Source organism: Mycobacterium sp. (assembly GCF_025933915.1).
Taxonomy (GTDB): Bacteria; Actinomycetota; Actinomycetes; order Mycobacteriales; family Mycobacteriaceae; genus Mycobacterium.
Map to the genome: position 1 here is coordinate 1 of NZ_JAICZA010000020.1, position 46,831 is coordinate 46,831.

General features: G+C 68.8%; 44 protein-coding genes and 1 pseudogene. 23 read left to right on the plus strand and 22 right to left on the minus strand.

Going from position 1 to position 46,831, the window contains the following annotated elements:
* Positions 1-165 precede the first annotated feature (165 nt).
* Both Q0W90_RS05100 and Q0W90_RS05105 read left to right on the plus strand, forming a co-directional pair.
* Positions 166-1,365: a class I SAM-dependent methyltransferase gene (locus tag Q0W90_RS05100; protein ID WP_297773498.1), complete on the plus strand. Its 1,200-nt coding sequence runs from the start codon at positions 166-168 to the stop codon at positions 1,363-1,365.
* A 72-nt stretch (positions 1,366-1,437) separates the two neighbouring features.
* A complete protein-coding gene (locus tag Q0W90_RS05105; RefSeq protein ID WP_297593479.1) occupies positions 1,438-2,121 on the plus strand; it encodes an esterase in 684 nt (227 codons plus the stop codon).
* Between the two features lie 60 nt (positions 2,122-2,181).
* Here Q0W90_RS05105 and Q0W90_RS05110 read toward each other — a convergent pair whose 3' ends face one another.
* Together Q0W90_RS05110 and Q0W90_RS05115 are read right to left on the minus strand one after the other, a co-directional pair.
* Positions 2,182-2,571, minus strand: coding sequence for a DUF6264 family protein (locus Q0W90_RS05110; RefSeq protein ID WP_297773474.1), 390 nt, complete (start codon positions 2,569-2,571; stop codon positions 2,182-2,184).
* A gap of 18 nt (positions 2,572-2,589) precedes the next feature.
* A complete protein-coding gene (locus Q0W90_RS05115; RefSeq protein WP_297698159.1) occupies positions 2,590-3,867 on the minus strand; it encodes a PQQ-binding-like beta-propeller repeat protein in 1,278 nt (425 codons plus the stop codon).
* Between the two features lie 274 nt (positions 3,868-4,141).
* Here Q0W90_RS05115 and Q0W90_RS05120 point away from each other — a divergent pair, with 274 nt between their 5' ends.
* Positions 4,142-4,879 (plus strand): acetyltransferase, encoded by a 738-nt coding sequence (locus tag Q0W90_RS05120; protein WP_297593481.1) that lies wholly within the window; start codon positions 4,142-4,144, stop codon positions 4,877-4,879.
* Here Q0W90_RS05120 and Q0W90_RS05125 read toward each other — a convergent pair.
* From Q0W90_RS05125 to Q0W90_RS05140, 4 genes are read right to left on the minus strand one after another with little or no spacing between them, the layout of a single operon-like run.
* A complete protein-coding gene (locus tag Q0W90_RS05125; RefSeq protein ID WP_297593483.1) occupies positions 4,876-5,025 on the minus strand; it encodes a hypothetical protein in 150 nt (49 codons plus the stop codon). The genes Q0W90_RS05120 and Q0W90_RS05125 overlap by 4 nt on opposite strands.
* Before the next feature lie 46 nt (positions 5,026-5,071).
* Complete coding sequence (locus tag Q0W90_RS05130) at positions 5,072-6,400, minus strand: deoxyribodipyrimidine photo-lyase (protein ID WP_297593485.1); 1,329 nt, start codon at positions 6,398-6,400, stop codon at positions 5,072-5,074.
* A 12-nt stretch (positions 6,401-6,412) separates the two neighbouring features.
* On the minus strand, positions 6,413-6,892 hold the full coding sequence (locus Q0W90_RS05135) for a TspO/MBR family protein (RefSeq protein WP_297593487.1): 480 nt from the start codon (positions 6,890-6,892) through the stop codon (positions 6,413-6,415).
* Positions 6,889-8,997, minus strand: coding sequence for an MMPL family transporter (locus Q0W90_RS05140; protein ID WP_297698132.1), 2,109 nt, complete (start codon positions 8,995-8,997; stop codon positions 6,889-6,891). Before Q0W90_RS05140 ends, Q0W90_RS05135 begins: the two co-directional genes overlap by 4 nt.
* Positions 8,998-9,117: 120 nt before the next feature.
* Between Q0W90_RS05140 and fni the strand changes: the two genes are divergently transcribed.
* A complete protein-coding gene (gene fni / locus Q0W90_RS05145) occupies positions 9,118-10,164 on the plus strand; it encodes a type 2 isopentenyl-diphosphate Delta-isomerase (RefSeq protein WP_297593491.1) in 1,047 nt (348 codons plus the stop codon).
* Between the two features lie 18 nt (positions 10,165-10,182).
* Here fni and Q0W90_RS05150 read toward each other — a convergent pair whose 3' ends face one another.
* Positions 10,183-10,767, minus strand: coding sequence for a MarR family transcriptional regulator (locus Q0W90_RS05150; protein WP_297593493.1), 585 nt, complete (start codon positions 10,765-10,767; stop codon positions 10,183-10,185).
* 137 nt (positions 10,768-10,904) lie between these two features.
* On the opposite strand from Q0W90_RS05150, the gene Q0W90_RS05155 reads away from it, so the two are divergent.
* The gene (locus tag Q0W90_RS05155; RefSeq protein WP_297593495.1) at positions 10,905-11,135 is read left to right on the plus strand and encodes a hypothetical protein; all 231 of its coding nucleotides are present in this window, start codon (positions 10,905-10,907) and stop codon (positions 11,133-11,135) included.
* Here Q0W90_RS05155 and Q0W90_RS05160 read toward each other — a convergent pair.
* From Q0W90_RS05160 to Q0W90_RS05200, 9 genes are all read right to left on the minus strand, one after another.
* Positions 11,111-12,115: a DUF5914 domain-containing protein gene (locus Q0W90_RS05160; protein WP_297593497.1), complete on the minus strand. Its 1,005-nt coding sequence runs from the start codon at positions 12,113-12,115 to the stop codon at positions 11,111-11,113. The genes Q0W90_RS05155 and Q0W90_RS05160 overlap by 25 nt on opposite strands.
* Positions 12,112-13,644, minus strand: coding sequence for an FAD-dependent oxidoreductase (locus tag Q0W90_RS05165; protein WP_297773478.1), 1,533 nt, complete (start codon positions 13,642-13,644; stop codon positions 12,112-12,114). The genes Q0W90_RS05160 and Q0W90_RS05165 overlap by 4 nt, the downstream gene beginning before the upstream one ends.
* Positions 13,641-14,366, minus strand: coding sequence for a class I SAM-dependent methyltransferase (locus Q0W90_RS05170; protein WP_297773481.1), 726 nt, complete (start codon positions 14,364-14,366; stop codon positions 13,641-13,643). The genes Q0W90_RS05165 and Q0W90_RS05170 overlap by 4 nt, the downstream gene beginning before the upstream one ends.
* A complete protein-coding gene (locus Q0W90_RS05175) occupies positions 14,353-14,664 on the minus strand; it encodes a lycopene cyclase domain-containing protein (protein ID WP_297593503.1) in 312 nt (103 codons plus the stop codon). The genes Q0W90_RS05170 and Q0W90_RS05175 overlap by 14 nt, the downstream gene beginning before the upstream one ends.
* Positions 14,661-14,984, minus strand: a complete 324-nt coding sequence (locus tag Q0W90_RS05180) for a lycopene cyclase domain-containing protein (protein WP_297593505.1) — start codon at positions 14,982-14,984, stop codon at positions 14,661-14,663. Before Q0W90_RS05180 ends, Q0W90_RS05175 begins: the two co-directional genes overlap by 4 nt.
* A complete protein-coding gene (locus Q0W90_RS05185; RefSeq protein ID WP_297593507.1) occupies positions 14,981-15,934 on the minus strand; it encodes a phytoene/squalene synthase family protein in 954 nt (317 codons plus the stop codon). Before Q0W90_RS05185 ends, Q0W90_RS05180 begins: the two co-directional genes overlap by 4 nt.
* Positions 15,931-17,451 carry a phytoene desaturase family protein gene (crtI, locus tag Q0W90_RS05190; RefSeq protein ID WP_297698125.1) on the minus strand — a complete coding sequence of 507 codons (1,521 nt, stop codon included), beginning with the start codon at positions 17,449-17,451 and terminating at the stop codon, positions 15,931-15,933. Before crtI ends, Q0W90_RS05185 begins: the two co-directional genes overlap by 4 nt.
* Positions 17,452-17,479: 28 nt before the next feature.
* On the minus strand, positions 17,480-18,604 hold the full coding sequence (locus Q0W90_RS05195; protein ID WP_297593510.1) for a polyprenyl synthetase family protein: 1,125 nt from the start codon (positions 18,602-18,604) through the stop codon (positions 17,480-17,482).
* 289 nt (positions 18,605-18,893) lie between these two features.
* The gene (locus Q0W90_RS05200; RefSeq protein WP_297773485.1) at positions 18,894-19,325 is read right to left on the minus strand and encodes an STAS domain-containing protein; all 432 of its coding nucleotides are present in this window, start codon (positions 19,323-19,325) and stop codon (positions 18,894-18,896) included.
* A gap of 334 nt (positions 19,326-19,659) precedes the next feature.
* Here Q0W90_RS05200 and Q0W90_RS05205 point away from each other — a divergent pair, with 334 nt between their 5' ends.
* Both Q0W90_RS05205 and Q0W90_RS05210 read left to right on the plus strand, forming a co-directional pair.
* The gene (locus Q0W90_RS05205; protein WP_297700868.1) at positions 19,660-20,400 is read left to right on the plus strand and encodes a hypothetical protein; all 741 of its coding nucleotides are present in this window, start codon (positions 19,660-19,662) and stop codon (positions 20,398-20,400) included.
* Between the two features lie 72 nt (positions 20,401-20,472).
* Complete coding sequence (locus tag Q0W90_RS05210) at positions 20,473-21,156, plus strand: phosphodiesterase (protein WP_297593516.1); 684 nt, start codon at positions 20,473-20,475, stop codon at positions 21,154-21,156.
* Positions 21,157-21,168: 12 nt separating this feature from the next.
* Here the strand turns inward: Q0W90_RS05210 and Q0W90_RS05215 are convergent, their stop codons facing one another.
* The 4 genes from Q0W90_RS05215 to Q0W90_RS05230 form a co-directional block, all read right to left on the minus strand.
* On the minus strand, positions 21,169-22,524 hold the full coding sequence (locus Q0W90_RS05215; RefSeq protein WP_297593518.1) for a TIGR01777 family oxidoreductase: 1,356 nt from the start codon (positions 22,522-22,524) through the stop codon (positions 21,169-21,171).
* A 21-nt stretch (positions 22,525-22,545) separates the two neighbouring features.
* The gene (locus Q0W90_RS05220) at positions 22,546-23,790 is read right to left on the minus strand and encodes a glycosyltransferase family 4 protein (RefSeq protein ID WP_297700872.1); all 1,245 of its coding nucleotides are present in this window, start codon (positions 23,788-23,790) and stop codon (positions 22,546-22,548) included.
* Positions 23,791-23,887: 97 nt separating this feature from the next.
* Complete coding sequence (locus Q0W90_RS05225; RefSeq protein WP_297700870.1) at positions 23,888-25,486, minus strand: glycoside hydrolase family 57 protein; 1,599 nt, start codon at positions 25,484-25,486, stop codon at positions 23,888-23,890.
* Entirely contained in the window at positions 25,483-26,316 is an 834-nt protein-coding gene (locus Q0W90_RS05230) for a bifunctional 2-polyprenyl-6-hydroxyphenol methylase/3-demethylubiquinol 3-O-methyltransferase UbiG (RefSeq protein WP_297593524.1), read from the minus strand. The genes Q0W90_RS05225 and Q0W90_RS05230 overlap by 4 nt, the downstream gene beginning before the upstream one ends.
* A 285-nt stretch (positions 26,317-26,601) precedes the next feature.
* Between Q0W90_RS05230 and Q0W90_RS05235 the strand changes: the two genes are divergently transcribed.
* From Q0W90_RS05235 to mnmA, 6 genes and pseudogenes are all read left to right on the plus strand, one after another.
* On the plus strand, positions 26,602-27,402 hold the full coding sequence (locus Q0W90_RS05235; RefSeq protein ID WP_297593526.1) for an electron transfer flavoprotein subunit beta/FixA family protein: 801 nt from the start codon (positions 26,602-26,604) through the stop codon (positions 27,400-27,402).
* Positions 27,403-27,438: 36 nt separating this feature from the next.
* Positions 27,439-28,395 carry an electron transfer flavoprotein subunit alpha/FixB family protein gene (locus Q0W90_RS05240; protein WP_297593528.1) on the plus strand — a complete coding sequence of 319 codons (957 nt, stop codon included), beginning with the start codon at positions 27,439-27,441 and terminating at the stop codon, positions 28,393-28,395.
* Between the two features lie 176 nt (positions 28,396-28,571).
* Positions 28,572-29,444, plus strand: coding sequence for a GNAT family N-acetyltransferase (locus Q0W90_RS05245; protein ID WP_297773489.1), 873 nt, complete (start codon positions 28,572-28,574; stop codon positions 29,442-29,444).
* Positions 29,441-30,292: pseudogene (locus Q0W90_RS05250) on the plus strand (lysophospholipid acyltransferase family protein); the annotation flags it as partial. The gene Q0W90_RS05245 and the pseudogene Q0W90_RS05250, both read left to right, overlap by 4 nt.
* An 83-nt stretch (positions 30,293-30,375) precedes the next feature.
* A complete protein-coding gene (locus Q0W90_RS05255) occupies positions 30,376-31,554 on the plus strand; it encodes a cysteine desulfurase family protein (RefSeq protein WP_297699450.1) in 1,179 nt (392 codons plus the stop codon).
* Positions 31,555-32,631, plus strand: a complete 1,077-nt coding sequence (mnmA, locus tag Q0W90_RS05260; protein WP_297593534.1) for a tRNA 2-thiouridine(34) synthase MnmA — start codon at positions 31,555-31,557, stop codon at positions 32,629-32,631.
* 7 nt (positions 32,632-32,638) lie between these two features.
* Here the strand turns inward: mnmA and Q0W90_RS05265 are convergent, their stop codons facing one another.
* On the minus strand, positions 32,639-33,283 hold the full coding sequence (locus Q0W90_RS05265; protein WP_297593536.1) for a sensor domain-containing protein: 645 nt from the start codon (positions 33,281-33,283) through the stop codon (positions 32,639-32,641).
* A 98-nt stretch (positions 33,284-33,381) separates the two neighbouring features.
* Between Q0W90_RS05265 and Q0W90_RS05270 the strand changes: the two genes are divergently transcribed.
* The 6 genes from Q0W90_RS05270 to Q0W90_RS05295 all read left to right on the plus strand — a co-directional run bounded on the left by Q0W90_RS05270 (position 33,382) and on the right by Q0W90_RS05295 (position 41,829).
* Positions 33,382-34,419, plus strand: a complete 1,038-nt coding sequence (locus Q0W90_RS05270) for a methionine synthase (RefSeq protein ID WP_297593538.1) — start codon at positions 33,382-33,384, stop codon at positions 34,417-34,419.
* Positions 34,420-34,465: 46 nt separating this feature from the next.
* The gene (gene ligA / locus Q0W90_RS05275; RefSeq protein WP_297593540.1) at positions 34,466-36,547 is read left to right on the plus strand and encodes an NAD-dependent DNA ligase LigA; all 2,082 of its coding nucleotides are present in this window, start codon (positions 34,466-34,468) and stop codon (positions 36,545-36,547) included.
* A 4-nt stretch (positions 36,548-36,551) separates the two neighbouring features.
* A complete protein-coding gene (locus Q0W90_RS05280; protein WP_297773492.1) occupies positions 36,552-37,664 on the plus strand; it encodes a cystathionine gamma-lyase in 1,113 nt (370 codons plus the stop codon).
* A gap of 47 nt (positions 37,665-37,711) precedes the next feature.
* Complete coding sequence (locus Q0W90_RS05285) at positions 37,712-38,308, plus strand: TetR/AcrR family transcriptional regulator (RefSeq protein ID WP_297593543.1); 597 nt, start codon at positions 37,712-37,714, stop codon at positions 38,306-38,308.
* A gap of 183 nt (positions 38,309-38,491) precedes the next feature.
* The gene (locus Q0W90_RS05290; protein WP_297593544.1) at positions 38,492-38,923 is read left to right on the plus strand and encodes an MmpS family transport accessory protein; all 432 of its coding nucleotides are present in this window, start codon (positions 38,492-38,494) and stop codon (positions 38,921-38,923) included.
* Positions 38,920-41,829, plus strand: a complete 2,910-nt coding sequence (locus Q0W90_RS05295) for an MMPL family transporter (protein WP_297593545.1) — start codon at positions 38,920-38,922, stop codon at positions 41,827-41,829. Before Q0W90_RS05290 ends, Q0W90_RS05295 begins: the two co-directional genes overlap by 4 nt.
* Here the strand turns inward: Q0W90_RS05295 and Q0W90_RS05300 are convergent.
* Positions 41,826-42,482 carry an amino acid-binding protein gene (locus Q0W90_RS05300; RefSeq protein ID WP_297593546.1) on the minus strand — a complete coding sequence of 219 codons (657 nt, stop codon included), beginning with the start codon at positions 42,480-42,482 and terminating at the stop codon, positions 41,826-41,828. The genes Q0W90_RS05295 and Q0W90_RS05300 overlap by 4 nt on opposite strands.
* Positions 42,483-42,625: 143 nt before the next feature.
* Between Q0W90_RS05300 and gatC the strand changes: the two genes are divergently transcribed.
* From gatC to Q0W90_RS05320, 4 genes are all read left to right on the plus strand, one after another.
* Positions 42,626-42,925 (plus strand): Asp-tRNA(Asn)/Glu-tRNA(Gln) amidotransferase subunit GatC, encoded by a 300-nt coding sequence (gatC, locus tag Q0W90_RS05305; RefSeq protein WP_297773495.1) that lies wholly within the window; start codon positions 42,626-42,628, stop codon positions 42,923-42,925.
* Entirely contained in the window at positions 42,922-44,403 is a 1,482-nt protein-coding gene (gatA, locus tag Q0W90_RS05310; protein WP_297593548.1) for an Asp-tRNA(Asn)/Glu-tRNA(Gln) amidotransferase subunit GatA, read from the plus strand. Before gatC ends, gatA begins: the two co-directional genes overlap by 4 nt.
* A 94-nt stretch (positions 44,404-44,497) precedes the next feature.
* The gene (locus Q0W90_RS05315) at positions 44,498-45,529 is read left to right on the plus strand and encodes an ATP-dependent 6-phosphofructokinase (protein WP_297593550.1); all 1,032 of its coding nucleotides are present in this window, start codon (positions 44,498-44,500) and stop codon (positions 45,527-45,529) included.
* Positions 45,530-45,662: 133 nt separating this feature from the next.
* Entirely contained in the window at positions 45,663-46,823 is a 1,161-nt protein-coding gene (locus Q0W90_RS05320; protein WP_297593552.1) for a MinD/ParA family protein, read from the plus strand.
* Positions 46,824-46,831 lie beyond the last annotated feature (8 nt).

Below are 46,831 nucleotides of genomic sequence, written 5' to 3' on the forward strand. Positions count from 1 at the left end.
AGCGTGGCGACGATGCAGGCCGCGCAGCGGCGTGAGGAGGAGCCGGGCAATCAGGTTCAGCGTGGCGACGATGCAGGCCGCGCAGCGGCGTGAGGAGGAGCCGGGCAATCAGGTTCAGCGTGGCGACGATGCAGGCCGCGCAGCGGCGTGAGGAGGAGCCGGGCAATCAGGTTCAGCGTGAACGACGTCGGGTTCCTGCGGTCGGAAGCGGGCGCCGCGGCGCTGGCGGCGGTCGCCGATCTCGCGCTGACCGACGCCACCCGGATCGCCGACGTCGCCGCCGCCCGCGCCCAATTCGGTGACAGGGCGGCGGTGCTGGTGGAAACGGTGCTGCTGCGCCGCCGCGCCGTGGAAAAACTGAGCGGGCTGGGCCCGGGGTTCACGGTGTCGGACTGGCTGTTCACCGACGAGGCGCTGCAGCAGGCCACCGCGGCGCCGGTGGCGTTGCACCGGGCCGCGCGGCTGGCCGAGGGCCCGGGCGGCCCGAACGTCGTCGTGCACGACGTGACCTGTTCGATCGGCACCGAGCTGGCCGCGCTGCGCGCCCGCGGGATCACGGCCGTGGGCAGCGACCTCGATCCCGTGCGGCTGGCCATGGCTCGCCACAACGTGGGGCCGGCCGGGCTCTGTCGCGCCGACGCGCTGCATCCGGTCACCCGCGATGCCGTGGTCGTCGCCGATCCGGCGCGCCGTGTTGAGGGCCGCCGGCGCCTGCGCACCGATGACTATCAGCCCGGTCTGGCCGCGTTGCTCGACACCTACCGGGGCCGGGATTTCGCCGTAAAGTGCGCTCCGGGAATCGATTTCGATGAGGTGCGCCGCCTCGGGCTCGACGGAGAAATCGAGGTGACGTCCTATCGGGGTTCGGTGCGGGAAGCATGCCTGTGGTCGGCGGGATTGGCGCAGCCCGGGGTCACCCGGCGGGCGAACGTCCTCGATCGCGGCGAGCAGCTCACCGACGCCGACCCGGATGACTGCCCGGTCCGGCCGGTGGGGCGGTGGATCGTCGACCCCGACGGCGCCGTGGTCCGGGCCGGGCTGGTGCGCCACTACGGCGCGCGGCACGGCCTGTGGCAGCTCGATCCCGACATCGCCTACCTCTCGGGCGATCGGCTACCGGCCGCGGTGCGGGGTTTCGAGGTGCTCGAGCAGCTGGTCTTCGATGAACGACGGCTTCGGCAGGCGTTGTCGGCGCTGGACTGCGCGTCGCTGGAGGTTTTGGTCCGCGGCGTGCGGGTGGACCCCGACGCGCTGCGGAAACGGATGCGGCTGCGGGGCGGTCGACCGCTGTCGGTGGTCATCACCCGCATCGGCGCGCGGTCGTGCGCTCGTGCGATGGCGTTCGTTTGCCGACCCTCCAGATAGCGCCGGGTACGCTGGCGGCGGTTACTTTTCCGGTCACCCCCGCCCCGGTCAGTTTGCGAGGACAATTCCACGATGCGTTATCTGATAGCCGCTGCGCTGCTGGTACCGGCGGCGTTGTTGGGTTGGCCGGCCGCGGCCGCGCCACCGTCGTGCGCCGGCTTGGGCGGCACCGTCGAGGCCGGTCAGATGTGTCGCGTGCACGCCACCGGGACCAACTACATGCTCAACATGACGTTTCCCACCGACTACCCGGACCAGCAAGCGCTGACCGACTACATCACCCAAAACCGGGACGGCTTCGTCAACGTCGCGCAGAGTTCCGGGGGACGCGACCAGCCCTACCAATTAGAGGCCACCACCGACCAGCACAGCGCCGGCCAGCCGCCACACAACACCCGCAGCGTCGTGCTCAAGTTCTTCCAGGACGTCGGGGGTACGCGTTCGTCGATCTGGTACAAGGCGTTCAACTACAACCTCGGAGCCAAGCAGCCCATCACCTTCGACAACCTGTTTCCCCCGGGCACGACTCCGCTGGACGCCATCTTCCCGATCGTCCAGCGCGACCTGGAACGCCAAACCCCCTTGGGCGCCGCGATTTTGCCGTCCACGGGCCATGACCCCTCGCACTATCAGAACTTCGCCATCACCGATGACCAGCTGATCTTCTACTTCGCCCCCGGCGAGCTGCTGCCGGCGTTCGGCGGGCCGGCCCAGGCGCAGGTACCACGCAACGCCATCCCGCCGCTGGCCATCTAAGCGGCGATCGCAAGCGCGGCGTAGCCGGGCGCAGCGGGTCGCCACCATCGGGATAAGGGCTCAGACCGGCCCGGCCCGCAACTCCATCGCCGCCGCCGCGGCCGCCAACGCCACTTGCGCAACACAACCGATGATCGGGACGAAGAAGGCCCTTCTCTTGCGCACCAGCAGATACACGGCGACCACCACGTCGACGACCAAGACGGCGGCCCCGCCCCAGGTGCCCACGTTCATGGCCCGGTCGATCCAGGCGGGATCGCCGCACTTCCGATAGCCGCACGAGTCGGTGCTCATCACGAGCAGGCCCAGTACGACGAAGGTCGCACCGAACAGGCCTCCGTGGATGACCAGCAAGACGAGTGTCGCCACGATGTCGGCCGTGCTGCTGCGGCGGCCCCCCGCCGTGCTGATGGTCGCGGTGTCCTGCGCTGTGGGGTCGTCGATCGGCACTTCAGGAGTATGTCCCGGTCACGCCGGCGCGAAACCGTAGACCTGGCCGTCGCTGGTTGCGGTCACCACCCGGCGGTCGGTGCCGACCGCGAGCCCCAGGGGGTAGCCGGTGGCCGCCGGCAGCGGATAGCTGTTCAGCGTGTGGCCGTCACCCGGATCGAAGACCAGCACCGACATCCCGGGCGCGCCATTGGCCGGCGGCCCGCCGACCACCGTGTAGCCGACGCCGGCGCCGGCCAGGCTCGAGGACGACAGGGGGACGAGGTCGTCGCGGCGCCACACCTGATCGGCGTGGTCACCGGCGTCCTTGAACGCGACCAGCCGGGTGTCGGGCCCACCGCCCGACACGATCAGCCCCTGCGGCGTGATGGCGGGGGGAGTCTGCGCCAGGAATCCCAGCGGCGCCGACCACTTCACCTTCGCGTCCCCGGCGCGCAGTGCCCACAGGCGTTGGTCGCGGCCGTTGACGTAGACGGTCGACCCGTCGGCCGACAGCACCGGGCTGGCGATCACACCGGCGCCGACGGCGTCGCTGGTCCACTCCTTGGTCAGCAGCGGGCTCTGCCCCGGGTGGTACTTCAGCCCCACCAGAACCGCGGCCGGAGCCCCCGGCTGCCAGACGCCGAGCACCGCCATCCCGTCGGCCGCCGAGAAGGCGGGGGCCGCCGCCACCGGGCAGCCCTGGCGGGCCGGTGCGCAATCGGCCAGCCCGCGCATCGCATCGGTGGGATCGACACCGTCCACCAGGTCGAGTGGGCTGCTCACCACCTGGCCGCGATGGGCGTCGAAAACCAGCACCTGCCCCAGGTGCGTGGCGACGAGCAACTCGCCATTCCCCAGGAACCGCGGCGTCGTGGGCATGCCGATCACCGGCTGGCGCCACCGCGTCCACTGGGTTATCGGGTAAGACAGGAACGCTCCGGGCTGGCCGACGTACAGGTTGTCGAAACCGTCGAGCAGGGGACCGCCGAAGCCGCCGCCCTGGAACAGCCGCACGCACCAGCGCTGCCGCCCGTTGTTGTTGTTTTCCCACTCCATCAGCGAGCACCCCGCCGACGTTTGGGCGTTGAGTGCCAGATAGCCGCGCGCACTCAGCGCCGGTCCGGCCCCCAGACTTCCCTTGACCGACCGGGTCCACTGCAACGACAGCTTGGCGGCCCCGCCGGTGGTGGTGTAGCTGCTGTTGGCGGCGTCGGCGTACTGCGCCGGCCACCCTTGCGCGGCCGACGCGTCGACCCACGAGTCGGTGCTGCCACACGCGGTGACCCCGGCCGTGAGCACCGCCGCCAGCAGCACAGATGAGCAACGCCGAAGCCCACGCGGGAGATGTCCGGCCAGCACCTGGTTCCCAAATCCTTCTTCCAACGCGATCCGCCCGGGGTGACCCGGCCGTGCGCCATGAGCGGCGATTGAGTACAGGTGAGGGTAACCCGTGACGATCCGTGCGCATCCGATTGCCCGGCTCCTCAGCCCGCCGTGCCGGCGCGCATCGTCGCCGGCCGGGTTGGATTGCCCGGCTCCTCAGCCCGCCGTGTCGGCGCGCATCGTCGCCGAGTTAGGCTTTCCGGCCATGACGAGCATGTGGGGCGCCCCGGTCCATCGCCGCTGGCGTGGATCGAACCTGCGCGACCCGCGCCAGGCCAAGTTCCTCACGCTGGCCTCGCTGAAATGGGTGCTGCGCAACCGCGCGTACACCCCCTGGTATCTGGTGCGCTACTGGCGGCTGCTGAAGTTCAAGCTGGCCAACCCGCACATCATCACCCGCGGGATGGTGTTTCTCGGCAAGGACGTGGAGATCCACGCCACGCCCGAGCTCGCGCAGCTCGAGATCGGTCGCTGGGTCCACATCGGCGACAAGAACACCATTCGGGCGCACGAGGGCTCGCTGCGCTTCGGCGACAAGGTGGTGCTGGGTCGCGACAACGTCGTCAACGCCTATCTCGACATCGAGCTCGGCGATTCGGTGTTGATGGCCGATTGGTGCTACGTCTGCGATTTCGACCACCGCATGGACGACATCAACTTGCCGATCAAGGACCAGGGCATCGTCAAGTCCCCGGTGCGGATCGGTCCGGACACCTGGGTGGGCGTCAAGGTGTCGGTGCTGCGCGGCACGTCCGTCGGACGCGGCTGCGTGCTGGGATCGCATGCGGTGGTCCGCGGTGTGATTCCCGACTACTCGATCGCGGTCGGGGCGCCGGCCAAGGTGGTCAAGAACCGCCAGCTCGCCTGGGAGAGCTCGTCCGCGCAGCGCGCCGAACTGGCCGCCGCCCTGGCCGACATCGAACGTAAAAAGGCCTCCCGCTAGCTATTTGGTTGCGGACGCTCGTCGACCTTGGCATGGAAATCGACGTCGCCCGCATCGAATTTCGTGACGGTCACCAGCACGCCGCACTCTTCGCCGCGGTCGGTGGGCTGACACCGAAGCGTCGCGCCCACGACGCCTTTCAGCATTACGAGCCCGATATCGCCACTCGTGTCACATCGGTAACCTGTCAGCTCAGATGCTTTGATAACGCCGCAGCGCTTCGGCCCGTTCGGCGGCGTGGTCGACGATGGGCTGCGGGTAACCGTGCGGCCGCTGGCCCTTGCGTAGGTGCGCGTCATCGAGGGAGCGCAGCTCGGGCACCCAACGGCGGATGTAATCGCCTGTGGGGTCGAACTTTTCGCCCTGTGTCATGGGGTTGAACACACGGAAGTACGGTGCGGCATCGGTGCCGCAGCCCGCGCACCACTGCCAACCATGCTGGTTGTTCGCCATGTCCCCGTCCACGAGCTGGTCCAGGAACCATTCGGCGCCCCACTGCCATGGCAGATGAAGGTCCTTGACCAGAAACGACGCGACGATCATCCGCACCCGGTTATGCATGAATCCGGTCTCGCGCAGCTGGCGCATCCCGGCGTCGACGATGGGAAAGCCGGTTTCGCCGGCCTTCCACGCCTCGAAGCGGCGCTGGGCCTCGGCGCCGGAGTCGGTCCGGATTCCGTCGAAATCGCCGTTCCAGTTGCGCCACGCGCTCGCAGGCCAGTGGTGCAGCACATCGGCGTAGAAATCGCGAAAAGCCAACTCCCGCAGGTATGCTTGTGCTCCGCCGCCGCGCAGGTCCAGGTCGGCAACCAGGGTGCGGGGGTGGATGGTGCCGAATTTCAGGTGCGCCGACATCCGGCTGGTGCCTGGGAGATCGGGCCTGTTGCGGTCCTCGCCGTAGCTTCTCAATCCGTTGTCGACGAAGGACTTCCACTGTGTGCGCGCCGCCGCCTCGCCGGCGCCGACATCGAGCGGGACACCGGGATCGGGGATTTCGCAGTGCTCGACCCGCAGGCGCGCCGGATCCAGCCAGCGCGTGGACGTGGCGCTCGATTTCGCCGGTGCCCGCCAGCCGGTTTTGTGCCACTGCCGCAAAAACGGTGTGAACACCTTGTACGGCGAGCCGTCCGGCTTGGTGACGCGTCCGGGCGAGACGAGATACGGCGAACCCGTCGCCACCAGCGGGACCGCGCCCAATGCGGCCCGCACCCGTGCGTCCCGGCGCTTGCCGAACGGTGCGAAGTCTTCGGAGATGTGCACCGACGACGCGCCGATCTCCTTGGCGATGCGGGGGATTTGTGTGTCGGGCTGCCCGCGGACGACGAGCAGCCTGCCGTCCAGGTCGTCGCGTACTCGCCGCAGTGAGTCACCCAGGAACTGCAGCCGGCGCTGTCCCGACGAGCTTTCCAACCGCGGATCGAGCACAAAGCAGGCGAGCACCTCGTCGGACTCGGCCGCGGCGACCAGCGCCGGGTGATCGCGCAACCGCAGATCGCGGCGAAACCACAACAGCGCGGGCATTATTCGACCGCCCTAACGGTTGAGCCGCCAGATGTGGGTGGACAGGACGGTCGCAAAGCCGCACCACAGCGCATAGGGCAGTAACGCCAGCCCGCCCCGCGGGGTGGCCTCGGCGGTGCGTCTGACCAGGTCGGCGCTGCTGGCCGTCAGCGCCGCGGCGCCGACCGCGGCCGCGCCGAGCTTGTGGTGCCGAAAGAAAAGCCAACTCCACCCGGCGTTGAGGAGCAGATTCACCGCCAGCGCCGCGGCGTAGCTACGCGCCTTGTCCTGCCGCCCGGTTGTGCGCAACCGGTCGATGGCCACCGCCGACGTGGCCGCGATGTCCACGTAGAGCGTCGTCCACACGGTGGGAAAGGCGGCGCGGGGCGGCTGGTATGCGGGCTTGCGAAGCCGTGAATACCACCGCGAGGCGGCGTCGGCGCTGGCGACGCTGCCTGCGCCGGCGGCCGCGGCGACGGCCAGGGCGGTTCCGCCCAATATCGACTTGTTCACGGTGTGCTCCGTTCTCGTCGGGCCTGATCCGCTTGTTGCTCAACGGGTTCGGTGTGGGAAGGGCTGTCGGGCCACCAGATCCGGTCGCCGATGAGGGCGAACAATGCCGGGATGACCAGCGTGCGCACCACGAAGGTGTCGAGCAGGATGCCTAGGCCGACGATGATCCCCAACTGGGTCAGGACGATCAACGGCAGCACCCCGAGCACGCAGAACACGGCGGCCAAAACGATTCCCGCGCTAGTGATGACACCGCCGGTCGCCGAGACGGCGCGCACCATCCCATCGCGGGCGCCGCCCCGCGCGGCCTCCTCGCGGGCGCGGGTGACCAGAAAGATGGTGTAGTCCACTCCGAGGGCGGCCAAGAACAGGAACGCGAACAGCGGGGTGGTGTTGTCCAGCGCCGGAAAGCCGAAGACGTGGATACTGGCCCAGCCGCCCATGCCCAGTGCGGCCAGCGCGCCCAGGATCGTTGCGGCCAGCAGGGTCGGTGGCGCAAGGGCGGATCGCAGCAACACGGCGAGGACGACCAGGATGACCGCCAGGATCACCGGGATCAGCAGCACGCGGTCATGCGTGGCCGCATCCCGAATGTCTAGGGCCTGCGCGTCGGCGCCGCCCACCAGCGCGTTGGGGCCGGCGTCCCGTGTCGAATCCCGCAGTGCGGCAACGATGCCGAACGCCTGATTGGATGACGGCGGTGCGTCGATCACCACCGACCACTTCGTCAGCCCCGATGCCGATCGGCCGGACTCGGTCACCGAGGCAACGCCGGGAGTGGCCCCGATTGCCCGCTGTACGGACGAAGCGTGGGCGGTGGGGGCGACGACCAGCGTCGGGTTGGCCAAACCGGCCGGAAAGTGCTCGGCCACAACGTCGTAACCGGTCACCGAATCCGCGTGCACGCGAAACTGCTCGGTCTGCGACAACCCGATCCGGGTTCCCCACAAGCCGGCGCCCAGGGCTCCCAGGACCGCGATCGCGACCACCGCGACCAGCGCGGGGCGGCGCACCACCCGTTCCGCGACCCGATGCCAGGCGCCGGAATCCAGGGTGGCGTCGTCCCCGGCGTGCGGAATGAACGGCCAAAACAACCGCCGGCCGCACGCGGCGAGCAACGGCGGCAGGATCACCAGCACCGAAACCGCGGCGACCACGAGGCCGCACGCCGCCAGCGCGCCCAGGCTGCGCGTGCTCGGGGTGGCGGCGAACAGCAGCGTGAGCAGCGCCAGCACCACGGTGGCGTTGCTGGCGACGATGGCCGGCCCTGCCCTGCGCACGGCGTGACGCAGGGCGGTGCGGTGCCCGGAATGGCGCCGAAGCTCTTGGCGATACCGAGAGATCAACAACAGCGCGTAGTTGGTGCCCGCCCCGAACACCAGCACGCTGGTGATCCCGGACGTGGCGCCGTCAAAGCTCAACCCGGTCAACGACGCCACCGCCGTGCCGACCGCCGCGGCGACCCGATCGGCGAATCCGACGACCAACAACGGGGCCAGCCACAGCACCGGGGACCGGTAGGTGGCGATCAGCAGCAGCGCCACCACCGACGTCGTCACCGCCAGCAGGGTGATGTTGGCGTTGGTGAAGGCGCCGGCAATGTCGGCGCCGAACGCCGGGCCGCCGGTGACGTGAACCCGCAGATCCGCAGGCAGGCCCGCCGCCGCGGCCGTGCGCAGTGCGGTGACCGTGTCGCCGAGGGCGAGCCCCGACAGGTCGGCGCTGATCGGCACGACGCCCAGGACGGCCATTCCGTCCTTCGACGGCAGGATCGGCGCGGCATCGGCATTCGCGCCGGGTGGCGCGGCGGCCAGTGCCCGATCGCGGGCCGCTTGTGCGGCGCCGATGTCGGAAGGGCCGAGCACCGCACCATCGGCGCGGCTGACCACCACGATCAGCGGGGCGCGGTCACCGCCGGGAAACTGTCGGGCGAGCGTGTTCACCTGTGCCGAGTCGGAGTCGTTCGGAAGCGGTTGCGGCGGCTGACCTGCCGCGGCGTTCCCGCCGATGAGCACCACGAAGCCGATGCCCAGCAGCACCGTGACCAGTGCGAGCAGCCACGAGCGCCGACCGGTCACCGCGCTGGCCAAGGGTTCCCACACCACGAACACAAGCCTTTCAGTTTGTTAAACATCAATCAATTGAAATGACGCATCGCCACGTGGTCGCGCCGGCGATGCGCATAGGGGCACTATGGACATTATGTACGCGAGGGCTTACCGGCGATGACCGCCGACCGGGGCGCGATGAAGAACCGTAAACGGCGGCACATCGATGTCTGTCTCGGCGAGCCGGTCGGCTACGACGGTGTCACCACCGGCCTGGACCGCTACCAATTGCCGTATAACGCCCTCACTCAGACGAGCCTGGGTGACATCGACTTGTCCACCACGTTTTTCGGCGTCAACCTGCGGTATCCGATACTCATCGGCGCGATGACCGGAGGCGCCGAGTTGTCCGGGACGATCAACCGGAATTTGGCCGCAGCCGCTCAACAGCTGGGCGTCGGCATGATGCTCGGCTCGCAGCGCATCATGCTGGACGATGCGCTGGGGGAGCGCGCCGCGGACAGCTTCACGGTTCGCGATGCCGCGCCAGATGTCTTGCTGTTCGGCAACATCGGTCTGTCTCAACTGGCGAAGACGGCCGTACCGGACCTGGCGAAGGCCCTCGACCGGGTGGGTGCGGATGCGCTGGCCGTGCATACCAATCCGCTACAGGAAGCGATGCAACACGACGGCGACACCGACTTCTCCGGTTCGCTGGTCCGGCTGCGAGAGGCGGCCGACGCCATCGGCTATCCGGTGTTGCTCAAAGAGGTCGGCCACGGGATCGGTCGCGCTGCTGCCGCGGAGCTACTTGGGGCCGATGGTAAACCTCCGGTTGCCGGAATCGACGTGGCGGGTGCCGGCGGCACGTCGTGGTCGCGGGTCGAACAGTTCGTGCGCTACGGCGAATTGCGTTATCCGGACCTGGCCGACTGGGGAATCCCCACCGCGCGTGCGGTCGTGGAGGTGCGCGAGGTGCTACCCCAGATCCCGTTGGTGGCTTCCGGTGGCATTCGCACCGGGATGGATGCGGCCAAGGCGATCGCACTGGGCGCCGATGTCGTGGCGGTGGCCCGGCCGCTGCTGCCGCCCGCGATCGAATCGACCGCCGCCGTGGTGGATTGGCTGCAGCCGTTCATCGACGAGCTTCGGGTCTGTTTGCACGGCTGTGGCGCCGCAAGCCTTGCAGGTCTGCGCGACGTCGACCTCGTCCCCGTGCCGTAGTTTCGCGCGACGTGGCCGTCATCTCGGCTGACGGCTCGCCGTTCCCGCACTGCGTCGGCTTTTTGCCGCGGTGCGTTTACTCTCGGTGGCCGAAATCGTCTTGGGAGTTGTTGCGGTGAGCCGGGATTCGAACGTGGCCATCGCCTCGATCATCGCCACGAAGACTCGGTGGGCCGCCGTCAAGTCGCGGTCGGGCAGGTCGGTCAGGGCGGTGCGCAGCTCTGCGCCAAGGGGTGTGAAAAACGAACGAGCCAGCGCCATCCCCGGTTTCTCATAGCGAAGCAGCGTCTTGCGGCGATCCTGCGGATCGGGTTCGCGCCGGACGTGGCCCGCCTCGATCATGCGGTCCACCAGATAGGTGATCGCGGCCGGTGAAACGTCCATACGCCGACGCAATTGAGCCGGGGTCAACGGCGTCCCGGCGGTCTCGGCGACCATGATGTGCAGGAGGGCGTGAAAGTCGGTGCCGCTGACGTCGTTTTGGCGAGCGAAGTGGCGGCCGATGCGGTCGGATTGCGCGGTGATCGCGCGCATGTCGGCCGACATCAACTTCTCGAGTTCGGCTCGATCCATTCGCCGATCAGCGGCGGCGCGCTTGGTCACTACCCGCATCCTTCTTGCCAGATACGCCGACCAGCGTTTCCGGTCCGGTCGGCGGCCATCAGCCTACGGCACCCTCGTTAAGGGGCTGTCATTACCGCGGCGGTTTGAACGGGCGCGTCCCGGGTATCAGATGCGCGATGACTGTGATCGAAACATCGCAACGTCTGCGCCGTGCGGAGCGCAAAGTGCTGCGCCTGCAACGATGGTTGTGGCTTGCCCAGCTGGCCCTGTGGCCCACGGTGATCGTGTCGTCGGTCCTGCTTGCGGGGTTGCTGTGGGCGGTGTGGAAGCGGTCGGCCGACCGCAAGGAAGGGCCGGAATCAGAGATGAACGCTGCGCCTCGCTATCCGGCACCGCGGCGTACCTGATAGCGGCGCTCGGCGTAGGCGAGGTCGTCGCGCCAGAGCCTGCTGGACGCGACGCGCATGAGCGGTGTGATCAGCGGCGCCAGCCGAGAGGCCCGCTTGAACCCGGGCCGCCCCGAATGCGCGATGGTGGCCTCCAGGACGGCGGTGCGGGGACGGCCATCGAGGCCTAAACCGATTGGGGTGGCATGGGTTTCGACGACGCTGCCCGACCCCTCGCCATCCACGATGCGCATGACGATCGTGCGGGCCTCCGGGCAACTGAACTCCGCGACGACGGGCACCCCCAGCCGTCCCATCCGGAAGGTCACCGCCACCAAGAAGCGATCGGCGTGCTCGGTCGGCGTGGTGAGCACCTCGAGGCGGGTGAACGAATACGGGTGAAACCATGCGCCGTGCCACGGATCGAGCCGGTTGGCAATGATGTCGATCGGCTCGCAGACGCCATCCATGCGAGCGACGGCGGCCAGCGTGTCGCCGGTCGGGCGGTCCGGAATGACCGGAAGCTCCAGTGGCGCCTCCCGTCCGACCGCATCGAGCCGCACCCAGACCAGGGTGCCGTCGTCGTGACCGGGTAGTGGGCTCCAACCGAATTCACGGGCGCGCCCGTCCAGGGTCAGCCCGTGCCACCGGCACACCAGCGCGCCCCGGTGTACCTTGCCGGTGGCGAGGTCGGCCCCCAGATGCGGGCAGCTGCGTGGTCCCACGCACAGCCGGTGCTGCTCGTCGCGCCAGGCGACGACCTCGACGCCGGCGACACGCGCGCCGAACGGCCGGCCGCCGACCAGCTGGCGGCTGGCGGCGAACGCATACCAGTTGCCGGTGGGTCTGTGCTGGGAGCGTCGCAGCGCGGCCTCGATGATGGCGGGTTGTGCGTCACGATAGGTCGGGCGCTGATCGGCCCACAACACGCGCGGGATCACCTGCAGGGGCCAGTCTTTGGACCGTGCCCGCAGGTTTTGCAGCTGGCCGCGGACATTCATCGGCGGGTGGCTCTCTCGCGGGTGGCAAGCCATCGCAGCAGTGGTGAGCGGCCCTGGGTGGGCACCGTGGACAACGGGTGTCCGGCCAGTCCCCAGCGTTGCAGCAGTTGGTTGGCGGCGCGCCAGCCAGTGGTGGCGGCGCGCTCCATCAGCGCCACCGGCAGGTCGATCCGGATGGCGTCGCCGGCCAACACCAGGCCCGGCGTCGGGGTGATCACCGCGGGGCGGTCCGGATAAGTGCCCGGCGCGAAAAGCGGGCAGTCGCTGCGGTGCAGCAGCCGCTCGTGAACGATCTGTGCTGCCGCTGTTTCCGGGTACACCGTGTGCAGCTGGCGCAGCGCGGCGGCGCGTGACGGCGCCGAATCTAGCGCGTAGGAATGCAATTCGACCACGGAACCGTGCTGCGCGCGCGCCCACGTGCTGGCCTCGCATTCGTAGCGTTCCAACACGCTGATGTTGTCCAATGGCTTGTGCCCGGCCGTGCCCAGAAACGCCGGCCGTCGCGCCGAGACGGGACGGTCGAGCCAGAGCCGGTGCACGGCGAACGGCGGCGCGGTGCGCAGCCGCGAGATCTGGGCTCGCCAGTCATCGGTGCCCAGGCAACTCGATGCGGCAACGATCCGCTGCAAACCCGCGACGTCGGTGGCCAGCACGACGGCATCGACGTCGAGCTGCCCGTCGGAATTGGTGTGCACGCGAAAGCCGCTCGCTGGGTCCGCGTCGATGCTCAGGGCGCTGGTGCCGAGCCGAAACCGCACCGCGTGCCCTTCGAGGTAACCGCACAAGGGCTGCCACAACGCGCTGTCGTAATTCGCGCGCGGGACGTCGAAGATCAGGCCTTCGGCCGATCCCAGAAAGTAGATGTGGAACATCGTCGCCAACTCCGCCGCGGACAGCCTGGACGGATCGGCGAAGAAGCTGCGGGAGAACACCTCGAACGCCAGATGCCGTGCGGCCTCGGGGAATCGGATGTCCTCGAGGAACGCCGCAGCGTCGGTGTGGTCGAGGCGCTCGTAGGTGCCGGGCACCGACACCGCGGCCAGTGGCGCGGCGGCGCGGGCGTTGATGCGGATGAAATCGCGAAGCCGAAACGTCGGACTGCGGGCCGCGAAGACGACGGCGTTCCACGGCGGGGTGCGCGGTAGTCCGCGGAAGCTGTCGCGCCGTCCCGCGCCGTCGATGAGCGGGTAATCCTCGACGGCAGTGAGCATCCGCAATCGCGGATCAATCCGTCTCAGCAGGGCGCGCAGGTTGTAATACTGCCGGAAGAACGCGTGGAAGCCGCGGTTCATCGCGAGGTCGACGCCGTCGTCGTGCTCGGTCCAGCCGCCGACCCGACCGCCGAGGTAGTGCTCGCGTTCGATGACGTCGACGGCCACGCCGCGCTCAGCCAGTCCGGTGGCGGCTGTCAGGCCCGCGATCCCGCCGCCGATGACGGCGACCCGGGGGCGCGACGGTAGCGCAGCGGCGTCAGACAATCCCGTTGGTGCGGGCAATGTTCGGCGGCGACGATCGGTGGGCGCGGTCATGACGGCGCATCCGCCAGGAAGGTGTGCACGATGTTGGCTTCCCAGCCGGGCATGGTCTCGCTGTGCACGGCGGTGAAGCCGGCGTCGGCGAGGCGGGTCCGGAACCGCGCGGCGCCGTCGAACCCCAGCACGCTGCGCCACAGGTAGCGATACAGCGCGGTGTCGCGGGTGCGCCACCACCCGGACGGGATGATGATGCCCCAACAGACCGCGTGCCAGATGCGGGTGGCGGCGCGGGAGTCGCGCACCGAATACTCGTGCACCGCCAGGGTGCCGCCCGGGCGCAACAGCATGCGGAACCTGCGCAGTTGGTCGTCGCGGTCGGCGAGGTTGCGGATCAGGTAGGCGGCCAGGATGCCGTCGAACGGCCCGGTGATCCCATGCTCCGCCAGCTGTTCGACGGGAGTGTGGACGAAGCGCACCTTCGCGGGCCAGTCCTTCGCGCGCGCCGCATCGAGCATCCCGCCCGACGCGTCCACGGCGACGATGTCGGCTTCGGGCGCGACGGCGAGCAGGGCCGCCGTCGACGCGCCCGTTCCGCACCCGGCATCGAGCAACCGTAAGCCCTTGCCGCGGGCCGGAATCCGCATCCGGCGCGCCGACAACAGCAGCTGCTGGTGGTAGCCTGGGCTGGCACCGACCAGCCGATCGTAGGCCGCGGCGCCCGCGTCGAACGCGGCTGCCAGGTCGACGGGGGCGGGCCCCGCATCACCGACGCGCACGTTGCCGTTCCCAAAGCAGCAGCACCGCGGTGACCAACGCGAAGCCGAACAGAAAATCTTCGACCGGAATGTCGAACGGAAAGCGCAGCCCGCTCAGCTGCCGATCGTCGTAGATGACGATGGGCGAGCTGAGCTTCGTCAGCCATCCGTCCACCGGGATCTGAAATCCCAGCACGATCAGCATCGACAGCCAGTAGCCCGGCCGGCGGAAGAGCCCGGTTCGCAGCACCGCAACTTCCAGTGCGCAGACGATCAAGACCGCCAGTGCGGCCGGTACGGTGTAGCCAAGGCCGGTCATCGCCGGTGCACCTTTGCCAGGATGGCGCTCACGGCGTTGTAGGTCAGCAGCGCGCATGCCGGAATGACGAGAAAGAACAGCACCTCCTCGATCGGGACCCGAAACGGGATGCTCAGGCCGCTGAGGTATGCGCCATCGTAGGTCCACACGTGTGCGGCGATGGCGATCTCATCCCAAACCAGGAACACCGCGGCGACCGGAAGTACCGCCTTGAGGAAGCGTCGCCATTGTCGGTAGACGCCGGGTCCCCACGTCTCCAGTGGCGCGGTGATCAGCAGGCATGCGGCCAGCACCCCAAGGTATTGCCACCGATCGCTCATGCGGCCCCCGAGTTGACATCGTCCCGCTCGCCATTTCGCGCCCGCCACGACCGTATCAGTCCCGCACCGGCGACTCGAAGCCGTCGAGCCTTGCCCACGGTGGCCCGGCGGTCGAAAACGGCGAACTCGCTTTTTTCGATGCAGTCCAGGATCTCTGCGTATAGGGCGGCCGCCGTTGCCACGCACGGCCGTGAGCGAGGCGCGAGGGTGGCGATTCCCGCCGCGGCGAATCGATAAGTCTGACGGGCAATTTCGTGCTGGGCAGCCAGGGCGCGGCGCACCCGGGGGTCGGTACGGCGGTGCGTGTGACACCACGCCAACAGCTCTCGATCGACCCCGTCGGCGGCGAGTTCGTCGGCCGGCAGGTAGACCCGGCCGCGCACCAAATCCTCGTCGACATCGCGCAGGAAGTTGGTGAGCTGGAAGGCCCGGCCCAGCGCCGCGGCGTAGGGCGCGGCCTCCTCGACCGGCGTCACGGTCCCCAGGATCGGGAGTACTTGCAGCCCAATCGCTTCCGCGGAGCCCCGCATGTAGAGGTTGAGCGCTTTGCGGTCGGGATAGTCGGTGACCGTGAGGTCCATTCGCATCGACGTCAGGAAGTCCTCGAAGAGACCGGCGCTGATCTGGTAGCGCCGCACGGTGTGGGTCACCGCCGCCACCAGCGGATCGTCGAGGTGAGCGCCGTCGGAGAGGAAGCGCTCGGACAGTTGTTGCAGCCGTCGGCCACGACTGGAAATGTCTGTCTGCTGATCGAGGTCGTCGAGGATGTCGTCGGCGTAGCGGGCGAAGCCGTACAGCGCGTGCACGGGCGGCCGTTGGTCGGGCGCGAGCAGCCGGGTGGCCAAGAAGAAGGTGCGTCCATGGGCGGCATTGAGTTCCCGGCACTGGCGATATCCCTCGCGCAGCCGTGGATCGTCGATTCCGGCCGCGGCCAATTCGCTGCGCATCATGGCGAACCGGCTTTCATGTCGAGGTGGGCGGTTGAGCACCTGGCGGCGCCGGTGATGCGGTCCGCGGCGAGGCGCCCGGAAATCAGGGTCGTCGGCACGCCGACGCCGGGCACCGTCGAGGACCCGGCGAGCACCGCGTTGTCGATGCCGCGGACCATGTTGGCCGGGCGGAACGGGCCGGTCTGGCCGAAGGTGTGGGCCAGGGCGAACGGGCTGCCGGCCGCCATACCCTGACGACCCCAGTCGGCGGGGGTGACGACGTCGAGAATCGTTGCGTCTTGCCCCAATCCGGGCAGCAGCCGGTCCGCGACGTGTGCGATGAGGGTGTCGGCGTAGGCGGCGCCGGCCCGTGACCAATCGATGGAGCCACGTTCCAGGTTCGGCGCCGGGGCCAGGACATAGAGCAGATCGCGTCCCTCGGGAGCCAGCGCTGGGTCGCCGGCCGTCGGGCGGGTCACCAGTAGCGACGGATCGGCCATGACTCGGCCGTCGCGGATGATGTCGGTGAAGGTCTGATCCCATGCCTCGCCGAACAGGATCGTGTGGTGGGCGGTGTCGGGAGCAACCGCGGGACAACCCAGGTGAACCACCACCGCCGACGGTGAGGCTCGCAGCCGCACGGCGCGACGCGGTGTGCGGCCCAGCAGCACGTAGGTCTGGGGCAGTTCGGTGGTCAGCACCACCGCATCGCACGAGATGCGCCCGGTCTGTTCGGTGAGTACGGCCCTGACCCGACCGCCGGATTGTTCGAGCGCGGTCACGGTTGCGCCGTAACAGAATCGGACACCGGCATCGGCGGCCGCTGCGGCCAGCGCGTCCGGCAGCGCGCGCACGCCGCCCCGCGGAAACACCACACCCGAGATGGTGTCCATGTAGGCGATGACCGCGTAGACCGCCAGGGCGTCACGCGGCGCCACCCCGGCATACAGCGACTGAAAGGTGAAGATCCGCTGCAGCCGCGGATCGCTGATGTGCCGCTTGACCATGCGGTCCCATTTGCGGAAGCCGCCGATCGCCGTCAGCTGCGCCAGCTGCGGCGTGAGCAACGAGAGCGGGGAATCGAAATTGGCGCCGATGAACCCGTCGAATTCGGTGCGGTACAACCTCGTCAGCCACTCCCGTAGCCGCCGGTAGCCCGCCGCCTGCCCGGAGCCGGCGAACTCGGCGATCGCGTCGGCCATCCGCTCTGCATCGCTGTGCACATCGAGCGCGCAGCCGTCGGCGAACACGGCGCGGTAGGCGGGATCGACCGTCAGCAGCTCCAGCCGGTCGGACCGGGTCTCGCCGACGGCCGCGAACGTCTCGTCGATGATGTCCGGCATGGTGAGCACCGTTGGCCCGGTGTCGATCCGGTACCCGTCGACGTCGAGGCGGCCGGCGCGCCCGCCCGGCCACGGTTCACGCTCGACCACCGTGACCGTGCGCCCCCGACCGGCCAGGTGTAGCGCCGCGGACAGGCCGGCCAGCCCGGCGCCGATCACCACGACGTGGTCGGTGCGTCCTTCGATGGTCCGCATGGTCAGCGTGCTCCCGAATCGGTGTTACTCATACGGCGCGATCCGTACAGGCCGCGGCCATTCCGGCCAGCGCGATGCGAACGGGTTCCTCGATCGTCGAGTCGCCGAGGTGGGCACGCGCGGAAGCGACGCGGTCGCTGATCATCTGTTCGATCAGCCCCACGGCTCCGGTCTCGATGATCAGCGTTTTCCACCTGTCGATCGCGTCGTCCCCGAGGGCTTCACGATTCGCCAGCTCGGTGAGTTCACGGCGGGTCGACGGGTCGGCCAGCTGGTGGGCGGTCACCACGACGCTGGTTGCCTTGCGCTCGAGCAGATCTCCCGCGCCGGGCTTTCCCGTCACCGCGGGGGATCCGAAGACGCCGAGCACGTCGTCGCGGAGCTGGAACGCCTCGCCGACGGCGCGGCCGTAGCTTCCCAGTTGGGACAGCGTGCGAGGGTCGCAGCCGGCCATGGCCGCCCCGATCTCCAGCGGCCGGCGCACCGTGTAGTTGCCCGATTTACGCCGTGCCACGTCGAGCACGAATTCCAGCCCGGGCGCCTGCCGCGCGTCGTTGGTCAGGTCGGCGAACTGTCCCACGGCGAGCTCGGTGCGCATCGCGTCATAGCGCGGCCAGGCCCGCTGCAGCCGTCGGTGGTCGATTCCGCTGTCGCGCAGCATCTGCTCGGCCCAGATCAGGCACAGATCTCCGAGCAGGATCGCGGCCGACTCGCCGAATCGCCGTGAGGGGCCGGGTAATCCGCGCTCCCGGTGCCACTGCCCGAATTGCCGATGCGCCGACGAGCGGCCGCGCCGCACGTCGGAGCCGTCCATGACGTCGTCTTGCAGCAGCGCGAAGGCGTGCACCAACTCAAAACTCGCCGCGGCCCGCAACGCTGCGGGGTCAGGCGGCGCACCGCACAGCCAGCCCAGGTACGTGAACGTCGACCGCAGGCATTTACCGCCGGAGACGAAGTCGGCCAGGATGTCGCCTACCGCTTCGATACCCGCCCCGTCCAGTTCGGCGGCGCGTCGCTCGGCGACGAAGTCGGCGACCTCGACCAAAACCATCCTCCGGACGTTCGACCGCCACTCGCCGAAGTCGTCGGTGCCCGAACAGCCCATGGCCGGCGGCGGTGACGCGGCAGCGGGCGAAATTGACAAAGCTTCCATGTTGCCCAAGCGCTCCCTCCCGGACGGCCTGGAATGCCCGGGCCCGCGACCCCGGCACACGCTGTCATACCCGCCGAGGAGGCGGGCAAACCACAGCGCGAGCCGCCAGGCCCCGCCCAGCGCCGCCCGGTGCGACATACCACATTGTTCAATAAGTTAAACATTCATTTTCTGAAGCTCAACCCCCGCAGGCCGCAGCGGCGACCGCCGCCCTTGCCGCGCCAACACCCGCGGTGGAATCGAGCGACGGGCCGGAACGCCAACTCGTGCAGTCGTTAAGGAGGCCGGATCACGAAGCGGCGCTGCGGCTGACCTGGCTTCGCGGCTGTCGAAGCCGAGGCAGGTCGGAGAGGAACCTTGGCCGCGCTCGAAGGATGTCGTCTATGCCTTGACAGGCTTCCGGTATCGAGTCGGTGGTCGCCAACCTGTTGTGGTGCACGATGCGCAGCAGCGGCCGGAGCGCCGTGCCGGTGACCACGCTGCAGTGCACGCGGGCTTTGCGGAGCTCGTCGTTGACGAACAGCAGCGCCCGAAAGCCCTCGACGCTGATGAAGCGCAGCCGGCTCAAATCGACGACAATTGGGGTCTTGAGCAGGGCGAAGCTGCGGATGGCTTCGGCGAGGTCTTTTGCATTCGAGGCATCGATCTCGCCGTCGATGCGCACCACCGTGGCGAGGCAGCGCGCATAGACGAACACGTGTGCCCTGCCGAATTGGGCCATGGGGCGACAGCGTGCGGGGTCATGGTGGCCCGCCGAATTCGCGGAGTGAGGAGGGGCCATTGCGGCGCCTGTCGGTGGTGGTGAGAGGGGAGTGACCAGTGTTTGCACACCGCTCCCGCTAGAGACGCAGCTGTGAACTCAACCTGACAGCAGCCTAGCGCCGACGCCAGCGCTGAGTCGCAGAGTTTCGTTTTTTGGCCGGTGGGCAGCGGCGGCCCGGCCGCTGGTGAATCCAGTGATGAAAGCGCGTTTGGCCGCGCGGCCGGCGGGTATACCCGGGCCACGTATCAAACGCGACGAATCCCTTGACGGACGCGAGGGGTGGTGCGGCCCAATGGAAAAGCTCGCCCGCCGCTGGTGCCGGTTAGCGGTCGCACCCGCTGCCACGATGATTCTGATCGGCACGCCGGGATGGGCCGGCGCCGACCCAGGAGTGACGGTGTTTCCGGGAATGGAGATTCGCCAGGGCAACACGGTGTGCATGCTCGGAATGGTCGAGCCGCGGCTCCGGGTCGCCCTGACCAGCGGCCAATGCGACGGTGGGCAGCCGACGGTGACCGACCGCGACCGCAAGCCGATCGGCGACGTGGTACTCGGCCGACGGCAGGTCGACACGGATTCGCCCGCGGACACCTCGATGCCGCCGGCGGAATACGAAGTCATCGCTCTCGCAGGTAATGTCACGGCCTCGGATGTGTTGCCCACGGGCCGCCGGCTGCGATCCACGCCCGGGCTGCGCGCGCAGCCGGGCCTGCCCGTGTGTCAGCTGCGCCGCTCGACCGGGCAACGCTGCGGCTCCGTCGGCATGGTCACCAACGGCCGTTTCGCCATCGCCGACATGGTGGTGGACGGTCGTGACTTCGGGGGCCCGGTTTACGCCCTGACCGACGACAACAAGGCCGTCATCGTGGGGCTCTACGAGGGAATGTTCAGGTCCTCGCCCCAGTTCGAATCGTGGCAGGCGGTCATGGCGCAGGTCTACATCGACAGCCACTCCACCGGCGCGCAGCAACAGTTGCCTGCTCTACGCATGATCAACTGGCACAACGGCGCTCGCGCCTTTGCGGTGCCGTAACTTTCCTGCCGCCCGCAGCAGGCAGTGATGCCCGGCGTGTTTCCGCCGACGCAGAACGGGAACTCGCCGCCGGTGAGCGTTTTAGATCTTGTGGCGATGCCGTTCCAGTGGGGCTCCGCGATCCGGGGCAAGCGAATCTTTCATCCCATCGGCGTGCTGGCGGAAGGATTCATCGAACGCGTCGCCCCCGTGGGCCAGGGCTTGCCGATGCCTTCGTCGGACATCGTTGCCCGAGTGTCCAAGGCCAGCGGCACGCCCGGGCCGCTGCCCGACTTCATCGGCCTGGCTTTCCGGCTACCCCCTCCGGATCCCGCGGACACGCCCTGGGACATATTGCTGGTCTCGTCGGGATCCGGGGTGCTGTCCCGTGCGGTGACGCTGCGGCCGACCGCGTCGTGGAGCGGTCAGACCCTGACCACGCTGATGCCGTCGCACTTCCAGGGCAACAATTGGTGGCTTCGAGCCCGAACTCCGGACGACATCGGCGGCACCGGCTTGTCGCTGGACAGCATCCGCGAGCGCCTCGAGCGCGGGAAGATCGAGATCGCACTCGACCAGGCTTGCGGCAGCGGTGATTTCACGCCATTAGCCCACTTGACGCTGACGACCGCGGTCGATCCGGAACGACATCAAGACGTGTCGTTTGATCCGGTGGTCAACACCGCACCCGGCTTGAGCCTGCGCCCGCGGTGGCTCGCCGATCTACGCGCCCGCGCATATAGGCAGAGCCGTGACGGCAGAAAAGCCGATGAGTAGCCCACCGCATCGTCAGCCGGTGCGCCCCAACAGGTGACGCAGCGCCCGATCCAGATCGGGTTGACGAAACCGGTGCCCGGCCGCGACGAGCTTGCGGGGAGCCACTCGCTGACTCGCGCACACCAGTTCGCGGGCGCCTTGCCCGCCCAGCAACAGACGTGGGCCCAGGGACGGCACCGGCAACATCGCCGGCCGGCGCAGCACCGCGGCCAAGGCCGACGTGTACTCGCTGTTGCGGACCGGGTGCGGCGCAACGGCATTCACGGGACCCGACAGCGTCGTGTCCCACAGCGCACGGTGATACACGTCGAGGAGATCGTCGATACCGATCCAGGACAGCCATTGTCGCCCGTTGCCCAGCCGACCCCCCAGTCCGGCGCTGAACAGCGGGCGCAGCAGCTTCAGCGTGCCGCCGCGCGGCGATTGGACGATGCCGGTGCGCACCAGCACCACGCGTAGCCCCGCCTGCCGGGCGGGCGTGGTCGCCTCCTCCCACTCCGCCACCACGTCGGCCAGAAATCCATCACCGCGATCGCTGTCCTCGGCGAGCGTCTCATCGCCACGGTCGTAGCCGTAATAGCCGATCGCCGACGCCGAAATCAGGACGGCCGGCCGCGGGTCGCTACGGCCGAGCAGTTCAGCGAGCCGCCGAGTGGGCTCAATCCTGCTGTCCCGGACGGCATTCCGATGCTTGGCGGTGAACCGGCCGGCGATGGAGGCGCCCGCCAAATGGATGACCGCGTCTATTCCCGCGAACAACTGCGGGTTGGGATCGTCTGGGTTCCACCGTCGTTCATCGTCACCGCGTGCGCTGCGCCGGACCAGCTGGATGACGCGATGCCCGCCGGTGCGCAGAAAGGCGGTCAGTGCCGAACCGACCAGCCCTGACGACCCTGTGACGGCGATGGTCAGTGGCTTCAGGCCGTTCTGGGCGGCCAGCAGGTGCGCGGCTAGATCATCGGCCAGCTGACGGTGCCGGTAGTCGAACATGGGGCGCAACAGCGACCCGGGCACCCCGGTGTCGACTCGGTCGATCACCCGGGTGCGGTTGTCGCCGATGTCTTCGAACTCGTGGGTGTGGCGCCAGCGCACCGCTATTCGCGCCGGCAGTGTGGCCAGGCCTTCGCCACCGATGGTGTCGACGAACTGGCGCGGTGGGTCGTAGCCGTCCGGCTGATGGACGGCGACCCAGCGCAAACCGCCGGGCAGCGCCAGCGTGGCCCGCCCGTCCTCGAGGGAGGAAGCCTCGGCGACCAGCCGCATCGGTTGCCACGGCGGCGAGAGCCGATGAAACGCACCCGGCCTGGCATGCCAATCGAAAACGGCCGTGATCGGCGCGTGCACCACGCTCGAATAGTCCAGGCCCATGCCTCGACGTTAGGGACGTCGCTAGCGGTCTGGCAAGGCGTGTTCGACGATGGGGAGCCGCGCCTGCGGCTGCCGCTCGCCGCGTTTGGCCGACAGGTACACCTGCGCGGTCTTGTCGGCCACCGTATGCCAGTCGAAGTCCGAGGTGAGTCGCTCGCGGGCGGCGTGGGCGCGTTGTTGCGCCGCGTGCGGATCGTCGAGCACGGCGCGTATCGCCGAGGCCAGCCGGGCCACGTCGCGGGGCGGGCACGACACGCCGGTCTGACCGTTGATCACCGCCTCGCCCAGACCGCCGATGTTCGAGGTCACCAGGGGAGTGCCGGCCGCGGCCGCCTCCAGGGCCACGATGCCGAACGGCTCGTAGTGACTGGGCAACACCGCGGCGTCGGCGCGATGCAGGACGGCCAACAGCTCCGCGTGTTCCAGGTGTCCTACGAATCGGATTGCCTTGAGCACCCGGTGTTTACGGGCTTGTTCGATGAGCCAGCCCTGCTGGGTGCCCTCGCCGGCGATGGTCAGTGTGGTACCGGGGTGGGTGCGTCTGATCCGCGGGAGCGCGGCGATGACGTCGTGAACGCCCTTCTCGTACTCCAGGCGTCCCAGGTAGAGCAGTTCGGCCGGCCCGTTGTGTGGACGCCGCGCCGCGAACGGCCACCGCGCCGTCTCGATGCCGTTGCGGATCACGGTGATCTCGGCCAGCCCGGGTCCGAACAGTTCGGCGATCTCGTCGGTCATTGACCCCGAACAGGTGATCAACGAATCGGATTCACGCACCAACCACGACTCGACCGCGTGCACCTGACGGCTGAGCGCACCGCTGACCCAACCGGAGTGCCGGCCGGCTTCGGTGGCGTGGATTGTGGAAACCATTGGTACGTCATAAAATTGGGCTAGCGCGATCGCCGGGTGGGCCACCAGCCAGTCGTGGGCGTGCACGACGTCGGGACGCCACGTGTGGTTGCTGCCCGGTTTCTTGAGGGACAGCCCGGCGCGGATCATGGAGTGCCCCATCGCGAGCGTCCAGGCCATCATGTCGGTGCCGAAGGTGAACTCGTGCGGATCCTGCGCGGCCGCGATCACCCGAACGCCCTCGCTGATCTGGTCGGACGACGGATGGCTCCGGGGATCGGTTCCGGTGGGACGCCGCGACAGCACGACGACGTCGTGGCCGGCGGCCGCCAGCGCGGTCGACAGGTGATGCACGTGCCGGCCGAGCCCGCCGATGACGACCGGAGGGTATTCCCACGACACCATCAGGATCTTCACGTCGCGGTCCGCTCGAGCTGTGGCGAGCGTGCGCAAAATGCCGCTTGCCACGGCGTGTCGCTGTACAAACACGCACACTCGCGGGGGAAGGTCCGCCTCATCGAGGCAGCCTGCGCGCATCGAGGGCGCCGAAGAGTCCGTCGGCTCGGTTCCACCCGTCGGCCAGCCGCTGCGCGGTGTCGCGGCGCCCGGACGCCAGGGCCCCCGCGATCTCGCGAGTGGCGTGCGCGTGCAGGTGTGCGCGATACCGGGCGTAGTCGGCGGCCGAGTCCTTGCTCACCATGAACGGCCAGTCGCTCGAGACCGTGAGCAACGTTTCACGCAGGATCTGATCGGCGACGCGGTCGCGGGGGATCGCCCCGTCCAGCGTGGCGGTTTGCGACAGCGCCTTGTCGACGGTGCTCAGCGCCGTGTCGACCACTTCGTTGTTGAGCTGGACCAGATCGGCGACCTGGTCGCCCGCCCACACCTGCCAGTCCTTGCCCGAGCCCCACGAGCTCGGCGGCAGGGCCACCGGGTCACCGACGAAGCCGTCGGCGATCGCATCGTGCAGCGTGCCCACCCGCACGCCGGCCTCGGGCAGGGCGCGCAGCACCCGCTCCAACCACGTCGGGCCTTCGTACCACCAGTGACCGAACAGCTCGGTGTCGAAGGCCGCGACCACATGAGCGGGCCGCCCGATGCGCGCGGATTCCGACAGCAGGCGGTTGCGGACCATGTCGACGAAGTCGGCGACGTGGATGTCGACCGCGTGGTCGGCGCGCTCGGGATCGTAGGGCGCCTTGCCCTCCGAGGACACATTGCGGCCCGTGACCCTGGCCGGCTTGAGCCCGGTGAGATGGTCATAGGTGTGGAAATCGCGATAGGCGGCATGGCCGGGGTAGCCGGACTTCGGTGACCACACCCGGTAGCTGACCTGCAGGTCGCGCCCGAAAGCCACCACGTCGGTGTCGCCGACGGGCCGGCCCAGCGCGGTGTCGCCGTGCAGCGACGGGCCGTCGACCATGAAATGCGTGACTCCCGCGGCGGAGTAGTCATGTTCGAGGCCTGGCGCGTAAGCGCATTCGGGTGCCCAGATCCCGGCGCTTTGCCCGTTTCGCGTCCCCAGGCGGTGCCGCGCGTCGGCCAGGCCCTCGCGCAGGGCGAACTCGCGCAGCCGGGGCGCGAGGAGCGGTTGGAACGGATGGGCCAGCGGTCCGCCGAGCAGCTCGACCGTGCCGGCGTCGAGCAGGCCGCGCAGCATCGGGCTGCCGCCGTGCCGCCACAGGGTGGCGAAGTCTTCAAGGGCCCTGTGCGCCTCCGCTTCCTCACGAACCCCCAAGGCGCGCAAGGCTTCCGGCGTACATGACTGATAGCCGGCCGATTTCGATCGGGAAACCGACCGCACACTGGCCGCCGCAGAGGCTTCCGTCGCGCGCAGCCGCCAGTTCGCCAGCCAATGATGCATGCCGTCAAGGCAATACGGGTCGTCGAGCTGCGCGTTCACCACCGGCGTGACGCCGAGCGTGATCAGCGACCGGCGATTTTCGCCTGCCAACGTGTTCAGCACTCGCATCAGCGGCAGGTAGGCCGCCGCCCAGGATTGGTAGAGCCATTCCTCACCGACCGGCCAGCGGCCATGGTGGGCAAGCCAGGGGAGGTGGGTGTGCAAAACCAGGGTGAAGAGGCCGGGAACCCGGTCTTGCCTCGAGTTCACGGTGCTACCGCGATTGCGATCAGATCGAGACTGTCGTCGATGTGCTGGCCGGTGGCCGCGCCGGTGCCGCTCTCTATCAGGTCGAAGTCATCGGTGGTGACGGCGGCGACGTCCGCCGCCAGGTCGGGCGGCCACGGCGCCCCGGGGTCAGCGGCCATGGCGCGCGCGATCTGCGCGTCGATGATCGAGCCGCCGTGCCGGGCGTCCATCTCCCGCAGCCGCGGACCGTGGAACAAGCCGCTGATCGAGACGTCGGAGAAACCCCCGCCGACGAGCAGCTCGGCCAGCTCGCCGGCGTTGAGTTCGCGGGTGTGGAACGGGTTGACCGGGGTGTCGCGGCCGGGTGAGAACGTGATCCGGTTGGGTGTGGACATCATCAGCAGACCCGACGGCCGCAGCACCCGCGCGCACTCGACGACGAATTGTGTTTGGTCCCACAGATGCTCGATCACCTGGAAGTTGACCACAATATCCACCGACGAATCGGGCAGCGGCAGCTGCGCGAGGTTCGCCTGCATGACGTTCACCCGCGGGTAGCGGGCACGGACGTGGGCCACGGCGGACTCGTCGTAGTCCACGGCGATGACGCGGTGGGCGACGTCGGCGATCAGATCGGCGCCGTATCCCTCGCCGCATCCCGCCTCGAGCACGTCGGCGCCCACGCAGCGCTCGGCAAGCCGCTGGTAAACGACCTCGTGGCGGCGAAACCAGTAGTTTTCGATGTCCAAACCCGGGATGGTGCGCTCGCCGGTCAGCGTCAACACCGTGTCACCCGCCGACGCGGTATCGCCGGGGGTGCGTGGGGGAACGTCAGGGACCAGTGCGCTCATCGCATAGGCAGGCTAACGCGAAGTGTCGGATTCGCGAACCACGAAGGTGGGTGGCCCCGCGTGCGCAGGGCGAGGCGCGCCGCAAGAACCTGCCGCCCGGCGACGACCCCGCCCGCGCAGCGGGAGGGGGAGGAGCGGGCAATATGGCCTGGGCGACCCGCTATGGTGTGAAGGCATACCGCACAAAGTTACCGGGTAGTAACACGGCTGTGCGTTGCGAAAAACGCGTACCGAGGTCTCGCAGTCGATCGCTGCGGACCCCTTCGAGGAGGACGAACCACACTCATGACGAACATCGTGGTCCTGATTAAGCAGGTCCCAGACACTTGGTCAGAGCGCAAGCTGACAGATGGCGATTACACGCTGGACCGCGAGGCCGCCGACGCGGTGCTGGATGAGATCAACGAGCGCGCGGTAGAAGAGGCCCTGCAGATCCGGGAGAAGGAAGCCGCTGACGGTGTCGAGGGGTCGGTGACCGTGCTGACCGCCGGACCCGAGCGCGCCACCGAGGCGATCCGCAAGGCCCTGTCGATGGGCGCCGACAAGGCCGTCCACCTCAAGGACGACGGCTTGCACGGCTCCGACGTCGTGCAGACCGGGTGGGCCCTGGCCCGTGCGCTGGGCACCATCGAGGGCACCGAGCTGGTGATCGCCGGTAACGAAGCGACCGACGGCACCGGCGGCGCGGTGCCGGCCATCATCGCCGAGTACCTGGGCCTGCCGCAGCTCACCCACCTGCGCAAGCTGTCGCTGGAGGGCGGCAAGGTCACCGGCGAGCGCGAGACCGACGACGGCGTCTTCAACCTCGAGGCCACGCTGCCTGCCGTGGTCAGCGTCACGGAGAAGATCAACGAGCCCCGTTTCCCGTCTTTCAAGGGCATCATGGCCGCCAAGAAGAAAGAGGTCACGGTGCTGACCTTGGCCGAGATCGGGGTCGAAAGCGACGAGGTCGGGCTGGCCAACGCCGGATCCACCGTCCTGTCGTCGACGCCGAAGCCGGCGAAGACCGCGGGTGAGAAGGTCACCGACGAGGGTGAGGGCGGTAACGAGGTCGCCAAGTACCTGGTCGCCCAGAAGATCATCTGACCCAGTTCCTTTACGACGAGAAGAGCGAGATAACCCATGGCTGAAGTATTGGTGCTCGTGGAGCACGCCGAAGGTGCGCTGAAGAAGGTCACCTCCGAATTGATCACCGCCGCCCGCGCGCTGGGCGAGCCCTCCGCCGTCGTGGTCGGGGCGCCGGGCACGGCCGCCCCGCTGGCGGACGGGCTGAAGGAGGCCGGCGCCGCCAAGATCTACGTCGCCGAGTCCGACGACGTGGACAAGTACCTGGTCACTCCGGTGGTCGACGTGCTGGCCGCGCTGGCCGAATCGAACGCGCCGGCGGCGGTGCTGCTGGCCGCCAGCGCCGACGGCAAGGAGATCGCCGGCCGGCTCGCGGCCCGGATCGGATCCGGTTTGCTGGTCGACGTGGTCGAGGTCCAGGAGGGCCCCAAGGCCGTCCATTCCATCTTCGGTGGCGCGTTCACCGTCGAGGCGAAGGCCAACGGCGACACCCCGGTGATCACCCTGCGGGCCGGCGCCGTCGAGGCGGAGCCGTCGGCCGGTGCGGGTGAACAGGTCACCGTCGAGGTCCCGGCTCCCGCCGAGAACGCCACCAAGATCACCGCCCGCGAGCCCGCGGTCGCCGGTGACCGCCCGGAGTTGTCCGAGGCCACCATCGTGGTGTCCGGTGGTCGCGGCGTGGGCAGCGCGGAGAACTTCAGCGTGGTCGAGGCGCTGGCCGACTCGCTGGGTGCGGCCGTCGGCGCGTCGCGTGCCGCCGTCGACTCCGGCTACTACCCGGGCCAGTTCCAGGTGGGCCAGACGGGCAAGACGGTCTCGCCGCAGCTCTACATCGCGTTGGGCATCTCCGGTGCCATCCAGCACCGCGCGGGGATGCAGACCTCCAAGACCATCGTCGCGGTCAACAAGGACGAAGAGGCGCCCATCTTCGAGATCGCCGACTACGGCGTGGTGGGCGACTTGTTCAAGGTCGCTCCGCAGCTGACCGACGCGATCAAGGCTCGCAAGGGCTGAGTTCTCGGCCTTAAGCCCTCGGCACTGCGGTGTCGGGGGCTTTTGCCTACCATCGGTTCCGCCGCGGCTCCGGCCGTTGATTTCGCCACATTTCGCGACATTTCGTCATCTGACGTGCACCGACACGTCACAGCGTCGATGCCGACTAGCTCATCGGTTACGCCACGTTGGGTCTCATGAGCATTGCTTCTGTCCTCATCCCCAGTGACAAGCCGAGCGGTGCGGCGGGCGACCCTTCAGCCGCTTCGGACGCACCGCGCTACTCCCTGTTGCTGTCCACCGACCCCGACATGATCGAGGCGGCGCAGCGACTCCGGTACGACGTGTTCACGAGCACGGCCGGCTTTGCGCTGCCGGCGGGCGACGGACAGCGACGAGACGCCGACAGCTTCGACGAGTTCTGCGACCATCTGCTGGTCCGCGACGACGACACCGGTGAGCTGGTGGGTTGCTACCGCATGCTGGCGCCGACAGGCGCCATCGCGGCCGGCGGGCTCTACACCGCCACGGAGTTCGACATCCGCGCGTTCGACCCGTTGCGGCCGTCCCTGGTGGAAATGGGGCGTGCCGTGGTGCGCGACGGGCATCGCAACGGCGGCGTGGTGCTGCTGATGTGGGCCGGCATCCTGGCCTATCTGGACCGCTACGGCTATGACTATGTGACCGGGTGCGTGTCGGTGCCCATCGGCGGCGAACCCGACGATCAGCCCCCGGGCAGTCGGCTGCGCGGCGTCCGCGACTTCGTCCTGAGCCGTCACGGGGTGCCGCCGCAGTTTCACGTGCGGCCACACCGTCCGGTCGTCGTCGACGGAACGGCCCTCGACGACATCCCGCCGCCCGCGCGGCCGTCGGTTCCCGCGCTGATGCGCGGCTACCTGCGGCTCGGCGCCCGGGTGTGCGGGGAACCGGCGCACGACCCGGAGTTCGGGGTCGGCGACTTCTGCGTCCTGCTCGGCAAACAGCACGCCGATACCCGATACCTGAAGCGACTTCGATCGGTGTCGGCCACATCCGCGATGACCAGCGCAGCGACGGGCACCCAGCGATGAACACCCCCGCCGGCACGGGGCACCCCTGGCTACCGCGCGCGTCGTGCGATGCCGGCTGCGTGCGGACCGGCGACGCGGTCGCCTCCCGGCCGCTGCTGGTGGCGCTGCGGGTAGCGCTTCGTGTCCTGCTGGCGCTGCTGCTGGCGCCGGGGCTGCCCCTGCTGGCGATGCCACTGCCGGGGCGCACCCGCGTGCAGCGCCTCTATTGCCGGTTGGTGCTGCGCTGTTTCGGCATCCGGATAACGGTGTCGGGCAACCCGATTCGTAACCTGCGCGGCGTGCTGGTGGTCAGCCCGCACACCTCATGGCTGGACGTCTTCGCCATCGGTTCGGTGCTGCCCGGGTCGTTCGTCGCCCGTGCCGACATGTTTACCGGGCCGGCGACCGGGATCGTGGCTCGCACCCTGAAAGTCATCCCGATCGAGCGGTCCAGTTTGCGCCGGCTGCCCGGTGTGGTGGACGCGGTCGCCCGCCGGCTGCGCGCCGGCCAGACGGTCGTGGCGTTTCCGGAGGGCACCACCTGGTGTGGCTCGTCCGGCGACGATGCCGGCCGGGAAGCGGCCGGAGGAGAAGCCGGACAATCCCACCGAGGCCGGGGGGCGTTTTATCCGGCCATGTTCCAGGCCGCGATCGACGCCGGCCGGCCGGTGCAGCCCCTGCGGCTGACCTACCACCACGTCGACGGCAGCCCGTCGACGGCGCCGGCCTTCGTCGGCGACGAGACCCTGCTGGGCTCGATCCGCCGGTTGCTCGCCGTGCGGCGCACGCTGGCGCGGGTGCACGTCGAGTCTCTGCAGCTCCCGGGGACCGATCGGCGCGGCCTGGCCGGCCGCTGCCAGTCGGCGGTGGGTGTCGGAACGCCCCGGTGCGCTGGTCACGGCACGTGCTGGTGGCCTGAGCCAAGCGGTGGGCCGGTATCGTGGGTCGCGTCATGGTCTACCTGGATCACGCCGCCACCACCCCGATGCACCCCGCCGCAGTCGAGGCGATGACGGCTGTGCTGGGCACGCTGGGCAACGCCTCCTCGCTGCACACCAGCGGCCGGGCGGCGCGGCGCCGCATCGAGGAATCCCGTGAGCTGATCGCCGACAGGCTGGGGGCCCGTCCCTCGGAGGTCATCTTCACCGCGGGCGGCACCGAGAGCGACAACCTGGCGATCAAGGGCATCTACTGGGCCCGTCGAGGAGCCGAGCCGCGCCGCCGGCGCATCGTCACCAGCGAGGTCGAGCACCACGCCGTGCTGGACTCGGTGAATTGGCTCGTCGAGCACGAGGGCGCCGAGGTGACCTGGCTACCGACCGCGGCCGACGGCTCGGTGTCGGCGGCGGCGCTGCGCGAGGTGCTCACCCGCCACGACGACGTCGCGCTGGTCTCCGTCATGTGGGCCAACAACGAGGTCGGCACCGTCATGCCGGCTGCCGAACTCGCCACCGTCGCAGCCGAATTCGACGTGCCGATGCACAGCGACGCCATTCAGGCGGTGGGGCAGCTGCCCGTCGATTTCGCCGCCAGCGGACTGTCGGCGATGAGCGTGACCGCGCACAAGTTCGGCGGTCCCGCGGCCGTGGGCGCGCTGCTGCTACGCCGCGACGTCGCGTGCGTGCCGCTGGCGCACGGCGGTGGGCAGGAGCGCGACATCCGTTCGGGCACCGCCGATGTGGCCGGAGCGGTCGGAATGGCCGCGGCGGCCCGGATCTCGGTCGACGGGCTCGAGGTCAAGAGTGCCCGGCTGCGGGCGTTGCGGGATCGGCTGATCGACGGGGTGCTGGGCGGCATCGAGGACGTCAGCCTCAACGGTGCCCGCGACCCGCTACGCCTTCCCGGCAACGCGCACTTCACGTTCCGTGGGTGTGAAGGCGACGCGTTGTTGATGCTCCTGGACGCCAACGGCATCGAGTGCTCGACCGGTTCGGCGTGCACCGCCGGTGTCGCGCAGCCATCGCATGTGCTGATCGCAATGGGCGCCGACCCGACCAGCGCCCGCGGGTCGTTGCGACTCTCGTTGGGACACACCAGTGTTGACGCCGACGTCGACGCGGTGCTGCGGGTGCTGCCCGCGGCGGTGGAGCGTGCGCGTCGAGCGGCGCTGGCCGCTACGGGGGCTTCCTAAGTGAAAGTGCTTGCTGCCATGAGCGGTGGCGTCGACTCGTCGGTCGCCGCCGCCCGGATGGTCGACGCCGGACATGACGTGGTGGGCGTGCACCTGGCGCTGTCGAGCGCGCCCGGCACGCTGCGCACCGGCTCGCGGGGGTGCTGTTCGAAGGAAGACGCTTCGGATGCGCGCCGGGTCGCCGATGTGCTCGGAATACCGTTCTATGTGTGGGATTTCGCGGAAAAATTCCAGTCAGACGTCATCGACGAATTCGTGTCGTCCTATGCCCGCGGCGAAACACCCAACCCGTGCGTGGTGTGCAACCAGAAGATCAAGTTCTCGGCGCTGTCGATGAAAGCCGTTGCGCTCGGGTTCGACACGGTGGCCACCGGTCATTACGCCCGCCTTGCCGGCGGGCGACTGCGCCGCGCCGTGGACCACGACAAGGACCAGTCCTATGTGCTGGCCGTGCTGAGCGCCGAGCAGTTGCGCCACGCGGCGTTCCCGATCGGTGACACCCCCAAGTCGCAGATCCGCGCCGAGGCAGCCCGGCGCGGGCTGGCCGTCGCCGAAAAGCCGGACAGTCACGACATCTGCTTCATCCCGTCGGGCGACACCCGCGCCTTCCTGGGTGCGCGCATCGGGGTCCGCCCCGGCGCCGTGGTCAACGCCGACGGGACGGTGCTCGCCGAGCACGACGGGGTGCACGGCTTCACCATCGGCCAGCGCAAAGGGCTCGGCATCGCCGGGCCGGGTCCCGACGGTCGCCCGCGCTACGTGACCGCGATCGACGCCGACACCGCGACCGTGCGGGTGGGGGAGGCGGCCGATCTCGACATCCGCGAACTGGTCGGGCGGGCACCGGTATTCACCTCGGGTGTGGCGCCGTCGGGCCCGGTGGGGTGCGCGGTTCAGGTGCGCGCGCACGGCGAAACAGCCGACGCCGTAGCCGAACTCGTCGCCGACGAACTGGTCGTGCGACTGCGCGTCCCGCTGCGCGGTGTCGCGCCGGGCCAGACGCTGGTGCTGTACCGGCCCGACCCCGACGGGGACGAGGTGCTCGGCAGCGCCGTCATCGCGCGAACGTCGCGCTGATTGCGGGCTAGCGCGGCACGTTCGCGGCGAGGTTCGTCATCACGATGTCGGACACCGATTGGGCGAAGCCGCAGAAGGTGACCTCCAGCATGGCCACGGACAGGATCCGGTAGTCGCGGCCGCAGCCGCCGGGCCGCAGGTGCAGCGTGGCGTCATCGGCATTCCAGTCGCCGACGTAGAGCTGCCCACCCGAGCCGTTCGCGCAGTCCCCGACGGTGCCCACCAGGGTGTTGAACGCGCCCCGGGCGGTCTCGGCATCGCGATAGGCGGCGGCCCCCTCGGAGATCAACGCGCCGTGGGGTGGATCCTGAAAGGTCGTCTTGTGGAACGCTTCGAGATCGTGCCCAAAGGTCGCCGTCTCGTCGTAGATGAACCGGCACTCGCGCGGCGCGGTCTCGGCCAGTGCGTCGATGTCCACCGGGCTGGTGCCGTCCATCGAGGGGATGATGGTCAGGTGTTCACCGGCGCCGGTGATCGCGCGCATCCGCGACTGGTCGAGCAGGATCGTGTCGACGTTCACGCCCTGCACCACCCTGCGGTTGGCGTCGGGACCCGCCGCGGCCGCGCCGTCCACCACCCGGGTGCACGACACCGCCAGCAGCGCCGCCCCACACCACAGCGGTAGCCTCGCCAACTTCGCCTTCTGTGACACCGTTATGCACCCCTCCGGGATGAACCTACCCGCGCGGCCTCCCCGCACACAGACCCCTGCCGACGGGTGGCTCGGGTGGCGTCGAATACGGTTGGCCGGTGAGTGTTTTCGCCCATCGGTTCGCGACGGCCAGCGGTGTCGGTTCGTGGCCCGGCAGCGCCGCACGGGAGGCCGCGGCGGTCGTCGTCGGCGAATTGGCGGGCGCGCTGGCGCACATCGTCGAGCTGCCGGCGCGCGGGGTGGGTGCCGACATGCTCGGCCGGGCCGGCGCGCTGTTGGTCGACGTCGCCATCGACACGGTGCCGCGCGGCTACCGCCTCGCCGCCCGGCCCGGCGCGGTCACCCGCCGCGCCATCAGCCTTCTCGACGAGGACATGGACGCGCTCGAGGAGGCCTGGGAAGCCGCCGGCCTGCGTGGTGACGGCCGCGTGGTCAAGGTGCAGGCGCCGGGGCCCATCACGCTGGCCGCCGGGCTCGAACTCGCCAACGGGCACCGGGCGATCACCGACCGCGGGGCGCTGCGCGACCTGACGGCGTCGCTGGCCGAAGGCGTGGCCGCGCACCGTGCGCAGATGTCGCGGCGTCTCGAGACACCGGTGGTAGTTCAGTTCGATGAGCCGTCGCTGCCAAAAGCGTTGGGCGGTGGTCTGAAAGGCGTGACCGCACTCAGCCCGGTGGCGCCGCTCGACGAGGCGGTGGCGGGCAGCCTGCTCGACACCTGCGCCCACACGGTGGGCGCTGAGGTGCTGCTGCACTGCTGTGCCCCCGGCATTCCATGGGACCTGTTGCAGGGCAGCACGTTCAGCGCGGTATCCGTCGATGCGGGCACGTTGAGCGCGGCGGATCTCGACGGTATCGCCGCATTCGTCGAGTCGGATCGCACCGTCATGTTGGGGGTCATCGCCACCGGCGCCTCTGTGACCCCGCCGCGGCGGCTTTCGGCGGAGGAGGTCGCCGCCGCGGTGGTCGCGGTGACCGATCGCCTCGGGTTCGCCCGCGCGGCACTGCGTGAACGCATCGGCATCACCCCGGCGTGTGGCCTGGCGGGCGCCACACCCGAGTGGGCTCGCACCGCGATCGAACTCGCCCGCAAGGCGGCCCAGATGTTCGCCGAGGATCCCGACGCCATCGAATAGGCAACCAATCGGGTTTCGCGTCGGCGTCCTCGGATAGCCTGCCAAGGTGAGCTCAGCAGAAGCTGATTCGGTGGCCCCCGAGGTTCGCCGGCAGTGGCAGGACCTGGCCGAAGCGGTCCGCGAGCACCAGTTCCGCTACTACATCAAGGACGCGCCGATCATCTCGGACGCGGAATTCGACACCATGTTCAACGAGCTCCTCGCGCTGGAGGAGCGTCACCCGGAGCTGAGGGTTCCCGATTCGCCGACTCAGCTGGTGGGCGGGGCGGGCTTCGCCACCGATTTCGCCGAGGCCCAGCACCTGGAGCGGATGCTGAGCCTCGACGACGTGTTCGACCGCGACGAGCTGGTCGCCTGGAACAACCGCGTCGAGAACGAGGTCGGCGGGGAACCTCACTACCTGTGCGAACTCAAGATCGACGGGGTGGCGCTGTCGCTGGTGTACCGCGACGGCCGGTTGGAACGCGCCGCGACCCGGGGCGACGGCCGCGTCGGCGAGGACGTGACGCTCAACGCGCGCACCATCGAGGACGTGCCCGAGCGCCTGTCCGCCGCCGAGGACTTCCCGACGCCGGCCCTGCTGGAGGTGCGCGGCGAGGCGTTTTTCCTGCTCGCCGATTTCGAGGCGCTCAACGCCAGCCTGGTCGAGGACGGCAAGGCGCCGTTCGCCAATCCCCGCAACAGCGCGGCCGGGTCGCTGCGCCAGAAAAACCCGGCCGTCACCGCCCGGCGCAAGCTGCGGATGATCTGTCACGGCATCGGCCGCACCGAAGGGTTCGCACCGAAGACCCAGCACCAGGCCTACACCGCGCTGAAGGCCTGGGGGCTGTCGGTGGCCGAACAAACGGCACGCGTGCGTGGCCTCGCCGCGGTCGAGGAGCGGATCGACTACTGGGGTGAGCACCGCTATGACCTCGAGCACGAGATCGACGGCGTGGTGGTCAAAGTCGACGACGTCGCGTTGCAACGCAGACTCGGGACCACGTCGCGCGCGCCACGCTGGGCCGTCGCCTACAAGTACCCGCCCCAGGAAGCGCAGACCAAGCTGCTCGACATCCGCGTCAACGTCGGGCGCACCGGGCGCGTCACACCGTTCGCGTTCATGACCCCGGTGAAGGTGGCCGGGTCGACGGTCGGGCTGGCCACCCTGCACAACGCCGCCGAGGTCAAGCGCAAGGGCGTGCTGATCGGCGACACCGTGATGATCCGCAAAGCCGGCGACGTGATCCCGGAGGTGCTGGGCCCGGTCGTTGACCTGCGCGACGGCTCCGAGCGCGAATTCGTCATGCCCACAACGTGTCCCGAATGCGGTACCCCGCTGGCGCCCGCCAAGGAGGGTGACGCCGACATCCGCTGCCCCAACGCCCGGTCGTGTCCGGCCCAGCTGCGGGAGCGCGTGTTCCACGTCGCGGGTCGCGGGGCGTTCGACATCGAGGGGCTCGGTTACGAGGCGGCCATCGCGCTGCTGAAGGCCGGGGTGATCGCCGACGAGGGTGACTTGTTCGCGCTCACCGAGGAAGACCTGTTGCGCACCGAGCTTTTCCGGACGAAGGCGGGCGCCTTGTCCGCCAACGGCAAACGGCTGCTCGACAACCTGGACAAGGCCACAAAGGTGGCGTTGTGGCGGGTTTTGGTGGCGTTGTCGATCCGGCATGTCGGGCCGACCGCCGCGCGTGCGCTGGCGACCGAGTTCGGCGATCTGGACGCGATCATGTCGGCCTCGACCGAGCGGCTTGCCGCGGTCGAGGGTGTGGGCCCGACGATCGCCGCGGCGCTCACCGAGTGGTTCACCGTCGACTGGCACCGCGCGATCGTCGACAAGTGGCGGGCCGCGGGCGTGCGGATGGCCGACGAGCGCGACACCAGCGTGCCGCGCACGCTGGAAGGGTTGACGGTCGTGGTCACCGGGTCGCTCGCCGGCTTTTCGCGCGACGACGCCAAGGAGGCGATCCTGGTGCGCGGGGGAAAGGCCGCCGGGTCGGTGTCGAAGAAAACCGACTATGTCGTGGCCGGGGATTCGCCGGGCTCGAAGTACGACAAGGCCGTCGAGCTGGGCGTGCCCGTCCTCGACGAGGGCGGCTTCCGGCAGCTGCTGGCCAACGGACCGCCGGAAACTCCGGCGGATTAAGCCGATGAGCGGTCGGTACGGTGATTCCACCCGCAGCCTCAAAGCCGTTAATTCACGAGCGGTTTCGGGTCAACCGGTCGCGCCTCAGCCGGTGCTCGCCGCCACGTACCACCTCGCCAGCGACGAAGCCGCCGCCTCAGATGACTACGGCCGCAGCTCCAATCCGACCTGGCGGCAACTGGAATCCGCGCTCGCCGAGCTGGAGGGCGCGGCCGGCGCTGTGGTGTTCGGCTCGGGGATGGCGGCCATCAGCGCCGTGCTGCGGGCAGCGGCGACACCCGGGTCGACCGTGGTGGTGCCGGCCGACGGCTATTACCAGGTGCGCCGCCTCGCCTCCGAGGACCTGGCGCCCGCGGGCGTGACGGTCATCGAGGCGTCGAGTGGGCAGATCTATGACGCGGCGGCCGGAGCCGACGTGGTGCTGGCCGAAACCCCCACCAATCCCGCGCTGGACGTGGTTGACCTGCACCGGCTGGCGACCATCTGCCACGCGCGCGGCGCACGCCTGGTCGTCGACAACACCGCCGCCACGCCGTTGGGACAGCAGCCGCTGTCGTTGGGCGCCGACGCGGTGGTGGCCAGCGCTACCAAGTCCCTGTCCGGTCATAGCGACCTGCTGGCCGGCTACGTCGCCACCAATCGGCCCGAGTTGCTCGCCGCCGCCGAGCGCCAACGACTGCTCGCCGGCGCGATACTGGGCGGGTTCGAGGCATGGCTTCTGTTGCGCAGCCTGGAAACCGCCGGTTTGCGATTCGAGCGCCAATGCCAGAACGCGCGGGCGGTGGCGACGATGCTGGCCCGCCATCCGGCGGTGCGAGCCGTTCGTTATCCGGGGTTGGCCGACGACCCGGCGCATCCCGTGGCCATGGCGCAGATGCGGCGTTTCGGAGGTCTGCTCTGCGTCGAACTGGCAGACGCCGCCGCGGTGCACGCACTCGTCGACGCCAGCGAGCTGCTCATCGCCGCCACCAGCTTCGGCGGCCTGCACACCTCGGTGGACCGGCGCGCGCGCTGGGGCGACGCCGTCGCCGACGGGGTCGCGCGCATCTCGCTGGGAATCGAAGACACCGAAGACCTTGTCGCCGACATCGAACGCGCGCTCATGACCTCCCGATAAGGGACATACCGACGCCGCACGCACCGGGCGGCTCTATCGTGGGCTGTATGACCCAGACGGCCGAGGAGTGCGGGCAGGCGTCGCCGTGGTCGCCGCGCGAGGCCGAGATACTGGCGGTGACCCTGCGGCTGTTGCAGGAACACGGCTATGACCAACTGACGGTGGACGCGGTGGCCAACGCCGCCCGCGCCAGCAAGGCCACGGTGTACCGGCGCTGGCCGTCCAAGGCCGAACTCGTGTTGGCCGCCTTCATCGAAGGCGTCCGCCAGGTGGCCGTCCCGCCGAATACCGGCACGCTGCGCGGCGACCTGCTGAGCCTGGGGGAGACCATCACCCAGGAGTGCGGGCAGCACGCCACCACCATCCGCGCGGTGATGGTCGAGGTGTCGCGCCACCCGGCGCTCAACGAGGCGATGCAGCACCAATTCCTCGACCAGCGCAAAGCCATGATCCAGCACGTGCTGCACCAGGCCGTCGACCGGGGCGAGATCGCCGACGATGTCATCACCGACGAACTCTGGGACTTGTTGCCCGGCTATCTCATCTTTCGGTCGATCATCCCCGGTCGCCCACCCACCCGCGGCACCGTGCAGGCGTTCGTGGACGGGTTCCTGATCCCGGGCCTGACCAGGACCATCGGGTAACGACGCCGGCATTTCGCGTTAACCCGGATGGGGAAATATATACGCCCGCGTCTCTTGTACAGTACGGTCCCGTACCGTACTGTCGTAGCTGTCGATCACGCTTATGACGTTGGCAGCCGCGCTCGGCTTGGGCGCGTTCCTGTCGCCCGATATTCGAAAGGCTAACGGGTGAAAGGCTTTTCGATGGCTTCCCTGCTCAAGCGAGGGTGGATGGTGATCGTCGCCGTGCTCGTCGTCGCGCTCGCGGGATTCGGGATCTACCGCCTGCACGGAATATTCGGCTCGCACGACACCACGTCGGCCGACAGCGGCCTGTCCAACCAGATCGTCCCCTTCAACCCCAAGCAGGTGGTGCTCGAGGTCTTCGGCGCTCCGGGCGCGGTGGCGACCATCAACTACCTGGACGTCAACGCCCAGCCGCAGCAAGTCAAAGACGCCCCGTTGCCGTGGTCGTTCACCATCACCACCACGGAGCCCGCGGTCATCGGCAACGTCGTGGCGCAGGGCAACGGAGACACCCTCGGCTGTCGTATCACCGTCAACGGTGAAGTGAAAGACCAACGCACGGTTAACAAAGTCGACGCCTACGCCTTCTGTCTGGATAAATCTGGATGAGCAACGATCAACAGCCGCGGTCGTTCGTACCGCGCACCATCCGCCGGTTCGCGCTGCCGATCCTGCTGTTCTGGGTGGCGCTGGCCGCGATCACGAACATCGCGGTGCCGCAGCTGGAAGAAGTGGGGAAGACCCACAATGTGGCGCTGAACTCGCCCGACGCGCCGTCGCTCAAGGCGATCAAGCGCATCGGCGAAAAATTCCATGAGTTCGACACCGACAGCTCGGCCATGATCGTGCTGGAAGGTGACAAGCCGCTCGGCGCCGACGCCCACCGGTTCTACGACGAGATGGTCGGCAAGCTCGAGCGGGACAAGAAGCACGTCGAGCACGTTCAGGATTTCTGGGGCGACACCCTGACCGCGGCGGGATCGCAGAGCGGCGACGGCAAGGCCGCCTACGTCCAGCTGTTTCTGGCGGGTAATCAGGGCTCGGCGCTGGCCAACGAGGGCGTCGGGGCCGTGCGCGACATCGTCGAGCACATGAAGCCACCGCCGGGTGTCAGGGCCTATGTGACCGGCGCGGCGCCATTGATTTCCGATCAGTTCGACGTCGGCAGCAAGGGGACGGCCAAGGTCACCGGGATAACCGTCGGGGTGATCGCGGCGATGTTGTTCTTCGTCTACCGATCGGTGCTCACCACCCTGCTGGTGCTGACGACGGTGTTGATCGAAATGTCGGCCGCCCGAGGCCTTGTCGCGTTTCTCGGAAACGCCGGGGTCATCGGGTTGTCGACGTACGCGACGAATCTGTTGACGCTGCTCGTGATTGCCGCGGGCACCGACTACGCGATATTTTTCGTGGGCCGCTACCAGGAAGCGCGCGGAAGCGGTGAGGATCGCGAAAAGGCTTTCTACACCATGTATCACGGCACCACGCACATCGTCCTGGGTTCTGGACTCACGGTTGCCGGCGCCGTGGCCTGTCTGGGCTTCACCCGGCTGCCGTACTTCCAAAGCCTGGGTATCCCAGCATCATTGGGCATCCTCGTCGCACTGTTCGCCGCGCTCACCCTGGGGCCCGCGATCCTCACCCTGGGCGCCAAGGTGGGCATCTTCGACCCCAAGCGGGCGATCAGAACCAGAGGCTGGCGGCGGATCGGCACCGCCATCGTCCGCTGGCCCGGCGCCGTTCTCGCGGCGGCCTGCGCGCTGGCCCTGGTGGGGCTGCTCGCCCTGCCCGGATACAAGACCAGTTACGACACCCGTCCCTACATGCCCGCCAGCGCGCCGGCCAACATCGGGTACGCCGCCGCCGAGAAGCATTTCTCGCGGGCCCGGCTGGAGCCCGAATTGCTGATGGTCGAAACCGATCACGACATGCGTAACCCGGAAAGCATGCTCATCCTGGACAAGGTGGCCAAGGCGGTGTTTCATGTCCCCGGCGTCGCGCAGGTGCAGACCATCACCAGGCCGTTGGGCACCCCGCTCGTGCACAGCTCGCTGGCGTTCGTGGTCAGCAATTCCAGCGCGGCGCAGCAGCAAAACCTGACCTACCAACGAGATCGGGCCGACGATGCCCTCAAGCAGGCCAACGAACTGGCCAAGACGATCAACATCTTGAAGCAGCAGTACGCATTGCAGCAGCAGCTCGCCGAAGCCACGCACAGTGAGACCCAGAGCTTTCACGACACGATCACCACGATCAATGAACTGCGCGACAAGCTCGCCAATCTCGACGACTTCCTGCGACCGATCCGCGGCTATTTCTATTGGGAGAAGCACTGCTACGACATTCCCGCCTGCTTTGCGATGCGGTCCACTTTCGAGGCCCTCGACGCCACCGACCAGCTCAGTGAAAAGTTCACCGACCTCGTCGCGACGTTGGACAAACTCGATGCGCTGCAGCCGAAGCTGGTGGAGCTGATACCGCCCCAGATCCAAAGCCAGGAAACCAACCGCGATCTGAGTCTGGCCAATTACGCCACGCTGTCCGGCATCTACGCGCAGACCGCGGCCGCGATCGACAACGCGACGGCGCTGGGCCGAGCCTTCGACGCGGCCAAGAACGACGACACCTTCTATCTGCCGCCCGAGGTCTTCAACAACCCCGACTTCAAGCGCGGGCTGAGATTGTTCCTCTCGCCCGACGGCAAGGCCGCCCGGATGATCGTCACGCACGAAGGTGATCCCGCCACGCCCCAAGGTATTTCGCACATCGATCCGATGGCCAAGGCCGCGCATGAGGCCCTGAAGGGGACCCCGATGGCGGGCGCGGGAATCTATCTCGGCGGGACCGCCGCGACCTACAAGGACATCCAGGACGGCGCCAAGTACGACCTGATGATCGTGGCGTTCGCGGCGCTGAGCCTGATCCTGCTGATCATGATGATCATCACGCGCAGCCTGATCGCCGCGCTTGTCATCGTGGGCACGGTGGCCCTGTCGCTGGGCGCCTCGTTCGGGCTCTCGGTTCTGGTCTGGCAGTACATATTTGGCATTCAGCTGTATTGGGTGGTGCTCGCGCTGGCCGTGATCCTGCTTCTCGCGGTCGGATCCGACTACAACCTGCTGTTGATCTCCCGGTTCAAGGAGGAAATTCATGCCGGTTTGAACACCGGCATCATCCGGGCGATGGCGGGCTCGGGATCGGTGGTGACCTCGGCCGGCATCGTTTTCGCCGTCACCATGTGCGCGTTCGTGTTCAGCGGCTTTCAGGTTCTCGGTCAGATCGGCACCACGATCGGCCTCGGCTTGTTGTTCGACACCCTGATCGTGCGCTCATTCATGACGCCTTCCGTCGCAAGGATTCTCGGGCGCTGGTTCTGGTGGCCGCAGCGGGTGCGTCCGCGTCCGGCCAGCACGATGCTGCGGCCCTACGGTCCGCGGCCGGCGGTGCGTCAGCTGCTGCTGTGGGACGACGACGACCCGGTGGCGATGTCCGGGGCGAAGTCGCGCACGCGCTAGCGCAGCATGGTGGCGACGATCCCGGCGAGGTAGCCGAGCCGGGCGACCTCGGAAGGACGGAATTCGGGGCCGGGGCGGCCGAGCACCACCGCGGTGTGCGGGTCCCCCAGCGGCGCCGCGACCATCGTCATGTCCATATCGCGCCACGCCTTGGGCACCCACTCGGCGTCGCTGTCCAGCGGCACGGCCCGCTCAAGCGGCAGCCAGGGGGCCGAGTCCGCCTTGGTTTCCGGGGCGCCCGGACTGGCGGCCAGGCGCCGTAGCTCGGCGCCCGCACTGCGCAACACCGTGCACCAGCTGACGCGCAAGACCCGGGGCGCCTCGTTGGCCAGCACCTGCAGCTTCGACGCCGTGTCGCGGGCCGCGGCGACGTGGTCGAGCAGCTCCAGCTCGCGATGCGCCTCCAGCAGACCGGTGTGCGGACGCACGCTGTCCACCCGGACCCCGGACAGCGACTCGGCGGCGGTGATCAGCGAGTCCGGCATCGCCCCCGGCGGCAGCTCGATGACCAGGTCGTCGATCGCATAACCCGAGCTTCGCTCCACGACGTCGAGCGACAAGATGTCGGCCCCCACCGAACCGAGCGCCACCGCCAGCGATCCCAGGCTGCCTGGGCGGTCGGCCAGCTCGATGCGCAACAGATAGGAGGGCACGGCCAACACTGTTGCACAGCGATGTGTCGGCGGCATGTCGGCTTGATCGGTTCGGGCCCCGTCCGCCGGCGACTGTGAAGCCGGCCGCACGATGGGCAACGGGCGTGCGGCTGGCCGCACGCTCGCGGCTAGGCTTTCGGATCGTGTCCCAGATCTCCCGCGACGAGGTAGCGCACCTGGCCCGGCTGTCCCGGCTGGCCTTGACCGACGGCGAGCTCGACAGCTTCGCCGGCCAACTCGACGCCATCTTGAGCCACGTCAGCCAGGTGCAGGCGGTCGATGTCGCCGGCGTCGAAGCGACCGACAACCCGCTCAAGGGTGTGAACGTCACCCGCCCCGACCAGCCGGCACCCTGCCTGACGCAGGCCGAGGCGCTGGCCGAGGCGCCCGCCGCCGTCGATGGTCGCTTCGCGGTCCCGCAGATTCTGGGGGACAGCGAGTGAACGAGATCATCCGATCCGACGCCGCGACGCTGGCCGCCCGGATCGCCGCCAAGGAGGTGTCGTCGGTCGAGGTCACCCAGGCCTGCCTGGACCAGATCGCGGCCACCGACGACCGCTACCACGCCTTCCTGCACGTGGCGGCCGACGAGGCGCTTGCCGCGGCCGCCGTTGTCGATGAAGCCGTGGCCGCCGGGGAGCGGCTGCCGTCACCGCTGGCCGGGGTGCCACTGGCGCTCAAGGACGTCTTCACCACGGTCGACATGCCCACCACCTGCGGGTCCAAGATCCTGCAGGGCTGGCGTGCCCCCTACGACGCCACCGTCACCTCGCGGTTGCGCGCCGCGGGCATCCCGATCCTGGGCAAGACCAACATGGACGAGTTCGCGATGGGGTCCTCGACCGAGAACTCCGCCTACGGCCCCACCCGCAACCCGTGGAACGTCGACCGCGTGCCCGGCGGCTCCGGCGGCGGCAGCGCGGCGGCGCTGGCGGCGTTCCAGGCGCCGCTGGCGATCGGGACCGACACCGGCGGGTCCATCCGGCAGCCGGCCGCGCTGACCGCGACCGTCGGGGTGAAGCCGACCTACGGCACGGTGTCCCGCTACGGCCTGGTGGCGTGCGCGTCGTCGCTGGATCAGGGCGGCCCGTGCGCGCGCACCGTGCTCGACACCGCGCTGCTGCATCAGGTGATCGCCGGACACGACGCCCGCGACTCCACGTCGGTCGACGCCGCGGTGCCCGACGTCGTCGGCGCGGCCAGGTCCGGCGCGTCCGGCGACCTCAAGGGCGTGCGCGTCGGCGTGGTCAAACAGCTGCGCGGCGAGGGGTATCAGCCCGGGGTGTTGACCTCGTTCGAGGCCGCCGTCGAGCAGCTGACCGCGTTGGGCGCCGAGGTGAGCGAAGTCGACTGCCCGCACTTCGAGTACGCGCTGGCCGCCTACTACCTGATCCTGCCGTCGGAGGTGTCGAGCAACCTGGCGCGCTTCGACGCCATGCGCTACGGGCTGCGCGTCGGCGATGACGGCAGCCACAGCGCCGAGGAAGTGATGGCGCTGACCCGGGCCGCCGGCTTCGGGCCGGAGGTCAAGCGGCGCATCATGATCGGCACCTACGCGCTTTCGGCCGGCTATTACGACGCCTACTACAACCAGGCTCAGAAGGTGCGCACCCTGATCGCCCGCGATCTGGACGAGGCCTACCGGTCGGTGGACGTCGTGGTGTCGCCGGCGACCCCGACCACCGCTTTCGCGCTCGGCGAAAAGGTCGACGACCCGCTGGCGATGTACCTGTTCGACCTGTGCACCCTGCCGCTGAACCTGGCCGGCCATTGCGGCATGTCGGTGCCGGCCGGGCTCTCGCCGGACGACGACCTGCCGGTCGGCTTGCAGATCATGGCGCCCGCGCTGGCCGACGACCGCCTCTACCGCGTCGGCGCCGCCTACGAAGCGGCCCGCGGGCCGTTGCCGAGCGCGATCTGACGGCGAGCAGACACAGAATCGCATTGCTCGCATCCATTTGATGCGATTCTGTGTCTGTTCGCGCCAGTAGGCCGCCGCCCGGCAAGATGGGACTATGCGGATCGGAGTGCTCACCGGAGGCGGCGACTGCCCCGGGCTCAACGCCGTCATCCGGGCAGTGGTGCGTACGTGCGACTCCCGGTACGGCTCCTCGGTGGTCGGATTCCAGGACGGGTGGCGCGGGTTGCTGGAAAATCGGCGCGTCCAGCTGCAGAACGACGACCGCAACGACCGCCTGCTGGCCAAGGGCGGGACGATGCTGGGGACCGCCCGGGTGAATCCCGACAAGCTGCGGGCCGGACTCAAGCAGGTCAAGCAGACCCTCGATGACAACGGGATCGACGTCCTCATCCCCATCGGGGGGGAAGGCACCCTGACGGCCGCGCACTGGCTCTCGGAGGAGAACGTTCCCGTGGTCGGCGTGCCGAAGACCATCGATAACGACATCGATTGCACCGACGTGACTTTCGGTCACGACACGGCATTGACGGTCGCCACCGAGGCGATCGATCGATTGCACAGCACCGCCGAGTCCCACCAGCGCGTGATGCTGGTGGAGGTGATGGGCCGGCACGCGGGCTGGATCGCGCTGAACGCGGGCCTGGCCTCAGGCGCGCACATGACGCTGATCCCCGAGCAACCCTTCGATATCGAAGAGGTCTGCAGGCTGGTCAAACGTCGCTTCCAGCGCGGAGATTCGCACTTCATCTGCGTGGTCGCCGAGGGCGCCAAACCCGTCCCCGGTTCGATTGCGTTGCGGGAAGGCGGGATTGACGAGTTCGGCCATGAGAAATTCACCGGTGTGGCCGCGCAGCTGGGCGCCGAGGTGGAGATGCGCATCAACAAGGAAGTCCGGGTGACCGTGCTGGGCCATGTGCAGCGTGGCGGCACCCCGACGGCCTACGACCGGGTGCTGGCCACCCGGTTCGGCGTGAACGCGGCCGACGCGGCGCATGCGGGAGAATACGGCCAGATGGTGTCGCTGCGCGGCCAGGACATCGGCCGGGTGCCACTGGCAGATGCGGTACGCCAGCTCAAGTTGGTGCCCGACAGCCGCTATGACGACGCCGCCGCGTTCTTCGGGTAGGCCCGCCGACCGGGCAAACAACCGGTAGCTCGGAGTCGGCCGCGGCCCGAACAGGGCCGCCAAATGCTCGATGCGCTGCGCGATCACCGAATCTCGTGGTTTCCGGACCCGTGCATAGCGGTTATACCGGGGTATGAGCAACCGTGGTGCGAGTCGCGGAGTAGTTCAGCAATCCGTTGGATCGGCGGGACCACCCGGCCCACCGCACCACGACCCGCGCCCGCCGGGGTGGCACGCCGACGCCGACCCGGCGGGCACCACGGTGCCGCAACCCCGCCGTCCCGGCCGCCGGCCGCCCGGACCGTCGCAGCCCGTGCCACCGGGGCCGCCGCAGCGGGTCCCGCCACCGCCTCACCCCGGGCCGCCGCTGGGCGAGACGGCGCCGGACCGCTTCGACCAGCGCGACACCGACTCCGCCAGACTCAACTGGCGAGGGCTGCTCCATCGCGTTACCGGGATCGATCTGGGCCCCGGCAAAAACACCGCCTACGAAAGCGAGCTGCGGGGTCGCATCCGCGCGGCCGTGGGAGGTGCCTTTCCCATCGCCGTCCTCAACCTCAAGGGTGGCGTCGGCAAGACGGCGGTGGTCGAGGCCCTCGGTTCGACCTTCGCCGCCGTGCGCAACGACCGGGTGCTGGCCCTCGACATCGATGCGGGGGACTTGGCGGAGCGCCACGGCCGCCACAACCCGCACAGCATGGCCGACCTTCTCCACGGCAACCCGGCGATGCAATATGAGGACATCCGGGCGCTGACCTATATGAACGGTTTCGGGCTGGAAGTGCTCGGGTTGCCGGAATACGCACGCACCGACTGGCGCCTGGAGCGCCGTGACGTTCTGCGGGCCTTCTCGATGCTGCGAAATCAGTATTCGGTGGTGCTGGTCGATTGCGTCAAGGCGCTCAATTCCAGTGTGATGGAGGCTGTTCTGCCGGAGTCGCGGGCCCTTGTGGTGGTCACGAGCACCTCCATTGATGCGATACGCAAGACCCAGACGACCCTGGAGTGGCTGTGCCACAACGGGTATCAACGATTGTTGACGTCGACCGTGCTCGCCGTCAACCACGTCGAGTCGGCCAAGGTTGAAGGCGTGGTCGTCACGGAGCTCGATCGCTTGTCCGCCCGGGTCGCCGCCACGGTGGTGCTGCCCTTCGACCGCCACGTGCACCAGGGCCGCCAGATCGCGCTGGACCGAATGAGCAAGGAGAGCCGGCGCAGCTACCTCGAGATGGCAGCCGTGCTGGCGGGGATGTTCCCGGGCCGGGGCGGGGAGCGCGCTCGCGATCACCATTAGGATCGAGC

Excerpts from the sequence above, each read along its gene's own strand:
- Q0W90_RS05105 (WP_297593479.1), top strand. The coding sequence starts at position 1,438 with ATGCGTTATCTGATAGCCGCTGCGCTGCTGGTACCGGCGGCGTTGTTG.
- Q0W90_RS05120 (WP_297593481.1), top strand. The coding sequence starts at position 4,142 with ATGACGAGCATGTGGGGCGCCCCGGTCCATCGCCGCTGGCGTGGATCG.
- Q0W90_RS05125 (WP_297593483.1), bottom strand. The coding sequence starts at position 5,025 with ATGCTGAAAGGCGTCGTGGGCGCGACGCTTCGGTGTCAGCCCACCGAC.
- Q0W90_RS05130 (WP_297593485.1), bottom strand. The coding sequence starts at position 6,400 with ATGCCCGCGCTGTTGTGGTTTCGCCGCGATCTGCGGTTGCGCGATCAC.
- fni (WP_297593491.1), top strand. The coding sequence starts at position 9,118 with ATGACCGCCGACCGGGGCGCGATGAAGAACCGTAAACGGCGGCACATC.
- Q0W90_RS05155 (WP_297593495.1), top strand. The coding sequence starts at position 10,905 with ATGACTGTGATCGAAACATCGCAACGTCTGCGCCGTGCGGAGCGCAAA.
- Q0W90_RS05160 (WP_297593497.1), bottom strand. The coding sequence starts at position 12,115 with ATGAATGTCCGCGGCCAGCTGCAAAACCTGCGGGCACGGTCCAAAGAC.
- Q0W90_RS05165 (WP_297773478.1), bottom strand. The coding sequence starts at position 13,644 with ATGACCGCGCCCACCGATCGTCGCCGCCGAACATTGCCCGCACCAACG.
- Q0W90_RS05175 (WP_297593503.1), bottom strand. The coding sequence starts at position 14,664 with ATGACCGGCCTTGGCTACACCGTACCGGCCGCACTGGCGGTCTTGATC.
- Q0W90_RS05180 (WP_297593505.1), bottom strand. The coding sequence starts at position 14,984 with ATGAGCGATCGGTGGCAATACCTTGGGGTGCTGGCCGCATGCCTGCTG.
- Q0W90_RS05185 (WP_297593507.1), bottom strand. The coding sequence starts at position 15,934 with ATGATGCGCAGCGAATTGGCCGCGGCCGGAATCGACGATCCACGGCTG.
- crtI (WP_297698125.1), bottom strand. The coding sequence starts at position 17,451 with ATGCGGACCATCGAAGGACGCACCGACCACGTCGTGGTGATCGGCGCC.
- Q0W90_RS05195 (WP_297593510.1), bottom strand. The coding sequence starts at position 18,604 with ATGGAAGCTTTGTCAATTTCGCCCGCTGCCGCGTCACCGCCGCCGGCC.
- Q0W90_RS05200 (WP_297773485.1), bottom strand. The coding sequence starts at position 19,325 with ATGGCCCAATTCGGCAGGGCACACGTGTTCGTCTATGCGCGCTGCCTC.
- Q0W90_RS05205 (WP_297700868.1), top strand. The coding sequence starts at position 19,660 with ATGGAAAAGCTCGCCCGCCGCTGGTGCCGGTTAGCGGTCGCACCCGCT.
- Q0W90_RS05215 (WP_297593518.1), bottom strand. The coding sequence starts at position 22,524 with ATGGGCCTGGACTATTCGAGCGTGGTGCACGCGCCGATCACGGCCGTT.
- Q0W90_RS05230 (WP_297593524.1), bottom strand. The coding sequence starts at position 26,316 with ATGAGCGCACTGGTCCCTGACGTTCCCCCACGCACCCCCGGCGATACC.
- Q0W90_RS05235 (WP_297593526.1), top strand. The coding sequence starts at position 26,602 with ATGACGAACATCGTGGTCCTGATTAAGCAGGTCCCAGACACTTGGTCA.
- Q0W90_RS05240 (WP_297593528.1), top strand. The coding sequence starts at position 27,439 with ATGGCTGAAGTATTGGTGCTCGTGGAGCACGCCGAAGGTGCGCTGAAG.
- Q0W90_RS05245 (WP_297773489.1), top strand. The coding sequence starts at position 28,572 with ATGAGCATTGCTTCTGTCCTCATCCCCAGTGACAAGCCGAGCGGTGCG.
- Q0W90_RS05255 (WP_297699450.1), top strand. The coding sequence starts at position 30,376 with ATGGTCTACCTGGATCACGCCGCCACCACCCCGATGCACCCCGCCGCA.
- Q0W90_RS05280 (WP_297773492.1), top strand. The coding sequence starts at position 36,552 with ATGAGCGGTCGGTACGGTGATTCCACCCGCAGCCTCAAAGCCGTTAAT.
- Q0W90_RS05285 (WP_297593543.1), top strand. The coding sequence starts at position 37,712 with ATGACCCAGACGGCCGAGGAGTGCGGGCAGGCGTCGCCGTGGTCGCCG.
- Q0W90_RS05290 (WP_297593544.1), top strand. The coding sequence starts at position 38,492 with ATGGCTTCCCTGCTCAAGCGAGGGTGGATGGTGATCGTCGCCGTGCTC.
- Q0W90_RS05295 (WP_297593545.1), top strand. The coding sequence starts at position 38,920 with ATGAGCAACGATCAACAGCCGCGGTCGTTCGTACCGCGCACCATCCGC.
- Q0W90_RS05315 (WP_297593550.1), top strand. The coding sequence starts at position 44,498 with ATGCGGATCGGAGTGCTCACCGGAGGCGGCGACTGCCCCGGGCTCAAC.
- Q0W90_RS05320 (WP_297593552.1), top strand. The coding sequence starts at position 45,663 with ATGAGCAACCGTGGTGCGAGTCGCGGAGTAGTTCAGCAATCCGTTGGA.